Source organism: Saccharibacillus sacchari, from assembly GCF_037722395.1.
Lineage (GTDB): Bacteria > Bacillota > Bacilli > Paenibacillales > Paenibacillaceae > Saccharibacillus > Saccharibacillus sacchari_A.
On record NZ_JBBKAR010000045.1, the window covers coordinates 173015 to 230685 of the forward strand.

Sequence of the window (57671 nt, forward strand, 5' to 3'; positions counted from 1 at the left end):
TACGGAAGCGGGATTTAGAAAAAAAACCGGACGGCGCAAGCCGATAAAACCGCATACGAAATACGAAGGATTCGCCAGGGGCATACGCCTTGTTCCGAATCCTTTTTTTGCTGCACCAACCGCTTCCGACCGTCGTTTCCGCCAAAAACCCGTCCTTTTTCGGAATAAAAGTGAAGCGTTTTCATAATTGTTCCCTTCCGCGCGCTCCGAGATAATGAAACTATCCTCGATTCCGCAAAAGGAGAACCGATCATGACGAACCCCTTAACCTTTTCCAACCCGATCGCCGAACAGGCGGCCGATCCGTGGGCGTACCGGCATACCGACGGCTTTTACTACTTCATGTGTACCCGGGGCGACCGGCTCGAACTGCTGCGCTCCCCGCGCCTGACGACGATTGCCGACGGCGACAGCCGCACGGTATGGCGACCGGAACCCGGCGGCAGGCACAGTCACCATCTTTGGGCGCCGGAAATTCATTTCCTCGACGGTTGCTGGTACATCTACTACACAGCCAACGACGGCGGAGGCGACGAGACGCGGCAGGTGTGCGTGCTGGAAAACGTCGGCCCCGATCCGATGGAAGGCGAATGGAGATGGCGCGGCGCGCTGCCTACCCCTTCGCCCGGGCTCGACGGCTCCGTGCTGGAACTGGGCGGCAAACTGTTTTTCCTGTATGCGGGCTATGGCCGTTTTCCCGATTACGGCTCGGCCGTCTATATCATGCGCATGGACAACCCGTACACGCTACATAACGACGAACAGATCCTGCTGACCGCGCCGACACTGGATTGGGAAAAGCAAGGCGGCATGGCGATCAACGAAGGTCCCGTGATTCTCCGCCGCAACGGACGCATATTCCTGGTCTACTCCGCCAGCACCACCTGGTCGGAAGATTACTGTCTCGGCATGCTGACGATGGACGAGCATGACGATCCGATGTCGCCGGAGTCGTGGAGCAAATCGCCGCAACCCGTATTCCGCAAAAACGCCGCCGAACAAGTCTATGCCGTCGGCCATAACAGCTTCACCGTATCGCCCGACGGGCAAGAAGACTGGATCGTGTTCCACGCGCTGTCCGCTCCCGGCGAAGACACGGCGCGCCGCGCGACCCGTATCCAGAAGTTCGGCTGGCACGCGGACGGAACGCCGGATTTCGGTTCGCCGATCGGCAACGACCGCCCGCTGGATGTCCCTTCCGGCGAATAGACGCCAACCCCGGATTCGAGCGAACATCCAAAAATCCGTCCGTAAGACCAAAGATCCGTCTCTTGTAGCTGTTATATGTAAGCGTTACCATTTATGCAAACAGCTTATCTTTTCGTCCAAAATACAGATTAGGGGGCACGTCATGAACATGAAAACATTCGCGAAAAAGATCGGGTTGCTGGCCGCCGTTTCCGCGCTTGCCGTTTCTACCGCATGCAGCGGCGGAGGCAACGAAGCCGAAGAAGCCGCGAAATCGGATACCGAAGCGGCGGGCAAGCAGGAGCAGGTGGCGTTCACGGACATCAGCGGCGATATTCGGGGCAACGAAAAGCCGTCGGCCGAGCAGATCGCCGAAGTCAACGACACGCTCAACGATACGTATCTCGGCGATATTTTCGATCAGACCATTCCGAGTAACTATGCGGCCTATCCTGTTCCGGGCGATGTCACGCTCGACGTCTGGATGCCCGCCAACGCGGACGTTCCCGACATGAACACGCAGATCGTGCAGGATCAGGTCGAGAAGCTGACGGGCATCAAAGTCAACTTCATCACGCCGCCGGTCGGTCAGGAAGCGGACTCGTTCACCCTCATGATCTCGTCCGGCGAGCTGCCGGATATCATCATCGACCCGGGCCGTTATCCGGGCGGATTCGAAGCGGGCGTCAACGACGGCGCTTACCTCGATCTGACCGACCTGATGGAGAAAAACGCGCCGAACTACAACGAATGGCGCAACTCCGACGAGATGCGCCGCAAAACGACCGTGACCGACGATGGACGATTGCTCGGCTTTTACGGTATCGCGCCTTATTCCGAGTGGATGTGGTTCGGCATGCTCATCAAGCAGGAAGCGCTGGACAAGACCGGGCTTGAGGTGCCGACGACCGTCGACGAGTGGCACACGTTCCTGACCAAAGCCAAAGAAGTCGGCTACTCCGAACCGCTGAACTACGGCTCGACGTACGGGCAGATTTTCACCGGCATCCTGAACGGCGCGTACGGCGCCTGGGACTGGACGTTCCTCGATCCGGACGGCAAAGTCCAATGGGGCCCGGCGCAGCCGCAAGCCAAAGAATACCTGGCGACGATGCAGCAGTGGAACAAAGAAGGGTTGCTGAACCGCGACTGGGCGACGGCCGATTTCAATCAGCGCATGGCGACCGCCATCTCGGACAAAACGGCGGCCATGATGGATTCCCCGGATACGATGTGGAGCTATTGGAAGCAGCAAAACGGTTTCGACTTCGTGGGCGCGCCGAACCCGGTATTGAACGAAGGCGATCAGTCGCAGGCCAGCTACAAAAACTTTATGCGCGCCGGTTCCAGCGCCGCCGTGACCACGCAAGCCGAGAACGTCGAAGCCGCGATGGCGTTCCTCGATTTCAGCTATACGAAAAAAGGCTGGGAGCTGCTGAACTACGGCGAATACGGCACGGTGCATCTGATCGACGCCGAAGGCAAGCCTTACTATCCGGCCGACAGCTACATTTACAAAGACCCGGACGGCCAGCCGGTCGCGACGACGCTGCACAAATACCGCATGCACAACTGGCCGGATATCCGCGACGAGCATAATTCCAACCCGCTGATCGTGGCGGAAGGCAGCTACTCGGGCGATATTCGCCAGGCGTGGACCGAAGAAATGGACGCCAGCATGACCATGCCGCCGATCACGTTCACGCAGGCGGAAGCATCGCGCGAAGCGGAACTCGGCAACCAATTGGCGACGCTGCGCAGCGAATATTTCGCGAAGATCATCATGGGCGAAATGCCGGTGGACGCGTACGACAAATTCCTGGCCGAAGCGCAGAAGATGGGTCTCGACGAGTTCCTGAGCCTGCACCAGGCGGCACTCGACCGGTATAACCAACGCTAAGCCTGAACTTAAAAAGGAGGTGACCGACCGGTGCTAACGCTGCGCAAAAACAAAAAAGGCGATGTCCTCGCCGCGTCCGAACGCCCGAAAACGTCGCTATTGATCCGCAAAGACGTGCGCAAAAACTGGTTTCCCTATCTGCTGGCGATCCCCGTTCTGGCCTGGTTTATCGTATTCTGCTACGGACCGATGTGGGGCGTGCTGATCGCGTTCAAAGACTACAAACCGCTGCTCGGCTTCGAAGCCAGCCCGTGGGTCGGGTTCAAGCATTTCGTCGACTTTTTCCAGGGACCGTACTTCTGGCGCGTCGTCAAAAACACGCTGCTGCTGAATCTGTGGGGCATCGGCTTCGGCTTTACCGCCCCGATCATTTTGGCGCTGCTGCTGAACGAAATCCGAAGCAAGATGTTCAAACGCACCGTGCAAACGATCACCTATATGCCGCATTTTATCTCGCTTGTCGTCGTGGCCGGCATGATCCATATTTTCACCGCCGACGAAGGCATCATCACGCAGGTGCTGCAATGGATCACGGGCAACGAATACTCGTCCCTGCTCGGCTACTCGTCCATGTTCCGGCCGATCTACGTGTTCTCGGGCATCTGGCAAAGCATCGGTTGGGAAAGCATCATTTACCTCGCGGCGATGGGCTCGATCGACACCTCCCTGTACGAAGCGGCGGATATGGACGGCGCGAACCGGCTGCAAAAAATGTGGCATGTCACGCTTCCGCAAATCACGCCGACCATCGTCATCCTGTTCATTTTCGCGGTCGGTGGCCTGATGGCTTCCGGGTACGAAAAAATCATCTTGCTCTACAACCCGCTCACGTACGACACGGCCGACGTCATCGCGTCCTACGTGTACCGCCGCGGCCTGCGCGAAGCAAGCCTCAGCTACTCGACGGCGGTCGGATTGTTCAGCGCGGTCATCAATTTCGGACTGCTATGGATGACTAACAGCATCGCGCGGCGCAAATCCGAAGTGAGCCTGTGGTAACCGGCAGCCGGACGGCGACATCCCCGTGACCGAAAGGAGAGAATCCGCAAATGGTTCAATACAAATCATTAGGCAACCGGCTGTTCGACGGCTCGATCTACGCGCTGCTTACGGTACTGACGCTGGTCTGCCTGTACCCGATCGTGCATATCCTGTTCGCTTCGATGAGCAATCCCGGCGAACTCGTCGCGCACAAAGGCTTGCTGCTCGCGCCGCTCGGCTTCACCCTCGACGGCTACAAGCTGATCTTCCGCGACAACGCCCTGATCGTCGGCTACGCCAACACGCTGCTGTACGTCGGACTCGGCACGGCGATCAATATGGTCATGACAATCATGGGCGCGTACGTGCTGTCCCGGCGCGAGCTGTTTTTTAAAAAGTACATCATGATCGTCATCACCATCACGATGTTTTTCGGCGGCGGGCTGATTCCGTGGTTCCTGCTGATGAAAGACATCGGGCTGTACAACAATATCTGGGCGATGGTGCTGCCGGGCGCGATCAGCACCTGGAACATGATTATTCTGCGCACCGGCTTCCAGGCGCTGCCGCAGGAGTTGGAAGAAGCCGCGACGATCGACGGAGCGAGCCAGGCGCGCATTTTGCTGAGCGTCATCATCCCGTTGTCCAAAGCGACGCTGGCCGTCATCTTCCTCTATTATCTCGTCGGCAACTGGAACTCCTGGTTCAACGCGATGGTGCTGCTGCAAGACCGGGCCAAGTTCCCGCTTCAGCTTCTGTTAAAAGAAATCCTTGTCGCCAACGACACCAGCGCGGCCACAATGGGCAGCGCGGGCGGCGTGGTGATCGACAGCGCAGGCAGCGCTACCGCGTACCGCGAACTGGTCAAATACTGCACCATCGTCGTCTCCACCCTCCCGATCCTGATCGTGTATCCGTTTTTGCAGAAGTATTTTGTGAAAGGGGTCTACGTGGGTTCGATCAAAGGCTAGTTTTTATTCGCGGCCTGTAAAAGGTTGCACGCGAAAACCGTCGGCCTCCCCCACCCTCCGGCGGATTGCGAATTTCAAAAAAAGCTGTCTCCTACACCGAATCGCGGTGCGGAGACAGCTTTTTTTATTGATGCAGCGGATAAAGCTTGGATATGCCGCACAATATTCGGACCCTCCGATTTACGCCGTATATTTCCCGAACGCGTCTTTGTCCGTCGGCACGTTTTCCAAATATACGATCTTGCCGTCGGCGTTCAAACGAGCAATATCGACGCCTGTTTTCGCATAGACCGCACCTTCCGATGTCTGGCCGCAGACCGCCCAGCTCGTATGGTAGCTGCCGTCCGCTTGAAGCGCCCATCCGTCCCACATATGCTTCACGTCGCGGTTATGCGAATAGAAAGCTTTCACGAAATCTTCGAATCCCGTGCGGCTATGCCCGTTCAGCACGATCTCCGCGTCTTCCGTAAACAGCGACAACAGATCGTTCATCGCCGATTCGTCCGTACGCGCCGCGTCGAACAAACGAAAATACGTATTCAATACCGTCAAAGTTTCCATGGTTGGTCCTCCCGAACCGATGCTCAAGCATCGCTTTTAATGTTTGATTTTTTTCGAACTGTAGGGGAATATACCATACTTTTCGAAGAGTGCGCAATCTTTAGTTCGATTTTTTTCGAAATTTGTATTCCGCCCCCGATTGTGCTACCCTACAACCATGAAAACTCTAACTCTCCCTTCGGTTTCCGAAATGAACCTGACCGCCGTCTGCGCCGCGCTCGGCGATCCGATCCGCATGAAGATCGTTCAATGTTTGGCCCGCTCCGGCGAGAAAAATTGCTCCGGCTTCGAAGTCGAACATATTTCCAAATCGACGTTGTCGCACCATATCAAGATTTTGCGCGAGTCCGGTTTGATCCAACCCCGTTTTCAAGGCAAAGAACATTTCTACTCGCTGCGAAAAGAAGAGTTGGACCGGCGGTTTCCCGGGCTGACGGAGATGCTGTTGAACGAGCCCGCGTCGGCGGAATAAGCTTTTTTCGCAAAAAAAACAGGCCGGCTAACGGATCAAGTTCCGTTGGCCGGCCTTTGTTCGGTTGAAGTCTTGTTCATTAAGCGCTCAATCCTTGTACCGCTTCCGAACGCGTGCGTTTGACCCGAATCAGCAGGCCGACGATGCGCACGATCAGCATCGAAGCGGCCATGAAGATGAATGCGGGACCGATGATATACAGGTTGAAATCATGCTGTTGCGAATAATGGTATGCCGTCTCGCCGTGGCTCGTGACCCATTGCACCAGGCCGAGACGCAGGATGAACATGATCGACAGGACGCCGATGCTGGCGATGCCGTTCGTGACGTACGTTTTGCCGCTTGCGCCGTCGTATTCGATATGGGACATAGTGAGCAGCAGCGCGCCGATCAGGGCACCGAACGCGGCGGACGCCGCGAGCAACCAGCCGTTATTGCCGCCGCTCGGGATGTCTTTGAGATACGTTGCGCCGAAGTAGCCAATCACGAGAATCGGCAGGATCAGACGAACCGGGTTGAACGCTTTGCGTCCGTACGTGGTCCAAGTCAGAAGAGCGAAGATGGCGAGCGTCGAAATCCAGGTTGCAGCGGTCATGGGTGTTGCCTCCTTGTTGTTGTTTTTGGGATGTCTTAAGCTTATCCCGATCAAGGAGACGCCGCGTCCACCGAGGGATCGGTCTTGCCGCAAGATTTTATCCACCTGTGGATGGACGCGCGGACGCGAAAAATCGGTTATCCCCAGGCAAAAAGAAGCCAACGGCGATCTTTTCGCCGTCGGCTTTGTGGATAATCCGTTACTGCACGATCCCGTTGCGTATCGCGTACACGACCGCTTGCGTCCGATCCTGCACGTCGAACTTTTGCAAGATGCGATGCACATGCGTCTTCACCGTGCTTTCGCTGACGAACAGCTTGGCCGCGATCTCTTCGTTGCGCAGACCGTACGCCATCTGCTGAAGCACTTCCAGTTCTCTCGCGGTAAAAGGTTGCAGCAGCTCGGACAGCGCTCCGCTCCGGCGTTCTCCGGCCGCGGCCGTTTTCGCGTCGGCTGCGTCGGCAGCTCCGCCCGTATCCGCGGCTTGCTCCGCTTGCCGCTGCAAAGCCTGGCCGATCAGCTTGCCGGCCAGCGCGGTACGGAAAATGACTTCGCCGCGCAAAGCGGCGCGGATCGCCGTCAATAACTCCTCCGGCTCCGTATCTTTGAGCAAATAACCGATCGCCCCCGCCCGAATCCCTTCCAGCACGTATTCTTCCGTATCGAACGTGGTCAAAATGACGATTTTGCACGCCGGGAACTGGTCCAAAATACGCCGCGTCGCTTCGATCCCGTTGAACTCCGGCATTTGCACGTCCATCAAAATAAGCTGCGGACGCTTGTCCAGCGCCGCGTCCACCGCTTCCGGCCCGCTTCCCGCTTCGCCCGCCACTTCCAGATCCGGCTGCGCGCCGATGATATATTTCATTCCCTGCCGCACCAGCGGCTGATCGTCCACGAGCAGGATCTTGGCGATCCCGCCGCTATAGACTTCGTTCGTCGATTCCGTGTTACCCATGCTGTTCATCTCCTTCGATTGGCCCGTTCGGCAACGCGATCCGGATCGCGATACCGTGCGGCTCAAGCGCCGCGATCACGCATTGCCCGCCGACGGCAACGCAGCGCTTGCGGATACCGCCCAATCCGAACCCTTCTTGCAGCGGCGCTCCCGCCGTCAGAATGCCGTCGTCGCGATAATCCAGCACGATCTCCCGCTCCGTCTGAGCGATAGCGATCTGTACTTGCTGCGCCCGCGCATGACGGATCGTGTTGGTCAACGCTTCCTGCAAGCAACGGTACAACGTCGCCGCTATTTGCGGCGGCCATTCTTGCTGTTCGTTCGTCTCGGCGTCTTGCGCGGTCAATACGATGTTCGGCGCGCCCGGCACGGACGCAGTCTGCTGCACCAGACTGCGCAGCGACACCAGGCCCGCCCCGCTTTCGTCCGTGCCCATCTCATGCACGACGACTCGCACTTCCTGCATGCACGAACGCGCCACTTCCAGCACCGTGCGCACGATCCGTTCGGATTCCGCCGGGTCGCTTTTCAACACATACGGCAAAGCTTGAAGCTGCACGATCACCGACGTCAGCCGATGCCCGATGCTGTCGTGAATATCCCGCGCGATCCGGCTGCGTTCTTCCAACACGGCATACCGAAGCGATTGGACGGTAGCCTGCTCCAGTTCTTCGTGCGCCTGTTGAAGTTTCGCGTGCGTATCCGCCAACTCCGCATGGATCACTTTCAGTTCTTCGGCGTGCCGCTGCTGTTCGCGCTGCTTCGATCGGCTGATGCGGATCATGCGCAGCAGCGAGTACAGCCCGACGTAGATAAACAGATCTTGTCTCAGCAGACTTTGCCAAGAAGCTCCTTCGTACACGATTTGCAGCATAAAAGTAACGGCCACGATCCCGATCGCCAGAACGGCGGACGCCGGTTCGACCAGCAGCAAAGCGGTATAGCTGACCAGAAATCCTTGCAGGATCAACAGCAGCGAGGTGTCATGGCCGAACATCAGCCAGTAGGCGACCGATGCCGCATACAATCCGCCGAACAGCCAAAATCTTGCATGCGCGCTTTTCAAACGCGGAGACACCGCCAACCCGGCGATAATCAGCAGAAACAACATCGCCGACGCCCAGCGCGCCGAAGCGGAATCCGGCAACAACCGCGCGAACAAATACAGCAGCACCATGCTGGAGATGATCTGGCCCCGGCGAAGCGGCAATGAAGTCATAAGGGAGACCGCCTTTCAGCTTTTCTTTCGATTTTAGCACACAGTTGGAGAGGCGGGAGCGGGATCGTTTCGAGGTTCGGGAGCAAGAGCGTTTCGCGGAGAGGGAGCAAGAGCGTTTCGACCTTCGCTTCGTTGTCCTTTCCCTTTTCGATCGAGTAAAAGATGTAGAGGTGAGGGGAAAGGGCAAAGGCGCTCCGGTTCGAAACGCTCTCGCTCCCTGTGGAGGGTTAGTGGGGAGAGGAAAAGATTAAAAGCGAAAGGCAAATATTAAAGGCGAAGTGAAAGGGCAAAGATCAAAGGGAGAAGATCAAGGACGATTAGGGGCAAAAGATTAAGAGATCGACCTTAAGGAGCAAAGACCAGGGCATCAAGGGGTTAGGTTAGAGATTTCGTCATGATCCAGTCGGTTTGTTTCTCGTCGCCCATCCAGAAAGCATGTTTGTCGGTCAGGACGAAGCCGCGTTGTTGGTAGAACCGGATAGCGGGTTCGTTTTTTTCCCAGACGCCCAGCCAGACTTTGGTTTTGCGTTGTTGCTTGGCGAGGGAGAAAGCATGGTTCATTAGGATTTGGCCCAGACCCTTGCGCTTGAAAGGCGTACGGATATAGATGCGTTCGACTTCCAGGGTGTCGTCGCCCATCGGTTCGGATTGGGCGGTGCCGACGTTTATTTTGAGGAATCCGGCTAGTTGTTCGTCATGCTGGATAAAGAAAAAATCAGATTCGGCGGTGTTGAGTTCTTGTTCCAGCTTTTGTTCGGCGAAAGCTTTTTCGAGATAGGCGCGCATGTTTTCCGGTTTGTTTTGGGCTGCGAACGTGTCGTTGAACGTCTCGATGCCGACTTCTCGCAAAACGTTCAGGTCTTGTGCGTGACATTTACGGATTGTGGTTGTCATTTTTCTTTCCTTTCTGGGGACGGAGATAGGAAGCGAGAGCGTTTCGACCTTCGCTTCGTTTTCCTTTCCCTTTTCGATCGAGTAAAAGATGTAGAGGTGAGGGAAAAGGGCAAAGGCGCTCCGGTTCGAAACGCTCTCGCTCCCTGTGGAGGGTTAGGGTACAAAAATAAGTTTTCGATATTCAGAAATATAGTTTATTTTTATTGCATTTGCAATAAAAATAAAAAACTCGCTTTGTGAAATGAATTCTGCCAGGTGGTTTTGAAGTATACGGGGCTGCGGCTTATAAAAACGGATCATTCTTGCTACGTTGTCAAAAAAGCAATGTAAAGGTTCTCTGTTCACCCGTTGCGGGACTTACGTTGACAATTGAGCGATGTAGAGACAGCCTTTCGTTCGAATAAAGGTACAATTGCCTTGCAGATTGCCTTTTCGTCAATGTAGGACGAGAAACAAACAGATTCCCTTGCTTACGTTGTATATTCGGCAACGTAGCTCGAATTGCGCGGCTTACATTTGCCTCGATTCCGCTTACGCGGGTGTCGGAAGCGAGACTTGCGCAAAAAAAGCACGCCATTTCTCGTTTTGCGAGAAAAAGCGTGCTTTTGTCGGATATTATCTTTTGACCCGATCACCGCCGGACGCGTGCCGTCCATGCAGAAGCTCGAATCCGACCGAGCTGCGAATCCGTTCAGCCTATCCGGCTATACTTAAACACATTCCCGGATTATTCCGTCGCGGTCGTCGTGCCGGTCGTGCTCGACGACGCGGTGCCCGACGTCGTGCCGCGGGTTCCGCGCGTCGTGCCCGTGCCGTCGCCGCCCATGCCGCCGCCGAAACCACCCATGCCGCTCGGCGCGGTCGTAACGCCTGTCGAGTCGATCCAGGTCGTCGCTTCGCTGCTAGAGAATTCGAACGTCGTGTACGTCGTGCCGCCGCTGTACGTGCCGCCTGTGTACAGCCCGTCGAACTCGGTGCCCGTCGATGTGCCGCCGGTCGAGACAGTGTACGTTTCGCCCGCTTTGAGCAGCGAGGAGCTGACTACGACGGAGCTGAACGATTTCGCCGGAGCAAATGTCAGGACATTGTTGCCTGCGGAATCTTCGACGTGAACCAGCGTTCCGGCGCTTTGCGACGTAGCGAACGTGATGCCCAGCGAACGTTGGCTCGACGTCGTGGACGGCGCTTGCGCCATGCCGGAGCTGCCGGCCGCGATCAGGGTACCGCCGCTGATTTCGAACGTGCCGTCGTAGTCGAGCGGTCCGTTGCCGTTATCGGTCGGCCCGTTGACGATGACCGTGCCGCCGCTCATGTCGACGGAGCCGTTGGAGTCCAGGCCGTCGCCTGCCGCGTTGACCGTCAGCGTGCCGCCGCTGATGTTCAGTTCGGCGTTGCTGGCCGCCATCATGCCGCCGCCCATACCGCCCGGCATTTGCGAAGCGGAAGACGTCGCGTCGGTCGACGTCGCGCTATCCGTGCTTGTCGACGTTGCGGAAGTCGACGAAGCGCTGGCGGCCGGAGCCGTCGTTTGCGTGCCGGTCGTCGCTGTCGCGTCGGTTGTCGCAAGCGTCGGATCGTCGCCCGCCGCGTTCACGCCGTCGTCGGAAGCGGTGACGTCGATATCGCCGCCTTTGATATTGATGATAAAGCCTTCCAGCGATTCATAGCTGTTCGTGACTTCGATCTTGCCGCCGGAGATTTCCAGAACGGCGTCGGCGTGGAAGCCGTCGTCGCCGGTCGCGATATCGAACGTGCCGCCCGCGATATTCACGTTGCCGTTGCTGTGCACCGCGTCGTCCGCCGCGTCAATGTTGAACGTGCCTTTGTTGATGACCAGTTCCGTGCCCGCTTTGAGAGCTTTCATGCTCTCGGACGTCGTTTCTTCGGTCGTCGCGTCGTCGCTCGCCGCGGCTGTGCCGGAAGCGTCAGTCGTCGTAGTCGTGCTTGTCGTCGGAGCCGTAGGCGGCGTCATGGCCGTACCGTCGGCGTTGGTCGGAGGCGTCATCGCTGTGCCGTCCGCATTAGTCGGCATCTCGCCCGGCGTCCAGCCTTCCGGCATTTGTCCGCCGAAGTCTCCGCCGCCCATGCCGCCGGGTCCTTCTTCGGTATGTTCCGGCCCGTTTTCGTAACCGCCGCCGGTCACGATATTGAACGTGCCGCCGTCCACGACGAGCGATGTCTCGGCTTGGATGCCGTCGTTGGCCGCCGTGATGTTGAACGTGCCGTTCGAGATCGCGACGAAGCCTTTTGCCGTATCGCTGTCGTTGTTGGACTTGATGCCGTCGCCGCCCGCCGTCAGTTTGTACGTGCCGTTTTCGATCACGACGCGGTCTTTGCCGACGATCGCGTCGTCCGCGGCTTTGACCGTGATTTTGCCGTTGACGATATTGAGGTTGTCTTTGCTGTGGATGCCGTCTTTATAGTTGCCGGTCACGTTCAAAGCGCCCGTGCCGTTGATCGTCAGGTTGGCTTTGCTGAAAATGGCCGCATCCGGCTCGTCTTCGCCTTCGGCGAACGTGTAATCCGAAGCGTCGGTGAAGGTATTGGTCGTGCCTGCGGACAGCGTGACGATCACTTTATCCGCCGATTTCACGTAAAACGGAGACGTCGAGTCGTTCGATACCGTCACGCCGCGCAGCACGATATGCACGTCGTCCGTATCGGCCGCGTCGACCACGATCTGCCCGTCCGTCAATTTGCCGCTGATGACGTACGTTCCGGCCTCGGAGATTGTTACCGTGCTGCCTGACGCTTTGGCGCCCGAACCGCTGACCGTCGCTTTGGTGCTGTTCAGCTTGATCGTCGTGTACTCCGTTTTGCTCCACGATACGTTGTAATCTTTCGTTTTCAAGGTCACGAGATCGGACACTTTCAGGTTCGAGACTTTCAGATCCGAAGCGGTGGACGTCGTGCCTGTCGAAGACGTCGAAGCAGCGGTCGAAGCCGAAGTCGTCGTGTTGCTGTCGGTGGCGTTGATGAGGTAGCCGCTGGACGAATTCCAGGTCAGACCGGCCGCCGCCGCAGGAACGACGCTTGCCGAAGTCAGCAGAAGCGCGCCGAGCAGACCGGCTGCCGCCATTTTTTTGTCGGCTTTGAATTTTTTCGTTTTCGCGATCTTGGTTGCTTTTTTCATGAGAGTTCTCTTCCCTTCTATGGTTGAAAATGATGGATGACGCGGTATCGCGACTTCGGCCCGGACGCCTGGAGAGCGCCGAGCCGGAGCGTAACGTTGGGTTGACGAATCTTAGTATTCCGCCGTCACCGGAGGAGCCATCGTCAGCGACAAATCGAGATTGCCGTTGCGGGTCCGGATGGAGTCGAGGAACGCTTTTTGGTTGACGTTCTGGTCCATCGTGACGGAGTAAACGAGTTCGTACAGACTGCCGAGTTCGGTGGTGCGGATTTTTTTGAGTTCATGCTGCACGCCGAATTTGCTGAACACTTCTTCGAACGCTTCTTCGTAGCCGAGGTTTTCCGGGATGGTGACTTTGAGCGTTTTTTGTTGCGACTTTTTGACGCCGAATTTGAAGCGGCTGAGCACGAACATCACGACGCAGAGGATCAGGGTGAACAGAACCGCGTAGCCGAGAGAGCCGACGCCGCAGGCGAGACCGGCTGCCATCGTGAACAGGACGTACGTGATGTCTTTCGGATCGCCCGCCGCGCTGCGGAACCGGATGATCGAGAACGCGCCGGCCAAGCTGAAGGCGCGGGCTACGTTGCTGCCGATCATTAAGATGATGACGGCGACGACGATCGGGAGAACGATAAGCGTGAGGGTGAAGCCCTGGGTATAAGTGGCTTTGTTCGTTTTCATATACGTCAGGCTGATAATCAGGCCCAGCACGATCGCCAGGCCGATGGTCACCAGCGCGTTGGTCAAAGTCAGGTCGGTGGTACTCGTCGTGGTACTGTTGAGGATGGAATCAAGCATAAAGCACAGTCTCCTTTTCGGTGGCGCGTTCCGCAGTCGGAAGATCGCTGATCGCGTTCAATTGAATGTTGGGTTGCAGGTTAGGCATCATTTGTCTGGTTTTCAGCAGCTTTTTGTATTCGTTGCCGTATTTCGAAAAGCTCGTCCGGTACAATCCGTGCTCCGACAGCATTTTGGACAGCCACGCCGGTACCGTTTTTTCCGCTTTGACTTCCATCAACCATTGGCCCGGCTGCATCAGTTGTTCGCCGTAGTCGCCGCGTTCCAGTTGGACGTCGTAACGTCTGCACCGGATATTCGTGTCGAAGGTGATGCGCAGATCGCGGCTCGTTTTGTCGAACAGCGCTTTGCGGTCGTAGGAGAGATACACTTTCGGTTCCAGATCGTACAGGCGGAGGAAGTATTCGATCTCGTCCAGCACCTGGGCGTTCATGTACGGTTGGAACTCCGGCGCCTGTCCGGTGCGGACGAACTCGTAAGCTTCGTTCAGCTTCAGCGCCGTGCGGCGTTTGTTGACCAGGCCGAACACTTTCTTTTTGATTTCGAGATAGACTTTCGCGTCTTCGTTCGGTACGCCGTAAGCCCGGAGACGAAGTTTTTCCTTGTATTTCGGTTTGGCCAGGCTTTGACGGATAAGCGAATCGTGCGGCGTATCGAAGTACAGGTTGCTGATCGAATAAAATTCGTTTTTGTTGTATTCGTCTTTCTCCATATATTCCAGCAGCGCCGCGTAAATTTTCTCGTAAGCCGCATGATCCATCAGATACTTGCTCTCGTACCGGTTGAAGACCTCGATTGCCATGTTCCTCGTTCCTTTCGTGTTGAAGTTGTCGGTGTTCCCTTGCCATATCCGTATCTTAGGCCCGCAACCTTTAACGAATCTTAAATAAATCGAGAAGTTTGTAAAATGTTGCGGGAAAAGGTGCGGGGATTTTACGCGGGGTTTACAAATCGTTTTTTCGGATGCCTTTCCGCCGACCGGGCGCACGCCAAAAAGCGGACGTTAACGTCCGCTTTCGGCTGTCCAGAAGGTCGCGTTGGCGCGGGAAACGAGAAGTCTCCGAAAGAACTTCGTTCCGGCCGCGGGCCGACATCGGGAAAAGAAGGAATGGTTATCGAAGCTGCGAAGCCCGGCCGGCATCAGGAACGGAACAATTCAGGATGCTGCTGCGGGCAAATACAGTTGCGGTCGTTTTGCGGAGGATCGATCAGAAGGTCGGCCAACTCGCGCAGCAGCGGCTCTACGCGTTCCGCAACCGCCGACACGGTCGACTCCTTGACGGAATACCGGTCGTCCGGATCGGAGACGCTGATAGTCAGCCGATCGCGGTGCACCCATACGTAAACCGGAACGCGGGCGATCTCCGCATGGCCGGGTTGGCGCAAATCCGGATACTTTTTGATTTCGAAAAAGCTGAACGCTTCGTTCTCCCGTCGTGGCCGCATCGGCAGCAAAGCGATGCCTAGCACCTCGCATACCGCTTCGAGCCGCTCGCGGCTCGGCACGGATATGGCGGCCAACAAACGGTCGCCGTCGTTCGAATGCCCGCCGTACGCGCGGCAAAACCGCATATACCGCAATTTGTTCGCCCAACGCTTCAACTCTTCCCGCGAATTGACCCGATACAGATAACGTATCCAAAACGCTTCTTGCCGAGCTTGTTCGCGGGCCAGCCCTTCTGCCGCGGACCGCTCGCGCTCATTGTTACGCTTGTCCATGCGCATCTCTCCTTCGGTTTTGAACGCTGTCGTATTTTTATTACTATAATACGCCGGCACGCCGCTTGAACCGCGTATCCGAAATCGCGAAAAGTTACTTAAGGTTGATTAAAGCCTTTCCCGTTATAATAAAGAAAGCAAAACCACCGAATCGCGACAAACTTAAACAGAGGGTGAATACACTATGCGAATTCTGATCGTGGAAGACGAACTGCATTTGGCGGAAGCTTTATCGCAGATTTTGAAAAAAAACAATTATTCGGTCGACGTGGTGCATGACGGCGAAGACGGACTGGACTACGCGCTCAGCGATATTTACGACCTGCTGTTGCTCGACATCATGCTTCCGGGCATGGACGGCATCAGCATTTTGAAAACGGTGCGGAGCAAAGGCATGGCGGTTCCGGTCATTTTGCTGACGGCCAAAGGCGAGATTCCCGACAAGATCGCGGGACTGGACCACGGGGCGGACGATTACGTGGCGAAGCCTTTTTCCTCGGACGAACTGCTGGCGAGAATCCGGGCGGCAATGCGCAGAAAAGGCGAGGTCATGCCGGAAGACGCGCTCAAGTTCGGCGACCTGGAACTGAACGCGACCAATCCGAAGCTGACGGTGCGGGGCAAAGAAATCAAGCTGAACCCGAAAGAAAGCGAACTGCTGGAACTGCTGATCGTGCGCAAGCAATCGGTGACGTCCAAAGAGCAGATCATCGAAAAGCTGTGGGGATTCGACTCGGAAGCGGAGCATAACAACGTGGAGGTCTATATCTCGTTTTTGCGTAAAAAACTGAACTTCCTCGGCTCGGAAACGCGCATCACCACGATCCGGGGCGTCGGCTACGTGCTGGAGGAGGGCAAAGCGTAATGGGCGGCTTCAATATCAAAGGCATGCCGATGAATTCCTTGTTCAAAAAGCTGCGCAACCGATTCCTGATCGTCAATCTCGTCACGATCGTGATCATCATGCTGGTGGCGTTCGCCACGATCTACACGATCACGTACCGGCAGGTGCACGACGAGATCGGCATGGATCTGGAACGCACCACGAATATGTACCGGAGCGGACTCAACGGCGCGATGCCGGGCGGCGGGTCGGGGCAAAACGGGACGAACAACAACGCATCCGGGACGCAAAATTCGGCAAACGGCAGCGACGGTGCAAACAGCGGCACGAACAGCAACGTATCGGGCGCGCAAAACGGCGGCTTCGGCATGGGCGAACCTCCGATGGACGGCTTCGGCGGGGATAACGCGCCGGAACGCTCGGTATCGTTCATGCTGCTGACCGACGCGTCGGGCGCGATCACCGATACCGAATCCCGGTTCAATATGAGCGAATCGGACTACACGCAGGCGCTGGCGCAAGCGGTCGCGAACGGCAAAGACAGCGGCGGCTTCACTCTGAGCGACAGCCGCTGGACGTTCGACCGGATTCAGACGGACGACGGCACGATGTACGTTTTTATCGATACCACGTCGCGCGAAGAAATTTTGACGACGTTGATTTACGCGTTCGCGGCGGTCGGGCTCGGCATGTTGATCGTGCTGTTCTTCTTTAGCCGATTTTTCGCCAACCGTTCGATCGAACCCGTGCGCGAAGCGTTCGAGAAACAAAAGCAGTTTATCGGCGACGCTTCGCACGAGTTGAAAACGCCGCTGGCGGTCATCAACACGAACGCCGACGTGCTGCTGGCGAACCGCGACGAGACGATCCGCAGTCAGGAAAAATGGCTGCGTTATATCAAATCGGAAACGGAGCGCATGGCGAAGCTGACCGGCGATCTGCTGTATCTGACGGAGATGGACGATTCGCGCTCGAACATGATCCAGGCGCGTTTCGATCTGAGCGACGCGGTGGAGAACGTCATGCTGACGATGGAAGCGGTCGTATTCGAAAAAGACCTGACGCTGAATTACGATATCGAGCCGGGTCTCGGCATCGTGGGCAGCCGCGAACAGATCGTGCAGGTGACGATGATCCTGCTCGACAACGCGATCAAATACGCCAATCCGCGCGGAGTGATCGACGTCTCGCTGCGACATGAACACGGCGAGATCGTGCTCGACGTCAGCAACACCGGCGAAGGCATCCCCGCCGAGCATCTGCCGCGAGTGTTCGACCGCTTTTACCGCACGGACAAATCGCGTACCCGCTCACAAGGCGGCCACGGCCTGGGCCTGGCGATCGCCCGCTCGATCGTGGAGCAAAACAAAGGACGCATCTCGGCCAAAAGCACGCCGGGCGCGAAAACGACGTTTACGGTGCAGTTTCCGGCTTGAAGTCGGACTGGTGCAGATTGGTGAAGGTCGCTCCGCGCGCAACAGGCTCCTTAACGACCATTCGAAAATGTGGCGTACGTCCATCATTTCCACATCAAACAAGCCCGGAAACGCCAAAATGTTGCAAGCTTCCATCACTTCGAACCGGTATCCGCAGAATAAGCGGAACGCGGCAGAGAAGGATGGACAGCTGCAACATTTTTTGGTTTACGATGCGGTTTTCGGGAAAATGATGGATCTGTGCCACATATAGCCGAAGGAGTCGGCGAAACGCGTCAGTCCGCGATCAGGCTCGGCGTCGCCGGAGCGGTTACCGCGCCGTTTTGGCTTGTTACCGCAGAACCGTCGCCGTTCGAAGCGAAATCGAACGCGTAACCGTAAGCGGTCGAAGCTTTGAAGGCTTGCAGTTGCTCCGCCGTGAACGTGCCGGAGATGTAGGTGTATTCGGCTTTTTGCAGATTGCCTGCATACGTCCAGGCTTTGGCGTAGCCGATCTCGTAGCCCAGCGATTGAAGGCGTTTCAGTTCGGCTTTGCCTTTGGCGCTTTGCGGGTCGATCGGAGCGCCGTTTTCGAACAGCGTGACGGACACCTGGAACTTCGCTGCTTTGCCGGATTTTTCCTCGATCGCCCGATTCACGCTGCCTGTCGAGAAAAATTTGCCGTTTGCCGGGGACGCATAGCTGCCGGATGCCGGAGTCGAGGCCGGTTTTTCGTGCGGCAGCACGTCGATGGTCCGCTCGCCGGTCGAAGATTTGTCGCCCGGCAGAATGTCGATAGTGCGTTCGTCGCCCGTTCCCGGTTGGTAGGTGCCTTTTCCGTCGAGATCGGCCGCGATTTTGTCCAGGTACTCCACCGCGTTGTAGAGGACGACGGCGGCATCGGCACGCGTGATTTCTTGCGTCGGATTGAAGTTTTTGCCGTCAGCCGGCTTCGCGATGCCCAGCACGATCGCAAGCTGTACGGAATCCAGGTATTCCGGGTTCAGCTTGTCGAGATCCGCGATGTCCGGCGTAGCCACGTCGATCGCGGGCATTTTGCCGACAGCCTGCAAGCCGGTCATCACGTAGTCGATATACTGCTCGCGGGTGATTTTCGCGGACGGATTCACGTTTTTCGGAATATCCACGCCGTTGTTGTAGGCATAACCGAAAGCGTTGGCGTACCAGGCGTCTTCTTTGACCGAAGGGAACAACGTGTTCAGCGCGATCAGCGCGTCGGTTTGCGTTTTCTCGTCCAGCTTGAAGCCTTTGACGATCAGTTGCAGCGCTTCGGCTTGGGTAAGCTGCGATTGCGGCGCGAACGAAGTGGCGCTTACGCCGTTTACGATCTTTTTGTCATGCAGCGCGAGGATCTTGGCCTGGCCCGGCACGTTGTTCAGGTCTTTGAATCCGGCGGAAGCGGCGTTGGCGTAACCTCCGAGCGAAGCGGCGATCAGGGAAGCGGACAGGACTGCGGTTGCGATTTTTTTATTCATGTGTAGTTCCTCCTTGGAAGGTTCGAATTTGTTTTTGGCGTTCTACCCTACAAGACGGACGTTTTGCATTTCGGTTATTTTTTCGATCCACTTTTTTAAAAAAGATTTGGCGGATTAATTCAGGTCGGTCCGAATCCCGTTGTCCGCAGACACCGGCGTACCGTCCCCGTTGGTCGCAAAACGCAGCGCGTAACCATAAGAATCCGAAGGCTGCAACTGCTCAAGCTGCTGCGCCGTCAGGAAGCCCGCCGCGTACCGGTAAGGCTTTTGCTCACCCGCTCCTTCGTAGGCCCACGCTTCGGCGTAACCGACATTCAGCCCTAGATCGAGCAAACGCTTCAGCTCGCTTTTGACTTCGGCGCTGTCGGCTTCCAGCGGAATGCCGCTTGCAAACAAGTCGATCGCGACGAAGTATTCCGTTTGCGGATCGGCGTTGTTTTCCACCGCGGCGCGCACGGCTTCGTCGTATACCGTTTCGCCGTTTTGCGGAGCGGCCGTCATGCCCGGAGCCGTGCCGCCGCCCGGAAGATTGTCCGCCGGACGGTCGATGACCGGTCCGGAAGCGGTGTAGACCGCGCTTTTGCCGAGATCGAATAGTCCGCCGTTCACGACCAGCAGGATCGCGGCCGCCGCGACGAGCAGCGAAGCCGCCGCCGCGCTCCATAACGTGCGCCGCTTTTTGCGATCCGTCGCCGACCGAGCTTCTTCCTCGTTCGCCGGGATCGCGCCTGTCGACTGCCTCAGCGCCATCACTTTCTCCAAACGTTCCAACAGTTCGTCGTCCGCTTCGCCGATCGCTTCATATAGATGTTCCGCTTTGCTCATGGCTGCATCCCTTCTTTCTCCAAAAACTCTTTTAATTTGCCTCTCGTTCGGAACAAACTGGCTTTGATATTGTTGGGGTTAACGCCGAACGTGTCCGCCATCTCGGCGATTGGCATGCTGTGCCAGTACCGCGCCAAAAACAAATTGCAGGCCGTCTCGGGCAGCGTGCGCAAAAAGTCGTTGATGACGCGTCCCAGCTCTTTGCCCAGCACGATACTTTCCGTATCGGGACCGCCGGGGATCGCTTCGCTTAGTTCTTCCAGCATCGGAGCCATTTCCCCGCCGCGCCGCTTCGCTTTTTTGCTGCGGAACTTGTCCAGCGACAGATTGCGCACGATCCGGCCGACGAAAAACGCCAGTTTGCCGGGCCGCTGCGGCGGTATCGCGTTCCAGGTGCGCAGCCACGTATCGTTGACGCACTCTTCCGCGTCTTCCATGCTGCGCAGGATGTTATACGAAATGGAATAACAGTATCGGCCGTACTCTCGCGAAGCTTCCCCGATCGCCGATTCGCTGCGGTTCCAGAACAGGTCGATGATGTGCTCGTCTTTGGAGTCGTGAGTTGAGTCGGAGAGTTCGTGGGCGGAGTCGGTTAGTGCTGCGTCGATTGGTGATTCGTTGGCAAGCTCGGTAAGCGCTTCTTTATCGGATGGTCCATTTTTGGATGATTCGTTCAAGGTCAAGCTCCTTTCCGGGTTCGCGTTCCCTTCACTTCTACAGACGGAAATTGCGAAGATCGGTTACTTCGAAGATTCCGAAATTGCCTATCTTTTTTCTTTTTCGGAAAACGGACGTCCAGAAAAGATACGCACAGCAAAAAAGCCGCCCGGAAGGCGACTTGAACGGCCCGGAAAGACCGGAAAGGAACGACGTTGTAGCGCGATGTCCTCTCTTTTTGCGTCCTGCATGCTGCTCGGCGAAAATAAGTGCGAAAAAGCAACTATTTCCCTCCCGCAAGACCGTTTTCGAAAAATAAGTGCGGATATGCAATTAATCTTGCCGTTTGAAGCGGAATCTCTCTTTTAGCGATCAATTAGTTGCACTCTAGCACTTATTTCGTCAAAAAGTCGATTTGCGCGCGGAATAGTTGCATTCTGGCACTTATTTGCAGCAACAAGAGCCGAAAGGCGGCTTTTCAACGCTCTCGCCGAATCGCCGGCGGCAAACGGTCTGTCGATTACCGATTTTATGCCTCGACCTGAAAATCCAGTTCGAATCCTTCCGACTGGTCTACGCGCTCGCCGCGCGTCAACTCCGAGCGCAGCAAATTGCCGTTTTCGTCCGTCGTCAATACGGCGCCAAAGACGCGGGACTCTTCGCTGATTCCTTCGGCCAATGCCGATGCGGCGAACGCCAGCAGCGGTCGCAGGATTTCCTGATCCTGAAACTCGCCGAACACCAATCCGCTCCATACCCGGTTAGCCAAAGCTTGCAGCAGACGGCGTTCCGTCGGCAGGAAGCCTTCGCCGTAGCGGGTGAACGCATGCAAGCGGGCGCCGTCCAGATCGTCCAGCAGATCGCCCGCGAGTTCCATCAGCTCGGTATCCAGTGCTTCGGAGCGCGCTTCGTGTTGCAGGCGTTCGTTAAGCGCGTCGATCCTCGTTATATAGAAGCTTCGCGGCGCGAATGCCGGATCGGCTTTTTTCAAATCCGCGAATTTCGAGGAGTCGACGAACGCGATTTCTTTGTCGATGCAGCACTTTTTATACTTTTTGCCCGAACCGCAAAAGCACGGGTCGTTCCTTCCGATTTTCAATCTGCTCGCTCCTTTGGCTTTTGGACTTTCCGTTCAGACGTTCGCGGCGGTCGTTTCGATTTATGCCGTTCCCTATCGTTTTATACTTTTCTATCCCGATTTTATACCGTCTCTTCGCGTTCCGCGAGCTGCGCGGAGGCAGGCTGCGCGATCTCTTCGTCCGGGGAAGCCGCATGTTCGTACTCGCTCAGCCGCCCTTCGTACACCAATAGCATGCGCTCGCTCTGACGGAAATCGTCCGGGGTAACGAGTGCGGGCAGCTTGTTCCAGATTTTGATGCCGGACCGATGCAGAATCTCCGCCACGAATTGCGAACAAAAATACGAGTTGCTGAACTCCACAGGCTCCTTGAAGGCTACGCCGACGATCCCGAGCAGATTGTACAGATACTTTTCCCGACTGCGGATAAACACGTTCAGTACCCGCTTCATTTTCTCCACTTCGCGCTCCGACACGTTCAGTTCGTAGATCATGCAGGTCGTGTTGGGGTAGCGGCTGAACGTGCCTGTGCGAATATCTTCGCGCACGAAGCCGCCGTCGATCGGGTTGTACGGATTTTTTCGGCCGAAGCTGTACAGCTCCGTCAGCTCGCGGTTGAACGAGATCGAGGCATGATTGTACGGCGCGCGCGTGTAGACCCGGATCATCCGAGTGAACAGCGTGCCGGTATTGGTCAGTAAAATGTACACGGACCGTTGATCCGTCATCGTAGACTTCCCCTTCCGCCTGGGCGCCGGGCCAACTTTCATGTTGCGCCTTTTTGAATGATTCCCTTATGATAGCATAGTCAAGCGGTTACGACTGCTATTTTACCCTTAAGTTGGTGATGATTTGTTCAGCTCCTATATCGTGTTGTTGATTGTGCTTGCCGTGCTGATTGCCGCGAATGCGGTCTACTGGTTCTTCAGCCGACGTCAACCGGACAAAGATTATTCCTCTATAGGCACTCGCATGAAAACCTGGTGGGGCATGTTCTTCATTTTCTGCCTCGCTACCTTGTTCACGCCTACCGTGTCGCTTATTTCTCTCATGGTGCTCTGCTTCTTCGCGCTTCAGGAATATTTCTCGATGATCCGCGGCACGCGCAAAGCGGATCGGCGGCTGTTCCTGTGGGCATATCTCGCCATTCCGGTGCAATTCTATTGGATCTACACGGGCTGGTACGGCATGTTTATCGTGTTTATTCCACTCTACGTGTTCCTCGTGCTGCCGATTCCGCGTCTGCTCGGCAAAGGCACGTTCGGCTTCCTTCGCAGTGTCAGCTCCACCCAATGGGGCCTGATGCTCATGGTGTTCGGTCTCAGCCACTTGGCGTACTTCCAGTTTGCGACCCCGGAATACGGCGGCGGGCTGGTGCTGTTTCTCGTCGTGCTGACGCAGATCAACGACGTCGTACATACACTGGTGTCGCTTTATTTCGGAAAAAGAAAAATCGTGCCGACCGCCAATCCGCAGCTGACCTGGGAAGGCTTCGTGTGCGCGTTCATCGTGACGATGGGAGCTTCGCTGGCGCTGGCCCCGTACCTAACGCCGTTTAGCCCTACCGCCGCTGCGTGGTTCGGCGCGCTGCTCGCTTTGGCGGGTCTGTTCGGCAGCCTGACGGTTTCCGTGTTGAAACGCGACCTGCTCGTCGGCGACGAAGACAAGGCGGCGACGCTCAAGAAAAGTTATCTCAGCCAGATCGACAGTCTTACCTACACCGCTCCGGTGTTTTTTCATGCGGTACGGTATTTTTTCGAGTTTATGTAAAAAAACAAGCGCATCCGTCTTTCAAAGGGCAGATGCGCTTTTTGCGACGTTTAATTCTGTTGCAAAATACCTATGCAAATTTAAATATCTATGACTCTAACCCCCTAAACTTTACACACATATGATTTTTTATTTTCATTAATTGATTTTTAAAGGTATAATGTATTTTATATCCTTTTTATATTTATTATTTAAGGATAAATTCTATTTGTATTGGATGGTGCTAAGATAATATGAGAATTGCTAAGTCGATCAAAAAAGCTCTAATCTTAAGCCTTGTTCTTACACCAATTGCATTACAATGTGCTCCTTCTGATGCCAATGCCGTTAGGCTTTTAGGCGGGAGACCTACTGCAATACAAGATGTATGGTATTCAGATTCTGTATCCAGCTATGGTTATGTTGCTGCATTAGACGAAGCTCGATTTAGATGGAACGACACTTCTTCAAAAGTAAAGATAACGCGAGTTATATCCTCTGCTGGAACGCCAGACAAATACTATGTAGGTGTTTCAGAAATTCGTACTCGTTGGGGATTACAAACTCCTTATAAATTATCTTCTGGTAGTTACATAACGGCAAGCAACAATGAAACTTGGGCTTTCAGTACAATGAGTATTTATTACAACAACATGTTCTTAGATAATTTTTCACCAGAAGAAGTCATATCTAATGCCGGCCATGAATTCGGTCATTCCATAGGATTAGGAGAAACTCCTCCTAGTGGCCCTAGCTCGCTCATGAAGCAAGGTGTTCAATCCATTGGTCCCACTAGCTACGATATTTCTGAGATTAGACTCAAAAGAGGAAACTAAAATTATTTCGAAAGGAAGGATTTATTTTGAAAAAAAAATCAAAGTATATTGTAGCTTCCTTGTTAACAGTAACAATTCTTGCAACGACAGCTATTGTTTATCATAACCATGATAGCGCTTCAACAACTCCATATACAAAGGTCACAAACTTATCGGCAAATTCACTTAAGTTGCAAGATATCGATCAATTGGACGATTATGTTGAACTTGTAGTTGTAGGATATGCTACTGAAGATTTTTCAGATAGAGAACATAAAATAAAAGCATATGGAGATGGATATCTTCAAGATTTTTCTACAAGGACGAATATAAAAATCGATAAAATATTAAAGAAACCAGCAGATTTTCCAGAAGATCAAAAAGAGTTGACGATAATCGAACCGGTTAGCCTTCAGGATGAAGAAAAGATTACAGCTGAGAATTACATCGAGCTAAAAAAAGATGAACCGAGTGTAATCTTCCTGATGAAAAACAGCTTTGGGGACTACTCTTTAGTTAATGATAACTTAGGGAAAATCATATTAACCGATGAAGATCCAGAAGCACCTATGCAATCTTTAACTAAAGCCGAATTATCAGAATACGACGCATTTCGTAAATCTGTACTGGAAAAATATAATCTTAATCAGTAATCATACAAAAGCTGTATGTTTCTTTTTAATTGGCTCTTCAACATAAGATGTCCTTGACTCAATTTGTGGATTCTAAGTCTCAAAATCTTCTATTGAAATTTTGGAATAATTGTCAAGTTAATCTTGTGGGGAAGGGCTTTTCAATACTCTGAGCGCATATGCTTTAAAAGTATATGCGCTTTTTTAATATTCTAATTCTATTGCAAAAATGTATATAAGTTCATCTGCGCAAAATCGTCACATTACCATGAATAGGCTCACAACGCCGGAAACAATAGCTCTGTTAGTCAACTGCCCCTCGTTTTTCAAATATCGTCTTAAAAACTGAACATCCAAGAACCAATCTTTATAGATGAGATAGATTGTTAATCCAAGTACACCCATTCGTTCTGAAACGATTCATGTATGGATTGCCACTCTAAGCATTTAGAGGCCGATTTTTGATGAGATTAAGAATCTGTTCAAGTTTGGCATTTATCACTTGCGCAAAACTTTAACCTTTGGGGAAAATTCTCGAAGTAGTCCATTCGCGTTTTTTTGGAATCCCGTCGCTAAGTGGCGAAGTACAAGATTGTGCTATGCAGACGCTCCAATTGGCCTTCCAAACGCTGTAGTCATAGCCTGAACCCCACATCCTTGGCTACTTAGAATTTCTAGTCTGCTTAATTCAATTATGTCAAAAAGATTGTAGCCTATGGTTGGATTCTTCTTATAGAGCATGTTGGGGTGACTTCATTCTATACAAATCCAGCTATGAGCCATTTTATATTCAGTTCGAGGCGTTGCACTTCATTTTACAATCTGTCATCCTTTCGAGTACAAAACTAATTTCCGACATGATCAACGCTCAATGTTTCTTCAGATCGTCTAGTACTCTGTACCGAGTGTAAAGGTAAGGTTACGCTCGTCCGCAACGCACTAACCCCGTGCGCGTTTTCGTCGGAGACTTCGTAAATCTCGGCCAAACATAAACCCACTATTTAACCGGGTACAGAGTACTAGTAGCTTGACTGACCCTACATTTAACTTAGTCAAGCTACTAACCCAGCGTCTTCACTAGCCGAACGATCTTCCCTGACGTCATCGCATTCCCGCTGCGTGCCGACTTATCCGTCCCGGGCACAATCGCATCCAACGAATATCCGTGCTGATGTTGCAGCGGATACGTGTCCAACCGATCAAACGAATCGTTTGCCAACGCCGGGAACTCCGCCCAAAATTCGTCCAGCTTACGCCGCTGTGCGGCAGATAAGCGGAAATTCGCGTTCACCGCCGACTCCACGTCGAATACAAAATACACAGTCCCCCGCCGCATCATCTCAGCAAACGGTTCACGCTCGCGGATCATCGACATATCGTCCTTTAGCAGCGGAAAAGGCCCCGCGATCTTTGGGACTTTGATCTCCGCGAGTTGCTCCATATAGGCAGCGAATTCGGCTTTTTTCAACGGATCGGGCGGCGTGTATTCGTAATAATCCGGCGTTAACTCATCCAGCAGCCGCAGCCGCTCCTTATGCGTCGTATCCGATTCGTTGATCGACAAAACGAATTTAGCCGCAGGCTTGAACCTTTTTAGCGCAAAAAGTTCTTCCGCATTTACGGTTCCCGCAAGCCCCTCCGTACCATAACGACATCCAACCCATACGTCTGCGGGCAGCAAGCCAAGAAAGTCTTCTCTCGCCGCTCCGTTCACTTTAATAATCGATGTCACGTCCTGTTCGCCTCCTTCTTTTTATAGGCCAATGGCGTCATTCCCGTCTTTAACCGGAACTTTTCGATAAAATGGCTCGTGCTGACAAACCCCACCCGAAAGCCCGTTTCCGTCACGTTCAGGTCTTCCCTCAGCAAATCCATCGCCTGACGAATCCGATACTCCGTCACATACCCGAGCGGCGTACCGCCGAGAAATTTATTGAAGTACCGACAGCATTCCGAACGGCTCAAACCGCCCGCCCGCGCAATATCCTCCAACCGAACCGGCTCCGCATAATGCGCATGAATCCAATTCAGCATGTCTTTGACTCTTCGACTGCGCTGTCCGCGTTCCTCGTCCGGCTTAGGTTCAGGTCCTCCGGCGATCACGCTATGCCATAAACGGGTCAATCCGATCGCAATCTCCGGTTCGTAAAAAGGAGGCTGCTCCGCCAATAACCGCTGCACCTCGCGAATGCCTTGCTGCAAACTTTGCCCTCTGTGCGTACTCCCGTCAAAGCGCAGATAAGGCATTCCGGCTGCACCCAGATAAGGCGACAGATAAGCTTCGTGCAGCTCGCGCGGCAGCAGAAAATCCGGCGCCGCATTCAGCGAGAGAAACACACAGCCCGAACGTTCGCGATCCTCGGCTCCATGCAGGCAACCGCTGTTAATAAACAAACCGTCCCCCGCACGCAGCGTCAGCTCTTCGTCGTTTACGCGAAATACGCCTTCTCCCTGTTCCACCTGCGTCCATTGGACCTCGTCATGCCAATGCAGCGGAATACGTCCGTGCACATGGCGATCGATTTGCGAACGATAGCAGGCAACCGGAAGCATAGCCGTACGGTGAGCCGTCAGCTCGCGTAGACTTTCGCTTTCGATAGGGAAATCCCGGATTTGCATGATCTCACCTCAATATCCCGATATTTTTAGCTCATATTCGCGTATTTTTCGTATCATTTTCCTTTTACAATCATCCTATCACGATAGAATAGTTTCCCATAGAAAGCCAAGCAAGACGGAGAGGAAGAAGGAAATATGGAACATGGAATAGAACCGGAAACACATCGAAAAGCCGCAATGTCACCGGACACTACGGCTTACCCACCCCAAAACCGAAAAATCGGATTGCTGTTCGTCATCGTAGGCGCGGTGCTGTGGGGCGTCGGCGGGACGGTCTCCCAGAAGCTTATGCACCATTACGGCGCCGATCCGGCCTGGTTGGTCACGATCCGACTGTTGGTCGCAGGCCCGCTTCTGTTGTTGCTGCAATTTGCGCTGAAGGATCGCCGCCAAATTTTCGGAGTGTGGAAAGACCGCCGGATCGCGCCGCTGCTGCTGATTTACGGCTTGGCCGGGATGCTCGCCGTGCAGTATACGTTTATCGCGTCGATCAGCTACGGCAACGCGGCGGTCGCGACACTGCTCCAGTATCTCGCTCCGGTCGTGACGCTGCTGTACTTTTTAATGAAACAACGCAAAGCGCCTACCCGACTTGAACTGACGACTGCGGCGCTCGCCCTGATCGGCTGCTTCATGCTGCTCACCAACGGCTCGCTGTCTTCGTTATCCGTGCCTGCGCCCGCGGTGATCTGGGGATTGCTGTCGGCGGTAGCCGCTGCTTTTTATACGTTGGCCGCCGTCCCGCTGCTGCGAAAATACGATTCGCTCGTCATTGTCGGCTGGGCGATGACCGTAGGCGGTCTGGCTCTTGCCGCGATTCGCCCGCCGTGGAATTCCCCCTGGCCGACGCTGGATGCGACGGGCTACGGGTATCTGGCCTTTGTGCTGGTCTTCGGAACGACGCTGGCTTTCTGGTTCTACATCGAAAGCTTGCGCAATCTGCCGCCGCAGGAAACGATCGTACTCGGCAGCCTGGAACCGCTCGCGGCCGTGCTGACGACGGTGGTCTGGCTGCATGAACCGTTCGGCCTTTGGCAGTGGGGCGGCACGGTGTGCATTATCGCGGTCGTGCTGCTGATGAGTCTGCGGGGAAGGGCTTAAAGCTTGCCCCAATAGATTTCAGTTTCGTAGTCAAAAGAAATCCGGCCGTCCTTCGCGGTGCGGTCGAAGATGCGGCGCAGTTCGTCCATCATCGGCGCGTAATTCTCTTGATCCGGCGACGGGACGTAGGAAGAAGAATTTAAGCGTCCGCTTACTCCTTCGAAATCGAACAATTGGTGATTCGGGAACTTGGCGAACGCCATATTTCCTTTTCCGAAAAAGTCCTGCAATTCTTCCGTCTCGACGTTGGTCGTATTCCGATGGTTCACTTGGCTGTAGTCCGTGCCGTACGTCAGCAGCATCTGTTCATAAGCTTCGAGAAAAGGCGTACCTGACGTCAGGCGGTTGTTCCAGATAAGAATAACGGGAGCGCCGGGTTTCAAGATTCGTTTGAACTCGGTATGCGCCGCTTCGCGGTCGAACCAATGAAAAGCCTGCGCGCACACGACGGCTCCGACGCTTGCGTCCGGCAGTCCGGTATGCTCGGCCGGAGCGGCTATCGAACGGAATGACGGATTGCTGCCCAATTGCTTGTCCGCCGCGCCTCGCATATCGTCGTTCGGCTCGATCGCGATAACCTGGCTGCCTCGCTCCAGCAATAGACGGGAAAAGATGCCGGTCCCCGCTCCGATATCCGCGATCTCGCTCACGGCATTCAACCCCGCTTCCGCATACAGATAATCCATTGCCGCCTTCGGGTAGTCCGGGCGGTATTTGACGTAGGCTTCTACCCGTTCGGAAAAACGCTGTTTGCTGTCCATGATTTGTTTCCTCCTTTAATTACGTTTCATTTAGTGAAACTTAGTTTCGTTTTATGTTCATTATACAGGAGGAAACGATCTTGTCGCAATGCAGCTTCTATAGGATCAGATCCACACCGCTGCCGCGCTATACACCAACAACAGCGCCATAATCCCATTAAAAGCCCGCTCATGCCGCTTCAAAAAAGGCTGAAACAACGCGCCAAAAGCCGCCCATGAACCGGAAGAAAACAAAGCAATCACGCCAAGCAGCGCCGATACGCCGAGCAGTTGCGGCAGCGACGGATGGTACGGCATCACAAACGTCGACACAGCCGTGATCGCGTATAACAGCAACTTGGGATTCACGAACTGAAGCCAAAATCCCGCGCGAAGCGAGTACGCCAACGTCATCTCTTTTTCCGCAACGTTGCCCGTACTTTTATAAATTTTCCACGCCAACCACAACATATACGCCGTACCCAGCACGCCCATGACGATCCGGACACCAGGTATCCATTGATACAGCGCCAAATTCAGCAAGCAAGCCAATAACGTCACGCCGAAGCATCCCGCCGATACCCCCGCCACAAACGCCTTCATTCGACGGAATCCCCATCTCCGCGCCCCGTCCAAAGCCATTAAATTATTGGGTCCCGGTGTAAAACTGGCGGCTACCGCATACGAAACCAATGCAAACAACGACATCCTTTCCACTCCTTTGTATGTTATACTTGAACAAAATGAACGTTTTAACGCACCTTTGTTCCGCATTATAAACTTGTACGTTAAAAAGATCAATATATACTTTTTAGCGTACATATCAAAAGGAGTGAATCCGTAGTGGAATCGATCAATCTGATCTTGAGCCAAAACCTCAAAAACCTGCGCGCCGAACGCAAACTCAGTCTGGACAAACTCGCCGATCTTACAGGAATCAGCAAAACGATGCTCGGCCAGATCGAACGCGGCGAATCCAGCCCGTCCCTCACCACCGTATGGAAAATCGCGAACGGACTGAAAGTATCCTTCACCTCCCTGATCGTCGAAGCGCCCGCAGACGCCGTCGTCGTCCGACGCGAAGCGATCCAGGTTCTGGAAGACTCGGAACGGAAATACCGGCTCTATCCCGTATTCCCTTACGACGCCGAACGATCCTTCGAAGTCTACACCGTCGAAATCGACCCCGGCGGCACCCTGGGAGCAGAACCCCACCGCGAAGGAACCGAAGAATTAATCACCTTATTCTCCGGCATCCTAGAACTCGAAATCGCCGGTGAACTCTACACCCTCCACGCAGGCGACGCCATCCGCTTCCGCGCCGACCGCCCCCACCGCTACCTCAACCCCGGACCCGATCCGGTACGGCTGAGCATGACGATCCGTTACCGGGATTAAGGTGAAGCAAGTCAAAAATAAGCAAAGACGAAGAATCGTCAAACGCAAAAAAGACAGAACGGCATTCTTCGTTCTGTCTCTATCTTTTTTCACCTTTATCTTCGCCTTTCATATACCCACTTCGAAGAAAACCTGCGGTAACATTGAGCATTATGTTGACGCCTTTGAACGCGTAAAGCCGGAGGCTTTATGCGTGAAACAGCGTCTTGTGAAGCATTTCGAAGAAATGCACTTCGGAAGCATACGCTGGCAATTTCTCCCGCAGCGCCTCAATGAGCAGGCTTTTTCTTCTCCCTCACACTTAGGATCACGCCAAGAATCACGATACTCCCCCCAATCCAATCCCCCGGCCGCAGCGTTTCCCCAAGCACCGTAATCGACAACGCCACGCCGAAGATCGGCACGAGATTCATCAGCGCCATCGCCGTGCCCGCCGTCAATCCTCGCAGTCCGTAATTGTAGAGCATAAACGCCGCCACCGAGCAGAACAGCCCCAGATACATCAACATCCACACCGATTCCGTCGTCGGCATCTGCCATTTGTCTTTTTCGATCAACGCGAGCGGGATAAAAGCAATCGTACCCGCAATCGTCTGGTAAAAGGACACCGTCACCATCGAGTAGCGGCCGACCACCTTGCGCGTCGCGAAGTTATACACCGCGAACACGCCGCCCGCCGCGATCAACAGCAGATTGCCGATAAACTCGTGCTCTCCGCCTTCCCCTCCACTGCCGCCGGAAATCCGGTATACCCCGAACATCGCCATCGCGATGCCGATCCCGCGCATCCATGAAATCTTGGTCCGGTAAAACAGAAACTCCAGCAGTGCGGTAATAGCCGGGTACGAAGCCACGATCAGCGCGGCGCTTGACGCCGTCGTCATTTCTACCCCTATATTTTCCAATGCAAAATACATCGTCGTCCCCAGTAAGCCGCTCAAAGCCATCATACCGAGGTCTTTGGGAGCCGGTAGCGTAAACTCACGTTGCAGCAGCATGATTCCGCCTAAAATCACCGACGCGATCGCAAATCTTGCGGCGCCCAATGTCAAAGGTGGGAACGAAGCATAGGCGATCTTGGTCCCGACGAACGACGTACTCCATAACAGAATCGCAATTAACGCGGCAATCAGATAAAGCGTCCGGGCATGACGAATTCCGGTCTGCGTGTCTAAAATACGTTTGGAGTTGTTGACTTTGGCTTGCTTTTGCGTGATAGTTCCCACTTTTGTACCTCCATTTGCGCGATGTATCGTCGTTTTTATGTAGTCGCTACTTTTGTAGCTACTAGTATACAGATATAACATCGGCGCTGTTATGTTGTCAAATCATAATTAGCGATTCATGTTTGTCCAAGGTGAGCGTAACTTTACCTTTGGCTTTGACAACCTACTATGCGGCGTCAAGGCAGGTATGGGATAATGGAACGAAAAACTCCGCCGTGCTGCGTAGTTTCATCTGTGCAACAAGATCACTTGGGAGGTTCACCTATGAAACCCGAAATCGTTAAATTGCTGCAAGATCTGAATTTCACCGAATACGAAGCGAAGGCTTACCTTGCGCTTCTGGATAAATCTCCGCTGTCCGGCTATGCCGTGTCTTTGGGTTCCGGCGTACCGCGTTCCAAAATTTACGAGGTGCTCGGCGGACTGGTTGATCGCGGAGAGGTGCTTATCAGCCATGAAGAGCCTTCGCTCTACACTCCGCTACCGCCGCAAGAATTGATCCGTTTGAAAAAACGCCGCGCCGAGTCCTCATTTGAAGCAGCAGAAGCAGCATTGGAGCATTATTCGTTCGTCTCCTCTAACCGGGAAAACATCTGGAATATCACCGGCGCGGACGCGATTCTCGAACGGGCCGCGGATGCGATCGAACGCGCGCAGCAGCGGGTGCTGCTGGAGATCTGGCCGGAAGAAGCGAAGCTGCTGGAAAAAGATTTGCACGCTGCCGCGAAGCGGGGACTGGACGTGTTGCTGGTCGTGTACGGCGAGCTGCCGGACTTTGAATTCGCGCAGGTCTATCCGCATGATTCGAGCGACGAGATTACGCGGGAATACGGCGGGCGCTGGATCGTGGTCAGCGCGGACGACCGCGAGGTCGTGGCAGGGATCGTGTCGCTCGGCGCGGACAGCCGCGCGGCATGGACGCTGCATCCGGGCTTGGTTATGCCGATCACGGAAGTGATCGTGCACGACTTGTACATTTACGAGTTGATGCAGGCGCACCGCGAGACGCTGGAAGCGACGTTCGGCCCGAACCTGATCGAGCTGCGTAAGCGGTATAATGCGGGGCCGAACGGGTACAGCATGGCGGCGAGATTGGGGTTGGGCGGGTAGTCGCCGCACAATAAATATGTGCAAATATGCAACTATTTCGGCCCGTTGCTGCACGTATCCGAAAATAAGTGCGCATATGCAATTATTTCAAGCAAAAAACACAAATCTGCGCAAAAACTTAGAACTTAGTTGCATCTGCGCACTTATTTTCGAAATTCCATCCTATTTGCGAGAAATAATTGCATATACGCATCTATTTCGTGAGCGCCCGATGAAAATGAATCGGCGTATCGGTCGATCAGAGCTGTTCCATCATCCTACAGATCAGCAGAAATCAAAGGCCGAATCGACGTTGTCGGCGTCGATTCGGCCTATAGGGGCTGTATGTTTGCAGATGCGGATATGCTTGCAGATGCGCTGATGCTCGCTGATATGCAGATGCTTGCCGATATGCAGGAGCGATTGCTTAGCGAGATCATGCGACGGAATTCGGACTTGCCGATAAACAGACTCGAATCCAAGCTTCCCCGTTGCGTTGCACAGAACGCAACGGCATCTTTACGGCTGCGATTATGATTACGATTACGGCTAAGGCGAGCGCTACAGCGGCAGCCGCACCTCGACCGCATACGTCTCGCCCTCGGCAAAGTCGCGGATTACGCCGCCTTCGATCCGCTCCCCGCCGACGTACACTTGCGTGCCGCTCACGCCGCCTTCGCGCTTGATCGCGATCCGGAATTCCGCGCCGCGGAACGTCCGCGTCACGGAGACTTCGTTCCATTCCGCCGGAAGCTGCGGCGCCACGCGCAGACCGTCCGGCGTTCCTTGCACGCCGAACAAACCGTCCACCAGGCAGCGGTACACCCACGGCACCGTACCGGTGTTGAACAACTGGCTGGACCGTCCCGCCGTGCGCGGGAACTGGCGGTACGCGCCCCGGTAATAGTTCGGGATGAATACCGGAAGCTGGCCGCGTTGACGGATATCCGCTTCGTCCGTGCCCGGCAGCATTTTGCGCAGCAGGCGGTAGGCATTTTCCTTTTCGCCAACCGCGTACAGCGCATAGATGTAAAACGCCGCCGCGTGGTTGTACACCGCGCCGTTTTCCGCAGAGCCCGGATGCTTTTGCGTCACCCGGCCGACGTCTTCGCGCATCGCCGTATACGACGGGGCCAGCTTTTCCACGCCGTAAGGACTTTCGAGCTGCTCGGCGACCGCGCGGATCAGCCGCTCTTTTTTATCGTCGTCCGCCGCGCCGCTCAGCAGCGACCAGCCTTGCGGATTGATAAAGATGCGCCCTTCTTCGTCCGCGCTGATGCCGAACGGCACGCCGTCGTCCGTGATGCCGCGCGCGTACCAATCGCCGTCCCACAGATGGCGGTTGACCGCGCCGTTGATCTCTTCGGCTTGCTGGCGGTAATCTTCCGCCTCCGACGAACGCCCGCTGCGCTCGCAAATATCCGCCCACACGAGACACGAATACGCCGTCGCGATTGTCAGCCAGCCGGACACGCCGCGTCCTTTGTAGCCGACCATATTCATCGGATCGCACCAATCGCCTTGATTGATATAGTTCAGGCCGCGATCGTCGCGGTCCCCGATCAGCCACTGCACGGCCAGGTCGATATGCTCGAACACCGTGCCGGACTTTTCGCCGCCCGCGTACGTCACTTCTTCGTTCAGCAACGCGTAATCGTTCGTTTCGTCCAGATACGTGATCAGGCAGACCGGCAGCCAGACGCAGTGGTCGGTATGCGGCACCTGATTGATATATTTCAGCTCGGCCCCTTCGTACAGCACGATGCCGTCCGGCATGGAACCGTCGGGGCGCTGCTGCGACAACGCGGTCAGAAACGCATGACGCGTGCTGCGCGGATCGATATAGCTCATGCCCATATGGTCCTGCAAATAATTGCGCGTCTGCGGGTCGGTGGACAAGCGGTTGGTCACGCCGTGGTAATACATTTGGCGCGGCAGCCAATGGTTGACGAAGTTGTCGAGGTCTTGGTCCGGCGTGTCGATGATCAGACTGCCGCGTCCTTCCGCCACGTAAGCCGCGTAATCGCGGGCGGCCGCGTCGAAACCGTATTCGGTATACGCCTGACGTGCCTCCGATCCGCTCTCTGTATCCTCCCAAGTCCCTTTTTCCCCATCCAGGCCGAAATAAAGTTCCCGAATATCCGCGATCTCCGCTTCATCTTTCGCCGGACCGAACACGAACCGATACTCCTGCTCCTCGCCCGCTTCCGGTTGAATCCGATACTGCATGACGGCCGCAGGCATCTCGTAGCGCGCGTCGCCGCAGGCCAGCGTTCCCGATTCCAGCGCCGACGGACGCATGATGCCGCCTTCCCCTTCGAACGCCTCCTGGCTGACTTCCCACGCTTCCGGTTTCTTTTCCGCGAGCAGGTAGGTCTTGTCTTTGAGCGTTTTGATCTTCGGGTAATCCTGCACTTTCTGATACGGCGTGACTGCGGAGCAGACGATGGCGCCCAGTTCCTCGACATACTCGCCGGACTGGTTCATCCACGACATATAGCCGACGCTAAAGTACGGGTACAGACTGATTTTGCGTTTGCGGCTTCCCGTATTCGTCACCTTGATGCTCCACAGCTCGGCGGCGTGATCCCTCGGGAGCGTCAGCGTCATTTCGATGCGCAGATCCCAATGTTCTAATGTCCAGACGATATCGTGCTTGCCGGCGGCGAACACGAATTTATCCGGTACTTGGCGAGTCGGTTCGTACGGAGCCGAGAAGATGTGACCGCTCTCCTCATCCTTAATGAAAAGAAAACGTCCCGGGTGATGCGCGTAATACGGCTGCTCGGGCTGCATGAACGTTTTCGCTTCCAGGTTGGGCGCGTACGAATATTTGGCGGGCTCTGGCTGCATAAACTGGGCAACGGCGTAACCGCGGCAGTTCATATGGATCATCATCTGATTGTTCCACAGAAATCCGGACGCTTTCGGCAGCGCAGTCGGACTGGTCAACTCGTAATACTGCTGGTCTTCGGTAGGTCTGATCATCATGGAAAAAACCTCTTTTCAAAAGATTCGCTGCGACGCGGCGGTTTACGCAAACGCTTTCGGAAATAAACGGGCGCAGCGGCGTATAGCGTTTATTATAGTTCAGTTGAGGAAGCAAGTGGGGCCGGGTTTGTAAAAAGCGCGAAGAAGCCTGCAAATCAACTTGGGTAGAGAGTAACGAACGAGGCAGAAAGACGGTTTCGGACAGACTTGCGGCGTTGGGTGAATACGGGTTGGAAAAAAGCGAATGTTGTAGGCTTCCATCATTTCCGCGCCATTCGGCCGCAAAAGCGCCGTTCGGCGCCAAAATGATGGACACCCGCAACATTCCGGCGACCTGCCGCCGCCTCGACCACCGAATGTTGGATGCTCACAACATTCGGCGACCGCTCCGGCGGCTTCGCCTGCGCCAAACTCCGGCGCTCGCTTGCAGCCGAGCGCCTGTTCACTCCGCCCTCACGTCCCGCAGAACGTTCGGTACCCCTGATCCGCCTCCGGCGGAAGCTGCGCGTATTCCGCCTGATCCGCGGAATGGTCATACGGCCGTGCCAGCACCGCCAGCAGGCGGTGCAACGGGCCGTAATCGCCGCTGTCCGCCGCGGCCGCAAGCGCTTCTTCCACGCGATGATTGCGCGGAACAACCGCAGGATTGTGCGCGCGCATGCGCCCTTGCACCTCATCCGGCGAATCCGCCTGGTGCCCCAGGCGTTCCCGCCACCGCTCGCGCCACACGCGATACTCGCCGCTGGCGAGCAGCGCGTCCGCGCCAGGGAAAGACGTCGGCCGGAACGTGCCGCCGCCACTGCCGCCGATCCCGGAAAAGTCCTCCTCCGCGTTGCCCGCGTCTTCGGCGCCTTCCGCCTCAGGCGCAGGCACCCCGAACGTCAGACCCGCGAACGTATTGCTATAATCCGCCCGGAAAGCTTTCATCAGATCCAGCAGATCGGCGATCAGCTTCTCGTCTTCTTCTTCCCGGTCGGACAAGCCGAGCTTCGCCCGCATGCCGTCGAACCAGATGTTCAAATACAAACGTTCGAACCCGGCGAGCGTCTGCTCCGCAATCTCCATTCCGCGATCCGCATCCTCGTCGAATAGCGGAATTAGCGTCTCCGCCAGGCGCGACAAATTCCAGAGCGTCATATACGGCTGGTTGCCGTACGCGTAACGCCCTCCGGTGTCGATCGAGCTGAATACGGTCGACGGATCGTAAGCATCCATAAACGCACATGGCCCGTAATCGATCGTCTCGCCGCTGATCGTCACATTGTCGGTATTCATGACGCCGTGAATAAAGCCTACCAGCATCCAGTCCGCCACAAGCTTCGCTTGCCGTTCCACGACGCCGCGCAGGAAGCGGACGTAGCGGGCTCCGTCTGCGTTCGAGCTGTCTGCCGACTCGGCAGGCGCAGGTTGACCCGCTTCATGATGAACGGTCTCGCGGCTTGCGTCCAACGATTCTGCCGCGGAAGATCCCTCGCCGTCCGCATCGATCTCCGGATAATGCCGGGCGATCGCGTAATCCGCGAGCGCGCGCAGCGCATCCACGCCGCCCCATTGCAGCGCGTACTGGAACGTGCCGACGCGCAGATGGCTGGCCGCGACACGGGTCAATACCGCGCCCGGAAGCGGCGTCTCGCGCCGGATAGGCTCCCCGGTTGTCGCGACGGCCAGGCTGCGCGTCGTCGGAATCTTCAGGGCGTGCATCGCTTCGCTGATGATATACTCCCGCAGCATCGGGCCGAGCGCGGCGCGGCCGTCGCCGCCGCGCGAGAACGGCGTCCGGCCCGAGCCTTTGAGCTGGATATCTACGCGATGACTGGCTGGGGTCAACTGCTCGCCGAGCAGCACCGCACGCCCGTCGCCGAGTCGATTGAAGTTGCCGAACTGATGTCCCGCATAAGCCTGCGCGATCGGATGCGCACCTTCCGGCAGCTCGTTTCCGGCAAATACGGCAGCCGCTTCGGGACTGTGCAGCCATTCCACATCCAGCCCCAGTTCTCCAGCCAACGCATCGTTCAGAATAACAGCCTTCGGCTCCGCCACGGGCACGGGCGGAAGCGAACTATAGAAAACTTCGGGCAATCGGGCGTAACTATGGTCAAAATGCCATCCGGCGTATCCGCCGGATGAACCTTTTCCAGACTCTTCAGTCATGAGACAAGCCTCCTTGTTCAAAATGTTCCTCTCCCTTAGAGTAGAGGAGAACAAGATACATTTCCAGTTTAGGAGGAGAACAGGTGGAAGGAAATCTTCTGATTATCGAGGACGATATAGGCATCAGCGATATGATCGCGGATTATATGAAGAAAGAAGGCTACCGTTCCACCGTCGTGCATGAAGGCAACCGGGCGCTGGAACGCTTCAAAGCCGACCGTTACGATCTGGTGCTGCTTGACCTGATGCTGCCCGGACTCAGCGGCATGGACGTGCTTCAGCAGCTTCGAACCGTCACGCGTGTCCCGATCCTGATCGTGTCCGCCAAAAACAACGAAGTCGAGAAAGCGCTCGGCCTGCGGTTCGGCGCCGATGATTATATTTCGAAGCCTTTTTCCCTGATTGAGCTGTCGGCCCGGATTCAAGCTTCGATCCGTCGCGCGACGCAGTATTCGATCCCGGAGGAACAAGCCGCTATTGAACCGACCGAGCCGAAACTGCTGACAGCGGGAGATCTCGTCGTCGACCCGGACAATTTCAGCGTGCGCAAGAGAGGCGAAGAAGTACGTTTGACGGCAAAAGAATTCCAGATTCTCAAGCTGATGCTTCAACATCCTTCCCGCGTATACACGAAAGCCATGCTGTACGAGCAGGTCTGGAACGAAGAATATTACAACGACGACAACGCGATCAACGTGCATATGCGCAGATTGCGCGAGAAGATCGAGGATGATCCTTCCAATCCCCGCTATATCGTCACGCTGTGGGGTATCGGCTATCGGCTGGGGGAACTGTGATGGGAGAGCTGTGGTGGATCGGTCTGCTTCCTGCCGGAATACTGCTCGTCTTGTATATCGGGGAAAAGCTGCGTGTCCGCAAACTGCGGCGCGACCTGGCTTATATGAACGAAAAGCTGCTGGCGTTCACGGCTCCCGAGCATATTCCGGGCCGCGAGCGATTGCTCGTCGTGACCGGAGAGCCGGAACTGCGTGAACTGCTGCAAAATATCAACTTGCTGCTGGATCGGGCGGCGGAGTCGGCTTCCGGTTACGCCCGCACCGAACGAGCGATGCGCCGAATGCTGTCCAACGTGTCGCATGATCTCAAAACGCCGCTCACCGTCGTGATGGGCTATGCCGAAGTGCTGGAGCGCAGCCCCGAACTGACCGATACGGAGCGTCGCGACATGCTCGGCAAAGTGTACCGCAAAACAGTCGAGGTGCATGAACGCATCAATGCCTTTTTCGATCTGTCCAAGCTGGAGTCCGACGATTACGATCTGCCGCTCTCACCCATTGATGCCGCCGAAGCCTGCCGTCAGCGTATCCTCGGTTATTTCGACCTGCTTGCGGACCGGGGCTTCGAAGTTGAGCTGGATCTGCCGGAACAACCTGCCTGGATCTATGCGAACGCCGACGCGTTACACCGCATTTTGGATAATCTGCTCTCCAACGCGATCCGGTACGGGTCGGACGGCGGTTATCTGGGCCTTCGCCTGACTCGCTCCGAGAGCAGCGTCACTATCGAAGTCATCGACCGGGGCAAAGGCATTCCGGCTTCCGAGCAGCTTCGGGTATTCGAACGCATGTACACGCTGGACGATTCCCGCAACCGCGGATTTCAAGGCAGCGGTCTGGGACTTGCCATCGTGAAAAGACTAACGGAGCGGCTGGAAGGCACGGTGACGCTGACGAGCGAACCGGGGATTCGGACTTGTTTTACGCTGATTTTCCCGGCTTCGTCTTATGTCCCGCCTACTCCTGCACACGGAACGTAAGAAATAAGTAAGAATCGCGACAGGGAAAAGACAGCCTCGCCCGATAACATGGAGACATGAAGAAAACAAACGACAAGGAGTGAGCAAAACCATGACGAACACAATACGCACACGGATGCTCAGCAAAAGTTATCGGTCGGCGGATGTCGTATCCAATGTCGAGATGACGGTAAAGCAGGGCGAGATTTACGGATTCCTCGGTCCGAACGGAGCGGGGAAGTCCACGGTGATGAAAATGCTGCTGGGGCTGGTTCAACCGACAGGCGGCGAGATCGAATTGTTTGGCGAGAAGCTGGTTCCCGGTCATAACGCACACTTGAAACGAATCGGGCATTTGATCGAAACACCTGCCTTTTACGACCGCATGACGGCTCGGGAAAATTTGGAGCTGCACGCGGAATACATGGGCTACCACAGCAAAGGCGCGATCGACGAAGCGCTGCGGATGGTACAGCTCATCGGAACGGATCGCAAGCCGGTCAAGCAATTCTCGCTCGGGATGAAGCAGCGGCTCGCGATCGCGCGCGCAATCTCTACCCGTCCCGAACTGTTGCTGCTCGACGAGCCGATCAACGGATTGGACCCGGAAGGCATTCAGTTGATGCGCGGGCTGTTCCGCAGACTGCGCGACGAATGGGGCATCTCGATTCTGATCTCCAGCCATTTGTTGTCGGAAATCGAACAGATCGCGGACACGATCGGCGTCATCAACGACGGACGGCTGCTGCGCGAAGTCTCGCTGGACAGCGTACGGGAATCGACGGCCGCCTTTGTGGAGATTTCGACGCCGAACGTCGCACTGGCCGCTTACGTGTTGACGGAAAAGCTGGGGCTGGATCAATTCAAGCAAGTGGATGATCATACGCTGCGCGTTTATGGTACCCAGGTGCCGCAGGAGACGTTGTCGAAAACACTCATTTTACATGACGTGTCGATCGAATCGATCAACCGGCGTCATCATTCATTGGAAGAATACTTTTTCGATATGATCAAAGGAGGCGACAACCATGCTGCATCTCGTCAAACTGGAGCTTAAAAAAGGAAGTCTGCGAGGTTACGTCTACGGAGCTTTGATCGCTTACGCGGCGATAGCCGGACTGTTGATGCTGATGTATTTTATCAAAGACGACCCTTCCGCCGCTCCCGCGTTCCGCACTCAGGCCGAAATGCTGTCGATCGTGAATACGATCGTATGCGCGACCTTTATCGTCTACTCGTCTGCGCTATTGTCCAAACTCGTGATCAGCGAATTCAAAGACCACACCATGACGCTGTTGTTCACGTATCCGATCAGCCGCAAACAGTTGATTTTCGCCAAGCTGTCGATCGTGTTCGTCTGGTGCTTCGTCGCGATCGTACTGGGCAACGTGCTGCTGGACGCACTGCTGCTGGGCGTGAACCATTTCGTCGGCGACGTGGCTCCTACTACCCTGACGACGGCCGATCTGCTGCGCCAATTCGGCTACGTGACGCTGCAAGCGGTTGGCGCGGCGGGCATGAGCCTGCTGCCTCTGGTGATCGGACTGCCCCGCCGCTCGGTATCCGCCACGATCGTGTCGTCGATCTTTATCGTCTCGATCGTGTCGTCGAATAACTTTGGCTTCTCGCTCAGTTCGATTATCGCGATTCCGCTGTCGCTCGCCGCGATCGGGATCATCGGCGCATATCTCAGCTTCCGCAATATCGACCGGGCGGACGTGGCTTGAATCGGATCGGACGTTGCATAAAAAAGAAAAAGAAGCCAGCAAAAAACAGGAATTTTTCGATTGCGGGATCGCCGTCGAAAAATTCCTGTTTTTATTCCTGTTTTTTTTGCAAGTATACTTGCCGCCAACCGTGGCTCCGCTCGGCGCAAATCCGCAAAGACCGCCTTATTTTTTCACATGCAACGCAAACTCCTTATTAAGCAGAAAAGGACGGAAATACCCATTCAGATTCGATAGCGGCAGCACTTCCGGCTTCAACGCAATGCCCAAGACCTGCTCCATGTATTCGCGCCGTTCGAGCATACGCGCCCAGACATCCGGGTATGCGTCGGCCAGCTCTCGGCGCAACTGTTCGTCCGCAATCGCCACGCCATCCTCCGCGCTTGCGCCGCCGTAACCCGGCACGGACGGAATGATATCCATCTGCAGCAACATACCGCTTTGCACCGGAATATCCGATTGCGGGTAAAAAGGCGACGACAACCATTCTTCGCCCGCCGTCAGATGCCCGGGATTCAAATGCCAATGATAGCGCGACTTCGGCATCACGGATTCGATGATCTCGTACATGGCGCCTCCGGTAAGCCCGATTGCCAAATGCTCGTACCAGGTGGCGGCCGCCCGGTAGTACGGAATCGCGACCGCATCCAGATAATCGGCGACTTCTTCGGGAAGCTGCTCCGCCGACGATACGACATACCCGGAACGGCTGGTCAAGCCTCCCCGATAACCGAGCGTAGCTGAAAACTTATCTCCGACCCGAACCTCTTTGTTTCGCGGCGCGACCACGGCGTTGGTGAAACGGTCGCCTGTCGCGCAGATCGTCTGCACGTTGTTCGGCTGACCGTACACGGCCAATTCATGCGCCAGTTCCATTTCCGTCATCCCCGGCTCCAGCTTGTCCAGCAGCCGCAGCACGCGATCCGAAGCTTGGGAAGCCCCGAATTCGTAATGCGCGATCTCGTTGGCATTCATGCGGACGCGCGCCCCGTGATCCGGATCGATAAACAACCCTGTCGCGTTCAAAACTCGTCCATGTAGGCCCGTAATGTGTTTGACGGCTTCCACGATAAACGAAGGAACGTCGAACAATTGCGTATTGTCATCCACCGCGCTCGTAAACAGCTTCCAGCCGACAATCCCCACCTGCATGCCCGGCTTCACGCCCGCATCGCCCATCAATTCGGTCAGCGTGCGCGTGTTGCCCATCGGCTGGTTCGGCAGCGAAAAATGCGGAGTATGCACGACTTCCGCAGCGATTCGGCTATACTGCGCCATCCGCAGCGATTCGTTGCCTAGCATCAGCGTGGCTGTACCATCGGCTTGCAGCATTAGAACCGATTCCTCGAATCTCGGCTCATATCCGGTCAGATAACCGAAATTGGTTCCATGCTCGCGATCCGCATAAATGACCAGCAATTGCAGACCCGCCGCGTTCATTCGCTCCAGAATATTTTGCTTGTGCCGAGCAAGTGTGTCGTCCGTCAGATCAACCGGTGTTTGAGCGGGTTGGGTAGTCGGTTTTGGGATTTGCGCATAGGTCACGGTCCGGGATAAAAGGTACTGGGCTTCTTTTGTCATAGCGTCCTCGCTTTCCGTTAGGATTGAAAAAAACCCTTGCCTATAGATCGTATATGGATAGGGTGACTTTCTCGGTTGATTTATCGTTCATTCGTATAGGATGCTCTGCCGCAAACTTTTTCCCATTCCGGCCATGACAGGATCGGCAGCTCCGGTCTCGGTTGATCCGGCAGCATCGCCAGCAGCTCAATCGAATGGCCGTCGGGGTCTTCGAAATAGATCGAAACGGCTGGCATAAACGGGAATACGCTCAGCGGCGCATCGCTTTCCCCGAAAAAGTTCGTTGCGGCGATCCCTTGTTCATTCAGCATTTGCCGAGCCGACTCCAGATCGGCCAAGTCCACACGGAACGCAAAATGCTGGCGCTGCACAAGCGGCGACGGATAGTTTTCCCGGATGCCGAGCATCGCTTCGCCCGCGCGTCCGATCCAATAAAACTTCGACTTCCGCGCAGCATCCTCATGCAGCGGAATCAAGCCGGGCAACCGTTCGTAAAAAGCGGCCGAAGCCTCGTAATTGCTGACATTGATATGGGTTTCGAATAGTCCTTTGATCATGCTGGTTTCCTTTCTTTACAATCAATTCATCTCGCTTTTAAACTCGGCCAGCATTTGATTTATGATTTCGACTGCAGACATTATTCGAAGTCCTCGTCTTCGATGAGTTGAAGAATTCGCGATAACGGCCTGCGCATCTTTGTTTCTTGTGTTTTGCACGACGAATATTTTTTCGCTAGGCTCTTTTTGAGCATAAATATCCAAAATCTCTGTCAATTTTTTGGTCCGCGTGACGTCTGTGACGGTCAGCACTTGATCTTGAAGAAAAGACAAAACTTCTGAGGTCGCAGGCGTATAATGAACGTTTTTTGTATTCTTTTTACCTTTATCGTCTTTTAAGGCAGGCATGGTCGCAATTCCATATAGATATTTCTTTTTGAAGTTAAAAATAGTACAAGCTCTGAAACGTGATTTAACAACACACTTGAAACAAGCTTTTACACCGCAACCTCGAATCTTTTATAAAAATAAAGCGTCGTGCCGATCTCCGGGTTGAACGCCTGCTTGAGCGTATCCGCGCCGCCGAGCACCATGCCCTGCTTGAGGTAAAAGCGGCACGCCGCGAGATTGTCGTCTTGCGCTTCCAGCGACAAGCCCAGCAACTCCTGCTCGCGTGCCCACTTTTCCGCCCACTTCATCAGCAGCACGCTGACTCCCCGTCCGCGATGCGAACCCCGAACAGCGATATTTTCGATATACGCGTAGCGCGTCCAATCCCGCACCAGACGAATCTGACCGATACATTCCGCGCCGTAAAAAGCAAGAAAGATCGCTTTTTCATCGCTGTCGATATACGATTCCCATTCCAAACGATCTTCCGGGAAGCAAATAAAGCTCTTTTTGTCGAACATCTCCTCGGTATGCGTCCAGACTCCATCCTGAAAACTCGGGACCAGACGGCCGAAGATCGGAAACGTCTCGTTCATATCGTTGACGTAAGGGATATGCTCGATGCGGAAACGGACGATTTCAATCCCTGCGAGGGTATGCGTTGGTTCCATGCGACTTCCCTCCTGTTCATGCGTTCTGCGTTCCATTATAGGGCAAAATGAAAAGGGATGCCGATCAAAAGGAAAATCAGCCGGATATTTGATTGAAATTTAAATTAAATGGAATTGTTTATTTTGAAATCGTGATATAAGATTGCGAAAGTCGGTAGCTTGTCAACTCTTAATCAGAGGCTTACGTCCGTCTGAAACGCATGCGCTTTAGGTGCGTTTTGGTTGAAGATTTCGTACACGGTTTAGGCGCGAAATCTGGGAGGGACCTGACCTTACCTTTAGCTTTGACAAGATACTGGTAGCTAGCGAGCATTTCAAAGCGCTATTTCTATGTCATACATCTATAGAGAAGAGGGATTTTTATGAAAAAAATGCAAAAAGCAATCGCGGCTTCCGCATTCGCAGCCGTAGCGGCCGTGACGATCGTTGCGCCAGTTTCCGCAAGCTCGATCGTCAGCACGTCGTCCGTGTCGCAGATCGATATCCGTTCGATGGATCTGGAGACCGCGTTGATGGCCGTTCAGCAGCAGCGTACGCAGTTGTTGGATCAGCAGTTGCAAGACCAAATGCAAGCCGTGCAAGATCGGAATACGCAAATCGCGATCCTGAACTCGCAATTGGCCGAAGCGCAAGCCAACGGCGATACCGCAACGGCAGAAGCTCGCAAAGCCCAGATCGACGCGCTGAGCAACACACAGCAGATGGATATGCTTCGCCTGCAATCGCTGAGCAACAAACGCAACGAAGCGTTCGACGTGATGGCGAACTTCATTAAGAAAATGCAGGATTCGAGATCGTCGATTATCGGGAATATGAGATAGGAAGGCGTTGCGGGAGGACCCGGTTTGAATCGCGTGTTGCCGAAGGCAAAGGCGAGTTTTTCCGAGTCTTCGCCGCGCCAAGCCAGGCTTTGTCCACACGAGTGAAGTACGGGAGCCGAGTACGTTGACCGTGTTCGATATGAGGCTGACGTGCGAATAAATTCGTTTATGCTCTAACAACGCTTTGCAGCACAATGGGATCGGAATTCCGGAAACAAGTGCGTATATGCACTTATTTCCTTCAAATTTTTCGATTCGGAGAGAATAGATGTGAATATGCACTTAATTACTCCGCATCTTGCTTTTTTACGCGTCTTTTCTTCAAATAAATGTAGATTTGCATCTATTTGAAGATCGGGGAGCGAATCGAACGAAATAAGTGTATTTACGCATTTACTTCAACGACTCCCGCTGAAAAAAGCCGATCCGAACAGAAAGACGGCTCGGCGTTCATGGATAGGAAACATGCCAAAAACCGGGCTTCCCTTCAATAAAGGAAGCCCGGTTTTTTGATTCATTTAAGCGTGGAAAAGCGAATTTCTCCCGCAGCCTTTTTCAAGCCCGTCCAGATCCGATACCCCGAGCATGATATTTCGCCATCCCGCTATTCTACTTTACGCGAAGCGGATCGCGCTCACGGACACTTTGCCGTTAAGCACGAAGTACACGTCTTGGCGGCCGTTTACGCCGCTAAGCGAAAGTTGCACGTCATTCCACTGCTGGGCGCCGCCTGCGTCTACCGAAGCATGGCCGACGAGTTGGCCGTCGGCGCCGCCCAGACGGACGTCAATCGAGCCGCCTGCGATGCTTGCGACGCGCACAGTGACAGATTGTGCGCCTGTGCCGAACTCCGCGTCGCGGAACGCGATCCAGCCGGAGTCACCGGACACTTCAATAGCACTGCCACCTTCGTAGCATTCGCCGAGGAACACACCTTCGTAAGCGTCGTAGTTGACGGCTTTGGTCGACTGCGTCAGATCGCGTGGCGGGATCGTTTCGCCGGAGACTTGCAGTTCCGTGCTCAATGGAAGATTGTCCGAAGACGAACCGACGGACAGCGTGTATTTGGCATTTTCAATCACAAAGCGCTCTTGCGTCACGTCCCATACCGCCAGCTCCGACAGCGGAACGCTGAAGGAAACCTCTTCCGACTGTCCGGCGGCCAGCTTGATGCGGCGGAAAGCCAGCAATTGCTTGAGCGGACGCTTCACGCGCGATTGTTCGACGCGACCGTAGAGCTGCACGACTTCTTCGCCGTCCACATCGCCTGTGTTGGTCACCGTAACCGTCAGTTCAACCTTTGCACCTTCCGCAGCGGTCGCGCTTGGAGCAGCGAGCTTCAAGTTCGCATAGCCGAATGTCGTGTACGACAGACCGTAGCCGAACGGGTACAGCGGCTCGCCGTCGAAGTAACGGTACGTACGGTTACCCTGAATGATATCGTAGTCCATAAACTCCGGCAGTTGGTCGACCGATTTGTACCAGGTCATGCTTACGCGGCCGGCCGGATTCTCTTCGCCAAACAGGACGTCGGCTACCGCACGGCCCACTTCCTGGCCTGCGTGCGTCGAGTACAGCACGGAAGGTACGTTTTCGTTAACCCAGTTCAAGGCATACGGATAGCTGCCGATGACGACAACCACCGTATTCGGGTTCACCGCCAGCACTTCCTTGATCAGTTGCTCTTGCGATTCCGGCAGCGTGATATCCGGGCGGTCGACGGTTTCTTTACCGTTGATCAGAGGGTGGTTGCCGACGAACACAACGGCAACGTCCGCATTTTTCGCCGCTTCACGCGCCGCTTCGAATTTGTCGGTTACCGTTTCCACTTCGAATACGTCCGCTTGCAAAGCTTCCGCAGCCGAGTTGTCGAGCGCCGATGTGCCGCCCGCGTCGATCTCGTTCGAAGTCTCTTCCGCGCGGCCGTCGCCGGACAGCAGTTCGCCGTTTTCTCCGACCGTAACCGGCGTGTCTTTCCATGTCGAGAAGGTTACGGATGAAGCGTCCCCGTTTTCTCGGCGAGCCAGAAAGACTTCTTTCGTGAACCATTCCCAGATGCGGTTTGCCGATGCTTTCACGATGCGGTCGTCCGTGGTCAGGTACAGACCGTTTTGTTCGGCAATCAGCGTCGTGTTGTCCCAGCCCCAATCGGTCAGCTCGAATACGGAACCCTGCTCGGCCGAATCGGCGGATGCTGACAAAGGCGATTCTTCTTTTTGCTCAAGCGCGACGTATTTGCCGTTCTTTTTCAACTTCAGCTTGATGCGATCCGTACCGCCCGCGAACGTCGTTTGTCCGCTTTTGCCTGCCGCGTCCAGCTTTTCCTGAATGCCCGCCAGCGGCGTGATGGCGTACGGCAGCTCGCCGCTGTACCAGTCGCGATACACGGTTCCGCCCAGCGGCCCGATGACGGCGACGTTGTTCAGCTTATCGGCTTGCAGCGGCAGCGTTTTGTTGTCGTTTTTGAGCAGCACGACGGCTTTGCGCGCAGCTTCGCGTGCCAGCTCGGCGTGTTCTTTTTTCATAATAACCGACTCGTCGATCGCCGCGTACGGGTTGCCTTCTTCCGGATCGAACTCGCCCAGACGGAAACGCACTCTGAAAGTATTGCGCAGCGCTACGTCGAGATCCGCTTCGGTGATTTGCCCGTCTTGCAGCGCTTCGCGCAGCGAAGACTTCATCAGCTCGCCGTCGTCGGTGAGGCTGTCGATGCCGCCTTCTTTGACGGAGCGGGCGACCGCTTCCGTATGCGATTCCAGATAACCGTGGTCGCGCACCGTGCCGGAGACGTCGAACGCGTCGCTGACGACGAAGCCGTCCATGCCCCATTCTTCTTTGACAATGCCGTTGACGTCCGGGTTCAGGTTGGCCGGTACGCCGTTGACCGCATTGTACGACGTCATCATCGACTGCGCGCCGCCTTCTTTGAACGGAATTTCGAACGCTTTGAGGTAATATTCGCGCATATTGCGCGGATCGATGCTGACCGAAGCGTCGCCGCGGCCCACTTCGTTATTGTTGCCGATAAAATGCTTCAAAGTGGCAACCGCTTTCAGATACGTCGGATGATCGCCTTGAATGCCTTTTACCAGTGCGGAGGAAAGTTTACCGGCCAGAATCGGGTCTTCGCCGTAAGCTTCCTCGGTACGTCCCCAACGCGGATCGCGCTCCATATCGACGGTCGGCGCCCACAGCGTCAGTCCGTTGATCTCGGGATTTCGTTTATAAAAGCCGCGGGCTTCGTCGCCGATCGCGCTGCCGATACGCTCCAGCAGCTCTTCGTCCCAGATATTCGACAAGCCGATCGGCTGCGGATAACCGGTCGCTTCGCCCAGCCAAGCCATGCCGTGAGCGGCTTCCGTGCCGTGTTTGTAAGGTTTGACGCCCAGACGCTCGACAGCGGTCTGGTATTGGATCATCAGATCGACTTTCTCCTCCAGCGTGAAGCGGGAGACAAGGTCAGTTACGCGCTCCTCAAGCGGAAGCGATGTATTTTGAAACGGATAGTTGGTTTCGACAGACATGGTGGTCCTCCTTAGAATACGCTTTCTTATCTCTATTTTAAAATAGATGGGCAAAAGCAAACTACCCGGATAATTGGATGCGTTTTCATGCGAGATTTTATGATTTATGATCCATGTGATCTTCAACCCCTCCGGGCAAGAAGATCACATACATCCGCGCCAAGCGACTCTTGAACGCAATCATTCTTTAACGCAATCATTCTTTAACGCAATCGTGAAAAAGCAGCCCTGCCGCCTTTTCATGCGACAGAAGCTGCTTTTCTTATCTTCCTGAAACCTTACGCAAAGTGCGCCAGCTTCACTTAATAACGTCCACCATATGCCAGCGGACTAGCTGCGTCGATTCGAGCCAGATCATCCAACGTCAGTTCAACGTTCACCGCGCCGACATTCTCTTCGAGGTACTTGATACGTTTTGTACCTGGGATAGGCAAAGCCCCCTTGGCAATCGTCCAAGCCAGCGCAAGCTGAGCAACCGTGCACTCCTTTTCTTTGGCAATCTCTTTCAATCGGTCCACAATGTCAATGTTCTTCTGGAAGTTTTCACCTTGGAATCTCGGCAATCTTCTGCGCATATCGTCTGGTGCAAAATCTTCGAACTTCTGAAGTTCACCGGTAATGAAGCCGCGACTCAGAGGACTATACGAGACGAAAGTGATACCCAACTCATTTACGGTAGGCAGAATCTCTTCTTCGACATCACGGCTCCACAACGAATATTCAGTCTGCAAAGCCGAGATCGGATGTACGGCATGCGCACGGCGAATCTCGGCTGCGCTTGCTTCAGACAATCCAAGATAGCGAACTTTTCCCTCTTTAACCAGCTCGGCCATTGCACCTACCGTTTCTTCGATCGGAACGTTAGGATCTACGCGGTGTTGATAATAAAGGTCGATATGATCCAGCCCAAGCCGTTTGAGGCTTTCGTCGGCTGCTTTTTTCACATAATCCGGATGTCCGCCTGCGAAGGTCCAGTTCGGACCGAATCCGAATTTGGTCGCAACGATTGCCTGATCCCTGCGTCCGTCCAATGCTTTACTTAATAGCTGCTCGTTATGTCCATTGCCGTACGTATCTGCCGTATCGAGCAGGGTAACGCCAAGCTCAAGCGCACGGTGTATGGTTTTGATCGACTCCGTATCATCGGCTGCGCCGTAAATGCCTGGAGACATTCCCATAAGACCTAACCCGATCGACGACGAGACAAGTTCACTTTGACCGATTTTTCGCGTTTTCATTCGACCATTCCTCTCTTCAATACAAATCTTTTCGAGGAGTATCTTAGCATGCAAATAAAACAAAGTAAACAATTTTAATTCTTTTTGTCTACTTTGTAAAAGATGTATATCTTCACTTCTTGTCGTCGTATAATGAGGAAAGGAGGGGTTTCGACTTGAACAACCAGACGAATAAACCAGATAAAAAACAAGAGGCTAGGGAGAGATTAATCCCCAAACTGCTTCCACATCTGCGAAAAAACGGGCTCCAATCCGTACGCATGGACGAAATCGCAAAAGCTATGGAAGTTAGCCGGGCGACTCTATATAAATACTTTTCAACCAAGGAAGAGATCGTTGGGTTCGTGATTGGCGGTTTTGCCACTTACATGGAGGATCTGATCGTAAACCCAACACATTCAGAAAAGCGTATAGGCTCGCAATTCCAGCAAATATTCGAGCAATCTATTTCACTGATCGTATATTTCTCCGACGCGTTCCTAAAAGATCTCGAAGCTGGATACCCAGAGTGGTATGACCGGTTCGAAGTAGCCACTAAACAAAGAGAAGCAAACATTTTAGCCTTTTACGACGAAGGAATCCGCAACGGGATCTTCCATGATCTTAACGGTAAACTGCTCATTGCACAGGATGAACTGCTGCGCAGCGTACTGAATCCCAAATACCTAATGACCAATCAGTTGACGGTAGGACAGATTTTGTCAGACTATTACGAGTTAAAAAAAATACAGTTATTTAAGCCTGAAAGCTTGATACTCATCGACGATTCGGTCATGCCTGCAAAAATTGACTATTTGGAGCAGAAGGTTATGAAGAATCTTTTTTGACGAAAAGAATGCTTTAGACATACGAAAAAACCGCCGAGGCTTTTAAGCCTGACTGGCGGTTTTCTTTTTCATCCAATCTTTGTCCCATCCGGCAGCTCTGTATCCGGCTTTAGCAACACAACATCCCCTTGTTCGGGTATCCCGCCCAACACCAGCACCTGCGAGTCAAAGCCCGCGATGCGCCTAGGCGGGAAGTTGACGATACCGACGATCTGCTTACCGATCAGCGTCTCCGCCTCGTATCTTTTCGTGATTTGCGCGCTGGACGTCTTGATCCCGATCTCCGCTCCAAAGTCGATCTCTAGCTTGATTGCAGGTACTTTGGCTTTCGCGAAAAGCTCGGCTGCCGTGATCGTCCCAATGCGCAGATCCAATGCCATAAAGTCGTCAAAAGTCGCCATTCCAACCTCCCTTTCCACTTGCCCCTGTATGCAGGGAATTTAATTTGATATCATCATATCACCAAGATTTCTTTTCCCGTGCAAATAAACATTCGAATGATATTGATATATCGTCATAGAAAGGAAGTTCTCATGGCCAAGCCCTTACACGAAACCATCTCGTTCCCCGACCTCTCCTTCCCCTGCATCCTCTACACCCATACCCTGGACAAAAGCATTCCCGAAGGCCGCGGATTCAACGATCTGCATTGGCACGAAGAGCTGCAAATCACCTGGGTCACGCGCGGGAGTCTGGTCATTCAGGTGAACGGCATCGACCACAAGCTGGAGCCGGGGCAAGCGATCCTCATCAACCGGGGCATGCTGCATATCGCGACGCAATTGACGCGCGGCGGCGAATATCTGAGCTTCAATTTTCCGGAAAAACTGCTCTCTTTTCACGCGGATAGCACGATGGAAGCCAACTATGTGCTGCCGTATACGCGTTCCTCCCTCGTGTCCTTTTTCATCAAAGGAGAAGCGGAATGGGAGAAGCGCGTGCTGGATATGCTGCAAGACATGAGAAAGATGTTCGATTCGGCCAAAAGCTGGGGCTGGGAATACGAAGTCTCAATCAAGACGGTTCGACTATGGTTCCTGTTGATCTCCAACCTGACGCTGTCACCCGAAGAAACGCCCAAGCACGAGAAAAGGCAGCAAGAGCGTTTGCAGCTGATGCTCAGCTTTATCCATCAGCGGTATGCCAGCCCGATCACGTTGCAGGATATCGCCGACGCCGCGCATTTGAGCATCTCGGAGTGTACCCGGAGTTTCAAAAAAACGATCCGCACCACGCCGTACGATTACCTTATCAAATACCGCATCAAAAAAAGCACCGAGCTGCTGACGTCGACGGATCGCACCGTCACGGAGATCGCGGGCAAGACCGGATTCAACCACGTGAACCATTTCGTGCAATGTTTCAAAAAGATTCAGGGCCGCACGCCGAAAGAGTTTCGGAAAGTCGGCAGCATGAGCGGGGAGTGACGGGGTGCGGATTCCCATGCGGCAGCGGCAAAAGCAAAAAGCTTCGCGAACGAATAGCACCATGACCGCTTACGATGTTAAGTTACGCTCATCGAAAAATCGCTTGAACCGTACGGGTTTCCGATGAACGAAAGCCTTAAATTTGATGCGGTCAAGGTAATAGGTGCAGATATGCACTTATTTCTTACGATCTGCTTCGTTTTTTGAAAATAAGTGCCAAAGTGCAATTAATCCGCTCGCGATGGCCCGGATTTGCGACTTTTGGCTCGAATAGTTGCATTTGCGCACTTATTTTGCAATTCGGACCGAGTCAGAGCGAAATAGTTGCAGATCCGCACTTATTTATCGACCGTTCTGCTCTATCCGGCTTCTACTTTCTGTCCGGCTTCTACTTTCTGTCCGGTCTCTCCGTTTATCCGGTTCCGGACGCAAAAAGGCTGTCCCGGCGGCGTTGAACGCTTTCGGGACAGCCTTTTATACGGAAAAACCAATATTGCTTGCTTCATCGCTTACTCCTATATCGCTTAGTGCTCTATCGCCTTTTGCCAAGCTCGCTAACCCTTATCGACGATCAGCACAGCGCGTCGACCGGCTCCTGCCGACCGATTTTCAATCCTCGCAGATCGCCCAGCAGCTCGTCGATCTCCTCCTCCGTCGTGCCCCAGCTGGTGCAGAACCGAACGGCGGTATGCTGCTCGTCCACCTTTTCCCACGTCGTGAACGTATGCTTGGCTTTCAACTCTTCCAGCAGATCGTTCGGCAGGATCGGGAATTGCTGGTTGGTCGGCGAGTTGTGCAGGACGCCGTAGCCCAGCTCTTGAAGACCGTTGCGCAGCTTCATCGCAAGGCTCACCGCATGACGCGAGATTTCGAAGTAGAGGCCGTCTTCGAAAAACGTCTCGAACTGGATACCGAGCAGACGTCCCTTCGCGAGCAGACCGCCGCGCTGCTTGATCAGGTAACGGAAATCGCGCTTGAGCGCTTCGTTCAGGATCACGACCGCTTCGCCCATCAGCGCGCCCAGCTTGGTGCCGCCGATGTAGAAGACGTCGGTCAGGCGCGCCAGATCGGCCAGCGTCACGTCGCTGCCTTCGGCGGCAAGCGCGTAGCCGAGACGCGCGCCGTCGACGAATAGCGGCAATCCGTATTCCCGGCACACGGCGCTGAGTGCTTCGAGTTCCGCCAGATCGTATACCGTGCCGTTCTCCGTCGATTGCGAGATATACACCATGCCCGGCTGCACGACATGTTCTTTTGCCCCGTCATTCAGATGGCCTTCGTACGCTTCGCGTACCTGCTCCGCTGTAATCTTGCCGTTTTGATGCGGGAGCGTCAGCACTTTATGCCCCGTCGATTCGATCGCGCCAGTCTCGTGTCCGGCGATATGTCCGGTGTCGGCTGCCAATACGCCTTGATGCGGACGAAGCAGCGCGGCGATCACGGTCGTATTGGTCTGCGTGCCGCCGACAAGGAAATGAACGTCCGCGCGATCTGCCGAACAAGCCTGGCGGATCAGGCCGCGTGCGCGCTCGCAATGCTCATCCGTTCCGTAGCCGCTGGTTTGTTCACTATTGGTTTCCAGCAAACGTTGCAAAATACGCGGGTGTGCGCCCTGGGTGTAATCACATTCGAATCGGGTCATGGTTAATCTCTCCAATTTCTGTATGGGTCTTGGCCGGATGTATCGGTCAACAGCCGTTTTCTCCATGATACTCCGTCCGAAGCGATTTTTGTATATTTATACGAAAAAATTTAAGATAAATGTTTTCTATAGGCGGACTTTGTTCGGATAAAGAAAGCAATAAAGCGCACGGTATCAAAGAACATGAAAATCACGACTACCCATACTCCGAAAATAATAGTCCATTCATGAAGGACATTTATTATTTCCCATGCGTACTGCTCAAACAGCTTTTCCGACTGAAGCGTAAAGCCCATAAATATCCCCCATGCAATCGTGCCTGACCAGGGCATGTCTGAAGTATTTCGAACCCCGCGCAATACGCGCACGGTCGCCACAGCTTCAATCCACAACAGAAGAAGCGCGGCCACGCCCCATATCCCTATCAGCAAACCAGGCGGAAAAACGGAAGATCTCAACGCTGCCCAACCGGTGATCGCCACAGCCGCATAGATCAGACGATCGGCTGCGGCTCCGCCGTGTCCCCTTTTCCTTTTCTGCTGACGATAGCGCAAAAAGAGAACCCCGATCCCTATGATATAAAAGATAACGCCGAGCAGCACCAGCACCCGATACGCCAGATACTCCTGTGCTCCGAACGCCTCATGCAATTGCAGCGAAACGGCCTGAAGCGACAAAACGGGCAGCAGAATCGTTCCGTCCAGCTCCAGATGCCTTTTACCCGCAGCGATCTCCCCCGTAGCCAGCGACACCGCAAACAGATCGAACAGCAGCAGCGCGACGTTCAGAACACCGAGCGGAACCCAGATCACGTGCAATTCCGGGAAAACCCTTTGCGCGATCAGAAGCAGAAAAGCCGTTCCCGCCGTCCATGTCCCGATAAAAAGGCGTTCGACAGGATCGTTCCAGTGCTGTATCCGAAAATTCCCTCGACGTGCCGAACCCAGATAAGCAGCGAATAAACACAATCCCAATACCAACGCCAGCACGACCATTCCTCGGGTCCAGATCGAATCCGTCCCTGTCCAATAAATGCCTGCAATCTGTGTAAAAAGAGCTATCGCAAGTACGGCTAATCCTGCTTTCGTGGGTACAACAGGCATCCGAACGAAGAACCCTACGCCAGCAGCAATCAAAATAAATGCGATCGGGACGGCAATCAGCATGGATGTTCCTCCTTGATGTGTGAATGATCTCAACACGAAAACGGCAACCCCGGATTCGAAGGCCACCGTTTTACATGTATACCCGCAAACTCAGCTTCGTGTCGGCGTATGTCCAATTCCCGTCAAAAAGACTTTCCAAGCAATCGCCAATGTCTGATCATAAGCCTGTCGCGTCTCGTACACCAATTGAATATCCAGCCCGTCCATCATCGTCATGCAGGCGACCATGCACTCTTCCGGCGGCAGATGCCCGACTTTCGCTTTTTCGAACAAGGCCGTCAGCTCTGCTTTTAGAACGGACAGATAGCGACGGTATTCGAACAGCACGAAATCCCGAACTTCAAGCGGCGTTGTAAAAGAGAACACGAACATCAGATGCATCCCCGGACGGGTCAGATAACGGTTCTTATGCTCGATCAGATAGCTATGCAGCCGATCTTCCCAAGCCTTGTTCGACGTATCGCCGAAGAAGCCGCGTACAAAAGCAATCTCCTCTTCGACGACTTCCCCGTACAGCTCCGTCAGCAATTCTTTTTTACCGGAAAAATGATACGCCATCGATTGCTTGCGAATCCCTGCTTCCTCGGCAATCTGCGACATCTTCGTACCCTCGTAACCATGCAGGTTAAACTGCGAGATAGCCGCTTCTTTAATCTTTTCCCTACTCAATGACAGCCCTCCGTCAGGCCGGATCAGACCTTCTTTTTCCGATTTTGGATCGCGTATCCCGCATATAGCAGCAGATAAACGACCATCACCGCGATAGCCACATCATACACCAATTCGTAGGAAAATGCCGAAGCGACCAAACCGAGAATCATCGCGCCGCCGCCAATCCCGAGATCGAAAAAGTTGAAAAAAGACGCCATCGCGTTCTCGTGCTCATGTTCTTCAACCAAGTTGACGCACCAGGTCTGGATCGCCGGAAAGACCGCGCCGAAGCCAAGTCCGTACAGCACCGCGGATAACAGGAACAGCGTCTCGCTTCCGGCCAGGGTAAGCAGCCAAATGCCAGCAATCATAAAGAAGGCTGAAGGAACAAGCACGGAACCCGGACCGAGGCGGTCAAACATTTTACCCGAAACAAGTCGAACTACGAAGCTTGCCGCCGCCACGATAAAGAAGAACCAGGCCACCGACCCGAACCCTTTTTCCGCAGCATACAACGCAATAAACGACATGATCGATCCCGCAGCGATACCGACCAGCAGAATGAGCAGCGACGGAAACAGCACTTTACGCTCGATCAGCTTGATTTTGGACTCGGCCTGGGCGGCTTCCTTGCCGGTGTCGGCCTGCGGCGTGCGCGAAATGAATACGGTCATCAGCACGGCGAGCAGCAGGATAAACGCGCCGCCGAAAAACAGATTGTGGAAATCGTAACGCATCAGTATAGCCGTGCCGATCAGCGGGCCGACCGATACGGCTACAGTCTCGCCCACGCCGAAGTAGCCCAGACCTTCCCCGCGACGTTCTTTCGGAATGTTCGCCGTCGCCAGCGTTGCAAAATACGTGGTCGCCAAACCGAAGCCCAGACCGTGCAACACGCGAAATACCAGAATCATCCCGATGCCCGTCGACAGATAGTAAGCCCCGGTCATCAACGCGCAGATCGCAAGTCCGGCCAGCAGTAGGTATTTTTTATCGAACTTCGCCGCCAACTTGGCCGTGAACGGACGAATCAAAATCGCGGAAAACATAAAAATACCTGTCACCAGTCCGACTTGCGACGCGCCTCCGCCCAGCTTCGAAACGAACAGCGGCAGCGTCGGCAGCATCATCTCGAACACCATGAAGAGCAGCGCGTTCGCTACCATGATCAAAATAAAAGATCGGCTCCATAGCCGGGCAACCGGCGCCGTCAAAACTTTTGTACTCATCTCTACCTCCGTTAAAGCTTGAATTTGATATGAGATGGATTTTATCTGACCACAGTCAGTTTGTAAAGTTTATAAATAAAAAAAAGCACAAACTCTTTTCGAAGAGTTCATGCTTGCGGTTTGTAGAACATAGGGCAAAGCAAATCGACTTTTCGGACTGCTGCCCGCTGTTCACAAATACTTCTGCAAATTGTCCCAGACCACCTTATAGCCGTTCGCGAACATATGGATGCCGTCCATCGTGTAGGCTTCGTTCAGATTGCCGTTCTCGTCCGTAAGGCCCTGGTTGACGTCGAGATATTGGAG

The 57671-nt window shown here is 54.4% G+C and carries 55 protein-coding genes (2 of these 55 running past the window's edge); 22 read left to right on the forward strand and 33 right to left on the reverse strand.

The window, feature by feature from the left end; translation table 11 throughout:
• The 5 genes from WKI47_RS17500 to WKI47_RS17520 all read left to right on the forward strand — a co-directional run.
• A protein-coding gene (locus WKI47_RS17500) for a hypothetical protein (RefSeq protein ID WP_340228453.1) crosses the window boundary here: on the forward strand, positions 1 to 18 show its 3' end. It extends 177 nt beyond the left edge of the window; the window shows 18 of its 195 coding nt (coding positions 178–195); the start codon falls outside the window, past its left edge; it ends in the stop codon at positions 16 to 18.
• Between the two features lie 234 nt (positions 19 to 252).
• Positions 253 to 1209 carry a glycoside hydrolase family 43 protein gene (locus tag WKI47_RS17505; RefSeq protein ID WP_340228454.1) on the forward strand — a complete coding sequence of 319 codons (957 nt, stop codon included), beginning with the start codon at positions 253 to 255 and terminating at the stop codon, positions 1207 to 1209.
• Between the two features lie 148 nt (positions 1210 to 1357).
• Complete coding sequence (locus WKI47_RS17510; RefSeq protein WP_425355479.1) at positions 1358 to 3088, forward strand: extracellular solute-binding protein; 1731 nt, start codon at positions 1358 to 1360, stop codon at positions 3086 to 3088.
• Between the two features lie 30 nt (positions 3089 to 3118).
• Positions 3119 to 4087 carry an ABC transporter permease gene (locus WKI47_RS17515; protein WP_425355476.1) on the forward strand — a complete coding sequence of 323 codons (969 nt, stop codon included), beginning with the start codon at positions 3119 to 3121 and terminating at the stop codon, positions 4085 to 4087.
• 50 nt (positions 4088 to 4137) lie between these two features.
• Positions 4138 to 5040: a carbohydrate ABC transporter permease gene (locus WKI47_RS17520; RefSeq protein ID WP_340228456.1), complete on the forward strand. Its 903-nt coding sequence runs from the start codon at positions 4138 to 4140 to the stop codon at positions 5038 to 5040.
• A 180-nt stretch (positions 5041 to 5220) separates the two neighbouring features.
• Here WKI47_RS17520 and WKI47_RS17525 read toward each other — a convergent pair whose 3' ends face one another.
• Positions 5221 to 5601: a nuclear transport factor 2 family protein gene (locus WKI47_RS17525; RefSeq protein ID WP_340228457.1), complete on the reverse strand. Its 381-nt coding sequence runs from the start codon at positions 5599 to 5601 to the stop codon at positions 5221 to 5223.
• Between the two features lie 190 nt (positions 5602 to 5791).
• Between WKI47_RS17525 and WKI47_RS17530 the strand changes: the two genes are divergently transcribed.
• Positions 5792 to 6073, forward strand: a complete 282-nt coding sequence (locus WKI47_RS17530; RefSeq protein WP_340228458.1) for a metalloregulator ArsR/SmtB family transcription factor — start codon at positions 5792 to 5794, stop codon at positions 6071 to 6073.
• Positions 6074 to 6152: 79 nt separating this feature from the next.
• On the opposite strand, the gene WKI47_RS17535 is transcribed toward WKI47_RS17530, so the two are convergent.
• From WKI47_RS17535 to WKI47_RS17570, 8 genes are all read right to left on the reverse strand, one after another.
• Positions 6153 to 6668 carry a hypothetical protein gene (locus tag WKI47_RS17535; protein ID WP_340228459.1) on the reverse strand — a complete coding sequence of 172 codons (516 nt, stop codon included), beginning with the start codon at positions 6666 to 6668 and terminating at the stop codon, positions 6153 to 6155.
• 199 nt (positions 6669 to 6867) lie between these two features.
• A complete protein-coding gene (locus tag WKI47_RS17540; protein ID WP_340228460.1) occupies positions 6868 to 7626 on the reverse strand; it encodes a response regulator transcription factor in 759 nt (252 codons plus the stop codon).
• Positions 7619 to 8845: a sensor histidine kinase gene (locus tag WKI47_RS17545; protein WP_340228461.1), complete on the reverse strand. Its 1227-nt coding sequence runs from the start codon at positions 8843 to 8845 to the stop codon at positions 7619 to 7621. The genes WKI47_RS17540 and WKI47_RS17545 overlap by 8 nt, the downstream gene beginning before the upstream one ends.
• A 375-nt stretch (positions 8846 to 9220) precedes the next feature.
• Positions 9221 to 9739 carry a GNAT family N-acetyltransferase gene (locus WKI47_RS17550; RefSeq protein WP_340228462.1) on the reverse strand — a complete coding sequence of 173 codons (519 nt, stop codon included), beginning with the start codon at positions 9737 to 9739 and terminating at the stop codon, positions 9221 to 9223.
• A 727-nt stretch (positions 9740 to 10466) separates the two neighbouring features.
• Positions 10467 to 12872: a carbohydrate-binding domain-containing protein gene (locus WKI47_RS17555; protein ID WP_340228463.1), complete on the reverse strand. Its 2406-nt coding sequence runs from the start codon at positions 12870 to 12872 to the stop codon at positions 10467 to 10469.
• Between the two features lie 111 nt (positions 12873 to 12983).
• Positions 12984 to 13673, reverse strand: a complete 690-nt coding sequence (locus WKI47_RS17560) for a DUF4956 domain-containing protein (RefSeq protein ID WP_340228464.1) — start codon at positions 13671 to 13673, stop codon at positions 12984 to 12986.
• The gene (locus WKI47_RS17565; RefSeq protein ID WP_340228465.1) at positions 13666 to 14475 is read right to left on the reverse strand and encodes a polyphosphate polymerase domain-containing protein; all 810 of its coding nucleotides are present in this window, start codon (positions 14473 to 14475) and stop codon (positions 13666 to 13668) included. The genes WKI47_RS17560 and WKI47_RS17565 overlap by 8 nt, the downstream gene beginning before the upstream one ends.
• Before the next feature lie 338 nt (positions 14476 to 14813).
• Complete coding sequence (locus tag WKI47_RS17570) at positions 14814 to 15392, reverse strand: hypothetical protein (RefSeq protein WP_340228466.1); 579 nt, start codon at positions 15390 to 15392, stop codon at positions 14814 to 14816.
• A gap of 184 nt (positions 15393 to 15576) precedes the next feature.
• Here WKI47_RS17570 and WKI47_RS17575 point away from each other — a divergent pair, with 184 nt between their 5' ends.
• Together WKI47_RS17575 and WKI47_RS17580 are read left to right on the forward strand one after the other, a co-directional pair.
• Positions 15577 to 16257: a response regulator transcription factor gene (locus tag WKI47_RS17575; protein WP_340228467.1), complete on the forward strand. Its 681-nt coding sequence runs from the start codon at positions 15577 to 15579 to the stop codon at positions 16255 to 16257.
• On the forward strand, positions 16257 to 17672 hold the full coding sequence (locus WKI47_RS17580) for an ATP-binding protein (protein WP_425355477.1): 1416 nt from the start codon (positions 16257 to 16259) through the stop codon (positions 17670 to 17672). The genes WKI47_RS17575 and WKI47_RS17580 overlap by 1 nt, the downstream gene beginning before the upstream one ends.
• A 275-nt stretch (positions 17673 to 17947) precedes the next feature.
• On the opposite strand, the gene WKI47_RS17585 is transcribed toward WKI47_RS17580, so the two are convergent.
• The 3 genes from WKI47_RS17585 to WKI47_RS17595 form a co-directional block, all read right to left on the reverse strand.
• Positions 17948 to 19147 carry an S-layer homology domain-containing protein gene (locus tag WKI47_RS17585; protein ID WP_340228468.1) on the reverse strand — a complete coding sequence of 400 codons (1200 nt, stop codon included), beginning with the start codon at positions 19145 to 19147 and terminating at the stop codon, positions 17948 to 17950.
• 114 nt (positions 19148 to 19261) lie between these two features.
• A complete protein-coding gene (locus tag WKI47_RS17590; protein WP_340228469.1) occupies positions 19262 to 19972 on the reverse strand; it encodes a hypothetical protein in 711 nt (236 codons plus the stop codon).
• A complete protein-coding gene (locus tag WKI47_RS17595; protein WP_340228470.1) occupies positions 19969 to 20649 on the reverse strand; it encodes an RNA polymerase sigma factor in 681 nt (226 codons plus the stop codon). The genes WKI47_RS17590 and WKI47_RS17595 overlap by 4 nt, the downstream gene beginning before the upstream one ends.
• Here WKI47_RS17595 and WKI47_RS17600 point away from each other — a divergent pair.
• The gene (locus WKI47_RS17600) at positions 20633 to 20998 is read left to right on the forward strand and encodes a hypothetical protein (protein WP_340228471.1); all 366 of its coding nucleotides are present in this window, start codon (positions 20633 to 20635) and stop codon (positions 20996 to 20998) included. The two genes, WKI47_RS17595 and WKI47_RS17600, sit on opposite strands and share 17 nt — an antisense overlap.
• A 160-nt stretch (positions 20999 to 21158) precedes the next feature.
• Here the strand turns inward: WKI47_RS17600 and WKI47_RS17605 are convergent, their stop codons facing one another.
• Both WKI47_RS17605 and WKI47_RS17610 read right to left on the reverse strand, forming a co-directional pair.
• A complete protein-coding gene (locus WKI47_RS17605) occupies positions 21159 to 21728 on the reverse strand; it encodes an SEC-C metal-binding domain-containing protein (RefSeq protein WP_340228472.1) in 570 nt (189 codons plus the stop codon).
• A gap of 101 nt (positions 21729 to 21829) precedes the next feature.
• Positions 21830 to 22435 carry a hypothetical protein gene (locus WKI47_RS17610; RefSeq protein WP_340228473.1) on the reverse strand — a complete coding sequence of 202 codons (606 nt, stop codon included), beginning with the start codon at positions 22433 to 22435 and terminating at the stop codon, positions 21830 to 21832.
• 244 nt (positions 22436 to 22679) lie between these two features.
• On the opposite strand from WKI47_RS17610, the gene WKI47_RS17615 reads away from it, so the two are divergent.
• The 3 genes from WKI47_RS17615 (at position 22680) to WKI47_RS17625 (ending at position 24924) form a co-directional block, all read left to right on the forward strand.
• Entirely contained in the window at positions 22680 to 23477 is a 798-nt protein-coding gene (locus tag WKI47_RS17615) for a phosphatidate cytidylyltransferase (RefSeq protein WP_425355480.1), read from the forward strand.
• Positions 23478 to 23710: 233 nt separating this feature from the next.
• Positions 23711 to 24292 carry a hypothetical protein gene (locus tag WKI47_RS17620; RefSeq protein WP_340228475.1) on the forward strand — a complete coding sequence of 194 codons (582 nt, stop codon included), beginning with the start codon at positions 23711 to 23713 and terminating at the stop codon, positions 24290 to 24292.
• A gap of 26 nt (positions 24293 to 24318) precedes the next feature.
• Positions 24319 to 24924, forward strand: a complete 606-nt coding sequence (locus WKI47_RS17625) for a hypothetical protein (protein ID WP_340228476.1) — start codon at positions 24319 to 24321, stop codon at positions 24922 to 24924.
• 1039 nt (positions 24925 to 25963) lie between these two features.
• On the opposite strand, the gene WKI47_RS17630 is transcribed toward WKI47_RS17625, so the two are convergent.
• A complete protein-coding gene (locus WKI47_RS17630; protein ID WP_340228477.1) occupies positions 25964 to 26635 on the reverse strand; it encodes a hypothetical protein in 672 nt (223 codons plus the stop codon).
• On the reverse strand, positions 26632 to 27522 hold the full coding sequence (locus WKI47_RS17635) for an AraC family transcriptional regulator (RefSeq protein ID WP_340228478.1): 891 nt from the start codon (positions 27520 to 27522) through the stop codon (positions 26632 to 26634). Before WKI47_RS17635 ends, WKI47_RS17630 begins: the two co-directional genes overlap by 4 nt.
• 177 nt (positions 27523 to 27699) lie before the next feature.
• Here WKI47_RS17635 and WKI47_RS17640 point away from each other — a divergent pair, with 177 nt between their 5' ends.
• Positions 27700 to 28623, forward strand: a complete 924-nt coding sequence (locus tag WKI47_RS17640; RefSeq protein ID WP_340228558.1) for a DMT family transporter — start codon at positions 27700 to 27702, stop codon at positions 28621 to 28623.
• On the opposite strand, the gene WKI47_RS17645 is transcribed toward WKI47_RS17640, so the two are convergent.
• Positions 28620 to 29384 (reverse strand): class I SAM-dependent methyltransferase, encoded by a 765-nt coding sequence (locus tag WKI47_RS17645; RefSeq protein WP_340228479.1) that lies wholly within the window; start codon positions 29382 to 29384, stop codon positions 28620 to 28622. The genes WKI47_RS17640 and WKI47_RS17645 overlap by 4 nt on opposite strands.
• 105 nt (positions 29385 to 29489) lie before the next feature.
• Positions 29490 to 30071, reverse strand: a complete 582-nt coding sequence (locus WKI47_RS17650) for a LysE family transporter (RefSeq protein WP_340228480.1) — start codon at positions 30069 to 30071, stop codon at positions 29490 to 29492.
• 135 nt (positions 30072 to 30206) lie between these two features.
• On the opposite strand from WKI47_RS17650, the gene WKI47_RS17655 reads away from it, so the two are divergent.
• Positions 30207 to 30761, forward strand: coding sequence for a helix-turn-helix domain-containing protein (locus WKI47_RS17655; RefSeq protein WP_340228481.1), 555 nt, complete (start codon positions 30207 to 30209; stop codon positions 30759 to 30761).
• 269 nt (positions 30762 to 31030) lie between these two features.
• Here the strand turns inward: WKI47_RS17655 and WKI47_RS17660 are convergent, their stop codons facing one another.
• On the reverse strand, positions 31031 to 31939 hold the full coding sequence (locus WKI47_RS17660) for a DMT family transporter (protein ID WP_340228559.1): 909 nt from the start codon (positions 31937 to 31939) through the stop codon (positions 31031 to 31033).
• Positions 31940 to 32251: 312 nt separating this feature from the next.
• Between WKI47_RS17660 and WKI47_RS17665 the strand changes: the two genes are divergently transcribed.
• On the forward strand, positions 32252 to 33097 hold the full coding sequence (locus WKI47_RS17665) for a TrmB family transcriptional regulator (RefSeq protein WP_340228482.1): 846 nt from the start codon (positions 32252 to 32254) through the stop codon (positions 33095 to 33097).
• A gap of 540 nt (positions 33098 to 33637) precedes the next feature.
• Here the strand turns inward: WKI47_RS17665 and WKI47_RS17670 are convergent.
• Both WKI47_RS17670 and WKI47_RS17675 read right to left on the reverse strand, forming a co-directional pair.
• Positions 33638 to 36064: a GH36-type glycosyl hydrolase domain-containing protein gene (locus WKI47_RS17670; protein WP_340228560.1), complete on the reverse strand. Its 2427-nt coding sequence runs from the start codon at positions 36062 to 36064 to the stop codon at positions 33638 to 33640.
• 456 nt (positions 36065 to 36520) lie between these two features.
• On the reverse strand, positions 36521 to 38218 hold the full coding sequence (locus WKI47_RS17675) for a protein adenylyltransferase SelO (RefSeq protein ID WP_340228483.1): 1698 nt from the start codon (positions 38216 to 38218) through the stop codon (positions 36521 to 36523).
• 83 nt (positions 38219 to 38301) lie between these two features.
• On the opposite strand from WKI47_RS17675, the gene WKI47_RS17680 reads away from it, so the two are divergent.
• The 4 genes from WKI47_RS17680 (at position 38302) to WKI47_RS17695 (ending at position 41701) form a co-directional block, all read left to right on the forward strand.
• The gene (locus WKI47_RS17680; RefSeq protein WP_340228484.1) at positions 38302 to 39015 is read left to right on the forward strand and encodes a response regulator transcription factor; all 714 of its coding nucleotides are present in this window, start codon (positions 38302 to 38304) and stop codon (positions 39013 to 39015) included.
• Entirely contained in the window at positions 39015 to 39995 is a 981-nt protein-coding gene (locus WKI47_RS17685) for a HAMP domain-containing sensor histidine kinase (protein ID WP_340228485.1), read from the forward strand. Before WKI47_RS17680 ends, WKI47_RS17685 begins: the two co-directional genes overlap by 1 nt.
• A gap of 91 nt (positions 39996 to 40086) precedes the next feature.
• Positions 40087 to 41031, forward strand: coding sequence for an ABC transporter ATP-binding protein (locus WKI47_RS17690; RefSeq protein ID WP_340228486.1), 945 nt, complete (start codon positions 40087 to 40089; stop codon positions 41029 to 41031).
• Entirely contained in the window at positions 41003 to 41701 is a 699-nt protein-coding gene (locus tag WKI47_RS17695; RefSeq protein WP_340228487.1) for an ABC transporter permease, read from the forward strand. Before WKI47_RS17690 ends, WKI47_RS17695 begins: the two co-directional genes overlap by 29 nt.
• A 165-nt stretch (positions 41702 to 41866) precedes the next feature.
• Here the strand turns inward: WKI47_RS17695 and WKI47_RS17700 are convergent, their stop codons facing one another.
• The 4 genes from WKI47_RS17700 to WKI47_RS17715 all read right to left on the reverse strand — a co-directional run bounded on the left by WKI47_RS17700 (position 41867) and on the right by WKI47_RS17715 (position 44840).
• Positions 41867 to 43282 (reverse strand): M24 family metallopeptidase, encoded by a 1416-nt coding sequence (locus tag WKI47_RS17700; protein ID WP_340228488.1) that lies wholly within the window; start codon positions 43280 to 43282, stop codon positions 41867 to 41869.
• Positions 43283 to 43362: 80 nt separating this feature from the next.
• A complete protein-coding gene (locus tag WKI47_RS17705) occupies positions 43363 to 43839 on the reverse strand; it encodes a VOC family protein (RefSeq protein ID WP_340228489.1) in 477 nt (158 codons plus the stop codon).
• Positions 43840 to 43860: 21 nt separating this feature from the next.
• Complete coding sequence (locus tag WKI47_RS17710; RefSeq protein ID WP_340228490.1) at positions 43861 to 44187, reverse strand: hypothetical protein; 327 nt, start codon at positions 44185 to 44187, stop codon at positions 43861 to 43863.
• Between the two features lie 89 nt (positions 44188 to 44276).
• A complete protein-coding gene (locus WKI47_RS17715; protein ID WP_340228491.1) occupies positions 44277 to 44840 on the reverse strand; it encodes a GNAT family N-acetyltransferase in 564 nt (187 codons plus the stop codon).
• A gap of 362 nt (positions 44841 to 45202) precedes the next feature.
• Between WKI47_RS17715 and WKI47_RS17720 the strand changes: the two genes are divergently transcribed.
• On the forward strand, positions 45203 to 45661 hold the full coding sequence (locus WKI47_RS17720; protein ID WP_340228492.1) for a hypothetical protein: 459 nt from the start codon (positions 45203 to 45205) through the stop codon (positions 45659 to 45661).
• Between the two features lie 614 nt (positions 45662 to 46275).
• Here the strand turns inward: WKI47_RS17720 and WKI47_RS17725 are convergent.
• Complete coding sequence (locus tag WKI47_RS17725; protein WP_340228493.1) at positions 46276 to 49185, reverse strand: glycoside hydrolase family 3 C-terminal domain-containing protein; 2910 nt, start codon at positions 49183 to 49185, stop codon at positions 46276 to 46278.
• 302 nt (positions 49186 to 49487) lie between these two features.
• Positions 49488 to 50423 (reverse strand): aldo/keto reductase, encoded by a 936-nt coding sequence (locus WKI47_RS17730; protein ID WP_340228494.1) that lies wholly within the window; start codon positions 50421 to 50423, stop codon positions 49488 to 49490.
• Between the two features lie 155 nt (positions 50424 to 50578).
• Between WKI47_RS17730 and WKI47_RS17735 the strand changes: the two genes are divergently transcribed.
• Positions 50579 to 51250: a TetR/AcrR family transcriptional regulator gene (locus WKI47_RS17735; RefSeq protein WP_340228495.1), complete on the forward strand. Its 672-nt coding sequence runs from the start codon at positions 50579 to 50581 to the stop codon at positions 51248 to 51250.
• A gap of 68 nt (positions 51251 to 51318) precedes the next feature.
• On the opposite strand, the gene csaA is transcribed toward WKI47_RS17735, so the two are convergent.
• The gene (gene csaA, locus WKI47_RS17740; RefSeq protein WP_340228496.1) at positions 51319 to 51651 is read right to left on the reverse strand and encodes a chaperone CsaA; all 333 of its coding nucleotides are present in this window, start codon (positions 51649 to 51651) and stop codon (positions 51319 to 51321) included.
• 132 nt (positions 51652 to 51783) lie between these two features.
• Between csaA and WKI47_RS17745 the strand changes: the two genes are divergently transcribed.
• A complete protein-coding gene (locus WKI47_RS17745) occupies positions 51784 to 52677 on the forward strand; it encodes an AraC family transcriptional regulator (protein ID WP_340228497.1) in 894 nt (297 codons plus the stop codon).
• A gap of 571 nt (positions 52678 to 53248) precedes the next feature.
• Here the strand turns inward: WKI47_RS17745 and WKI47_RS17750 are convergent.
• From WKI47_RS17750 to WKI47_RS17770, 5 genes are all read right to left on the reverse strand, one after another.
• On the reverse strand, positions 53249 to 54319 hold the full coding sequence (locus tag WKI47_RS17750; protein ID WP_340228498.1) for a low specificity L-threonine aldolase: 1071 nt from the start codon (positions 54317 to 54319) through the stop codon (positions 53249 to 53251).
• Between the two features lie 110 nt (positions 54320 to 54429).
• Positions 54430 to 55485 carry a hypothetical protein gene (locus WKI47_RS17755; protein WP_340228499.1) on the reverse strand — a complete coding sequence of 352 codons (1056 nt, stop codon included), beginning with the start codon at positions 55483 to 55485 and terminating at the stop codon, positions 54430 to 54432.
• A 90-nt stretch (positions 55486 to 55575) separates the two neighbouring features.
• Complete coding sequence (locus tag WKI47_RS17760) at positions 55576 to 56154, reverse strand: TetR/AcrR family transcriptional regulator (RefSeq protein WP_340228500.1); 579 nt, start codon at positions 56152 to 56154, stop codon at positions 55576 to 55578.
• Between the two features lie 23 nt (positions 56155 to 56177).
• The gene (locus tag WKI47_RS17765; protein ID WP_340228501.1) at positions 56178 to 57365 is read right to left on the reverse strand and encodes an MFS transporter; all 1188 of its coding nucleotides are present in this window, start codon (positions 57363 to 57365) and stop codon (positions 56178 to 56180) included.
• Positions 57366 to 57536: 171 nt separating this feature from the next.
• Positions 57537 to 57671, reverse strand: the 3' portion of a protein-coding gene (locus WKI47_RS17770) for a GDSL-type esterase/lipase family protein (RefSeq protein ID WP_340228502.1). It continues 534 nt past the right edge of the window; the window shows 135 of its 669 coding nt (coding positions 535–669); its start codon lies beyond the right edge, outside the window; it ends in the stop codon at positions 57537 to 57539.

Excerpts from the sequence above, each read along its gene's own strand:
- WKI47_RS17505 (WP_340228454.1), top strand. The coding sequence starts at position 253 with ATGACGAACCCCTTAACCTTTTCCAACCCGATCGCCGAACAGGCGGCC.
- WKI47_RS17510 (WP_425355479.1), top strand. The coding sequence starts at position 1,358 with ATGAAAACATTCGCGAAAAAGATCGGGTTGCTGGCCGCCGTTTCCGCG.
- WKI47_RS17520 (WP_340228456.1), top strand. The coding sequence starts at position 4,138 with ATGGTTCAATACAAATCATTAGGCAACCGGCTGTTCGACGGCTCGATC.
- WKI47_RS17525 (WP_340228457.1), bottom strand. The coding sequence starts at position 5,601 with ATGGAAACTTTGACGGTATTGAATACGTATTTTCGTTTGTTCGACGCG.
- WKI47_RS17530 (WP_340228458.1), top strand. The coding sequence starts at position 5,792 with ATGAACCTGACCGCCGTCTGCGCCGCGCTCGGCGATCCGATCCGCATG.
- WKI47_RS17535 (WP_340228459.1), bottom strand. The coding sequence starts at position 6,668 with ATGACCGCTGCAACCTGGATTTCGACGCTCGCCATCTTCGCTCTTCTG.
- WKI47_RS17540 (WP_340228460.1), bottom strand. The coding sequence starts at position 7,626 with ATGGGTAACACGGAATCGACGAACGAAGTCTATAGCGGCGGGATCGCC.
- WKI47_RS17545 (WP_340228461.1), bottom strand. The coding sequence starts at position 8,845 with ATGACTTCATTGCCGCTTCGCCGGGGCCAGATCATCTCCAGCATGGTG.
- WKI47_RS17550 (WP_340228462.1), bottom strand. The coding sequence starts at position 9,739 with ATGACAACCACAATCCGTAAATGTCACGCACAAGACCTGAACGTTTTG.
- WKI47_RS17555 (WP_340228463.1), bottom strand. The coding sequence starts at position 12,872 with ATGAAAAAAGCAACCAAGATCGCGAAAACGAAAAAATTCAAAGCCGAC.
- WKI47_RS17560 (WP_340228464.1), bottom strand. The coding sequence starts at position 13,673 with ATGCTTGATTCCATCCTCAACAGTACCACGACGAGTACCACCGACCTG.
- WKI47_RS17565 (WP_340228465.1), bottom strand. The coding sequence starts at position 14,475 with ATGGCAATCGAGGTCTTCAACCGGTACGAGAGCAAGTATCTGATGGAT.
- WKI47_RS17570 (WP_340228466.1), bottom strand. The coding sequence starts at position 15,392 with ATGGACAAGCGTAACAATGAGCGCGAGCGGTCCGCGGCAGAAGGGCTG.
- WKI47_RS17575 (WP_340228467.1), top strand. The coding sequence starts at position 15,577 with ATGCGAATTCTGATCGTGGAAGACGAACTGCATTTGGCGGAAGCTTTA.
- WKI47_RS17580 (WP_425355477.1), top strand. The coding sequence starts at position 16,257 with ATGGGCGGCTTCAATATCAAAGGCATGCCGATGAATTCCTTGTTCAAA.
- WKI47_RS17585 (WP_340228468.1), bottom strand. The coding sequence starts at position 19,147 with ATGAATAAAAAAATCGCAACCGCAGTCCTGTCCGCTTCCCTGATCGCC.
- WKI47_RS17590 (WP_340228469.1), bottom strand. The coding sequence starts at position 19,972 with ATGAGCAAAGCGGAACATCTATATGAAGCGATCGGCGAAGCGGACGAC.
- WKI47_RS17610 (WP_340228473.1), bottom strand. The coding sequence starts at position 22,435 with ATGACGGATCAACGGTCCGTGTACATTTTACTGACCAATACCGGCACG.
- WKI47_RS17615 (WP_425355480.1), top strand. The coding sequence starts at position 22,680 with ATGAAAACCTGGTGGGGCATGTTCTTCATTTTCTGCCTCGCTACCTTG.
- WKI47_RS17620 (WP_340228475.1), top strand. The coding sequence starts at position 23,711 with ATGAGAATTGCTAAGTCGATCAAAAAAGCTCTAATCTTAAGCCTTGTT.
- WKI47_RS17635 (WP_340228478.1), bottom strand. The coding sequence starts at position 27,522 with ATGCAAATCCGGGATTTCCCTATCGAAAGCGAAAGTCTACGCGAGCTG.
- WKI47_RS17640 (WP_340228558.1), top strand. The coding sequence starts at position 27,700 with ATGTCACCGGACACTACGGCTTACCCACCCCAAAACCGAAAAATCGGA.
- WKI47_RS17645 (WP_340228479.1), bottom strand. The coding sequence starts at position 29,384 with ATGGACAGCAAACAGCGTTTTTCCGAACGGGTAGAAGCCTACGTCAAA.
- WKI47_RS17650 (WP_340228480.1), bottom strand. The coding sequence starts at position 30,071 with ATGTCGTTGTTTGCATTGGTTTCGTATGCGGTAGCCGCCAGTTTTACA.
- WKI47_RS17665 (WP_340228482.1), top strand. The coding sequence starts at position 32,252 with ATGAAACCCGAAATCGTTAAATTGCTGCAAGATCTGAATTTCACCGAA.
- WKI47_RS17670 (WP_340228560.1), bottom strand. The coding sequence starts at position 36,064 with ATGATCAGACCTACCGAAGACCAGCAGTATTACGAGTTGACCAGTCCG.
- WKI47_RS17675 (WP_340228483.1), bottom strand. The coding sequence starts at position 38,218 with ATGACTGAAGAGTCTGGAAAAGGTTCATCCGGCGGATACGCCGGATGG.
- WKI47_RS17685 (WP_340228485.1), top strand. The coding sequence starts at position 39,015 with ATGGGAGAGCTGTGGTGGATCGGTCTGCTTCCTGCCGGAATACTGCTC.
- WKI47_RS17690 (WP_340228486.1), top strand. The coding sequence starts at position 40,087 with ATGACGAACACAATACGCACACGGATGCTCAGCAAAAGTTATCGGTCG.
- WKI47_RS17695 (WP_340228487.1), top strand. The coding sequence starts at position 41,003 with ATGCTGCATCTCGTCAAACTGGAGCTTAAAAAAGGAAGTCTGCGAGGT.
- WKI47_RS17700 (WP_340228488.1), bottom strand. The coding sequence starts at position 43,282 with ATGACAAAAGAAGCCCAGTACCTTTTATCCCGGACCGTGACCTATGCG.
- WKI47_RS17705 (WP_340228489.1), bottom strand. The coding sequence starts at position 43,839 with ATGATCAAAGGACTATTCGAAACCCATATCAATGTCAGCAATTACGAG.
- WKI47_RS17710 (WP_340228490.1), bottom strand. The coding sequence starts at position 44,187 with ATGCCTGCCTTAAAAGACGATAAAGGTAAAAAGAATACAAAAAACGTT.
- WKI47_RS17715 (WP_340228491.1), bottom strand. The coding sequence starts at position 44,840 with ATGGAACCAACGCATACCCTCGCAGGGATTGAAATCGTCCGTTTCCGC.
- WKI47_RS17720 (WP_340228492.1), top strand. The coding sequence starts at position 45,203 with ATGAAAAAAATGCAAAAAGCAATCGCGGCTTCCGCATTCGCAGCCGTA.
- WKI47_RS17725 (WP_340228493.1), bottom strand. The coding sequence starts at position 49,185 with ATGTCTGTCGAAACCAACTATCCGTTTCAAAATACATCGCTTCCGCTT.
- WKI47_RS17730 (WP_340228494.1), bottom strand. The coding sequence starts at position 50,423 with ATGAAAACGCGAAAAATCGGTCAAAGTGAACTTGTCTCGTCGTCGATC.
- csaA (WP_340228496.1), bottom strand. The coding sequence starts at position 51,651 with ATGGCGACTTTTGACGACTTTATGGCATTGGATCTGCGCATTGGGACG.
- WKI47_RS17745 (WP_340228497.1), top strand. The coding sequence starts at position 51,784 with ATGGCCAAGCCCTTACACGAAACCATCTCGTTCCCCGACCTCTCCTTC.
- WKI47_RS17750 (WP_340228498.1), bottom strand. The coding sequence starts at position 54,319 with ATGACCCGATTCGAATGTGATTACACCCAGGGCGCACACCCGCGTATT.
- WKI47_RS17755 (WP_340228499.1), bottom strand. The coding sequence starts at position 55,485 with ATGCTGATTGCCGTCCCGATCGCATTTATTTTGATTGCTGCTGGCGTA.
- WKI47_RS17765 (WP_340228501.1), bottom strand. The coding sequence starts at position 57,365 with ATGAGTACAAAAGTTTTGACGGCGCCGGTTGCCCGGCTATGGAGCCGA.